Origin of the sequence: Rhizobium sp. HT1-10, from assembly GCF_049472505.1 — a bacterium.
In the GTDB taxonomy this organism is placed as follows: Bacteria; Pseudomonadota; Alphaproteobacteria; order Rhizobiales; family Rhizobiaceae; genus Rhizobium.
In genome coordinates this window covers 1-54478 of sequence record NZ_JBCEBQ010000017.1, presented here as the reverse complement: position 1 = coordinate 54478, position 54478 = coordinate 1, and the positions used below count along the sequence as shown (strand labels likewise).

General features: G+C 57.1%; 53 protein-coding genes and 6 pseudogenes. 29 read left to right on the top strand and 30 right to left on the bottom strand.

Features of this window, described 5'->3' with window-relative positions; translation table 11 throughout:
- Positions 1–152 (top strand): annotated as a pseudogene (locus VH564_RS24815) (IS30 family transposase); the annotation flags it as partial.
- A gap of 202 nt (positions 153–354) precedes the next feature.
- Here VH564_RS24815 and VH564_RS24810 read toward each other — a convergent pair.
- From VH564_RS24810 to VH564_RS24785, 6 genes and pseudogenes are all read right to left on the bottom strand, one after another.
- Positions 355–1344: a potassium channel beta subunit family protein gene (locus VH564_RS24810; RefSeq protein WP_423342513.1), complete on the bottom strand. Its 990-nt coding sequence runs from the start codon at positions 1342–1344 to the stop codon at positions 355–357.
- A gap of 650 nt (positions 1345–1994) precedes the next feature.
- Positions 1995–2564: a hypothetical protein gene (locus VH564_RS24805; protein WP_423342512.1), complete on the bottom strand. Its 570-nt coding sequence runs from the start codon at positions 2562–2564 to the stop codon at positions 1995–1997.
- Positions 2565–2594: 30 nt separating this feature from the next.
- The gene (locus tag VH564_RS24800) at positions 2595–3026 is read right to left on the bottom strand and encodes a hypothetical protein (RefSeq protein ID WP_423342511.1); all 432 of its coding nucleotides are present in this window, start codon (positions 3024–3026) and stop codon (positions 2595–2597) included.
- A 313-nt stretch (positions 3027–3339) separates the two neighbouring features.
- Entirely contained in the window at positions 3340–3750 is a 411-nt protein-coding gene (locus tag VH564_RS24795; protein WP_423342510.1) for a SyrB-like regulator, read from the bottom strand.
- Positions 3751–3962: 212 nt separating this feature from the next.
- Positions 3963–4373, bottom strand: coding sequence for a hypothetical protein (locus VH564_RS24790; RefSeq protein WP_423342509.1), 411 nt, complete (start codon positions 4371–4373; stop codon positions 3963–3965).
- 433 nt (positions 4374–4806) lie between these two features.
- A pseudogene (locus VH564_RS24785) lies at positions 4807–5394 on the bottom strand (DMT family transporter); the annotation flags it as partial.
- Between VH564_RS24785 and VH564_RS24780 the strand changes: the two are divergent.
- Positions 5389–5889, top strand: a pseudogene (locus VH564_RS24780) (methyl-accepting chemotaxis protein); the annotation flags it as partial. The pseudogenes VH564_RS24785 and VH564_RS24780 overlap by 6 nt on opposite strands.
- A complete protein-coding gene (locus VH564_RS24775; RefSeq protein ID WP_423342508.1) occupies positions 5843–6325 on the top strand; it encodes a chemotaxis protein CheW in 483 nt (160 codons plus the stop codon). The pseudogene VH564_RS24780 and the gene VH564_RS24775, both read left to right, overlap by 47 nt.
- A 112-nt stretch (positions 6326–6437) precedes the next feature.
- Here VH564_RS24775 and VH564_RS24770 read toward each other — a convergent pair whose 3' ends face one another.
- The 3 genes and pseudogenes from VH564_RS24770 to VH564_RS24760 all read right to left on the bottom strand — a co-directional run.
- Positions 6438–6734, bottom strand: coding sequence for a DUF982 domain-containing protein (locus VH564_RS24770; protein ID WP_423342507.1), 297 nt, complete (start codon positions 6732–6734; stop codon positions 6438–6440).
- Between the two features lie 223 nt (positions 6735–6957).
- A complete protein-coding gene (locus tag VH564_RS24765; protein ID WP_423342506.1) occupies positions 6958–7428 on the bottom strand; it encodes an Hsp20 family protein in 471 nt (156 codons plus the stop codon).
- A 698-nt stretch (positions 7429–8126) separates the two neighbouring features.
- Positions 8127–8305, bottom strand: a pseudogene (locus VH564_RS24760) (transposase); the annotation flags it as partial.
- 163 nt (positions 8306–8468) lie between these two features.
- Here VH564_RS24760 and VH564_RS24755 point away from each other — a divergent pair.
- Entirely contained in the window at positions 8469–8678 is a 210-nt protein-coding gene (locus VH564_RS24755) for a hypothetical protein (RefSeq protein WP_423342505.1), read from the top strand.
- A 154-nt stretch (positions 8679–8832) separates the two neighbouring features.
- Positions 8833–9450: a LysE family transporter gene (locus VH564_RS24750; protein ID WP_423342504.1), complete on the top strand. Its 618-nt coding sequence runs from the start codon at positions 8833–8835 to the stop codon at positions 9448–9450.
- A gap of 215 nt (positions 9451–9665) precedes the next feature.
- On the opposite strand, the gene VH564_RS24745 is transcribed toward VH564_RS24750, so the two are convergent.
- Positions 9666–10109, bottom strand: coding sequence for a helix-turn-helix domain-containing protein (locus VH564_RS24745; protein WP_423342503.1), 444 nt, complete (start codon positions 10107–10109; stop codon positions 9666–9668).
- Positions 10110–10382: 273 nt separating this feature from the next.
- Here VH564_RS24745 and VH564_RS24740 point away from each other — a divergent pair, with 273 nt between their 5' ends.
- Positions 10383–10709 carry a hypothetical protein gene (locus tag VH564_RS24740; protein WP_423342502.1) on the top strand — a complete coding sequence of 109 codons (327 nt, stop codon included), beginning with the start codon at positions 10383–10385 and terminating at the stop codon, positions 10707–10709.
- Between the two features lie 292 nt (positions 10710–11001).
- On the opposite strand, the gene VH564_RS24735 is transcribed toward VH564_RS24740, so the two are convergent.
- Both VH564_RS24735 and ligD read right to left on the bottom strand, forming a co-directional pair.
- The gene (locus VH564_RS24735; protein ID WP_423342501.1) at positions 11002–11775 is read right to left on the bottom strand and encodes an SOS response-associated peptidase; all 774 of its coding nucleotides are present in this window, start codon (positions 11773–11775) and stop codon (positions 11002–11004) included.
- Positions 11776–11832: 57 nt separating this feature from the next.
- The gene (gene ligD, locus VH564_RS24730) at positions 11833–12774 is read right to left on the bottom strand and encodes a non-homologous end-joining DNA ligase (protein ID WP_423342500.1); all 942 of its coding nucleotides are present in this window, start codon (positions 12772–12774) and stop codon (positions 11833–11835) included.
- A 472-nt stretch (positions 12775–13246) separates the two neighbouring features.
- Between ligD and VH564_RS24725 the strand changes: the two genes are divergently transcribed.
- The 3 genes and pseudogenes from VH564_RS24725 to VH564_RS24715 all read left to right on the top strand — a co-directional run bounded on the left by VH564_RS24725 (position 13247) and on the right by VH564_RS24715 (position 16004).
- Positions 13247–14293, top strand: a complete 1047-nt coding sequence (locus tag VH564_RS24725) for a catalase family peroxidase (RefSeq protein ID WP_423342499.1) — start codon at positions 13247–13249, stop codon at positions 14291–14293.
- Complete coding sequence (locus VH564_RS24720) at positions 14290–14832, top strand: cytochrome b (protein ID WP_423342498.1); 543 nt, start codon at positions 14290–14292, stop codon at positions 14830–14832. The genes VH564_RS24725 and VH564_RS24720 overlap by 4 nt, the downstream gene beginning before the upstream one ends.
- A gap of 270 nt (positions 14833–15102) precedes the next feature.
- A pseudogene (locus VH564_RS24715) lies at positions 15103–16004 on the top strand (LysR family transcriptional regulator).
- A gap of 298 nt (positions 16005–16302) precedes the next feature.
- Here VH564_RS24715 and VH564_RS24710 read toward each other — a convergent pair.
- On the bottom strand, positions 16303–17148 hold the full coding sequence (locus VH564_RS24710; protein WP_423342497.1) for an oxidoreductase: 846 nt from the start codon (positions 17146–17148) through the stop codon (positions 16303–16305).
- Positions 17149–17232: 84 nt separating this feature from the next.
- Between VH564_RS24710 and VH564_RS24705 the strand changes: the two genes are divergently transcribed.
- Positions 17233–18147 carry a LysR family transcriptional regulator gene (locus VH564_RS24705; RefSeq protein WP_423342496.1) on the top strand — a complete coding sequence of 305 codons (915 nt, stop codon included), beginning with the start codon at positions 17233–17235 and terminating at the stop codon, positions 18145–18147.
- Positions 18148–18612: 465 nt separating this feature from the next.
- On the opposite strand, the gene VH564_RS24700 is transcribed toward VH564_RS24705, so the two are convergent.
- Positions 18613–19200 carry a TetR/AcrR family transcriptional regulator gene (locus tag VH564_RS24700; RefSeq protein WP_423342495.1) on the bottom strand — a complete coding sequence of 196 codons (588 nt, stop codon included), beginning with the start codon at positions 19198–19200 and terminating at the stop codon, positions 18613–18615.
- An 84-nt stretch (positions 19201–19284) separates the two neighbouring features.
- Between VH564_RS24700 and VH564_RS24695 the strand changes: the two genes are divergently transcribed.
- The 4 genes from VH564_RS24695 to VH564_RS24680 all read left to right on the top strand — a co-directional run bounded on the left by VH564_RS24695 (position 19285) and on the right by VH564_RS24680 (position 23941).
- A complete protein-coding gene (locus VH564_RS24695) occupies positions 19285–20196 on the top strand; it encodes an alpha/beta fold hydrolase (RefSeq protein WP_423342494.1) in 912 nt (303 codons plus the stop codon).
- Between the two features lie 102 nt (positions 20197–20298).
- Positions 20299–21222, top strand: coding sequence for an alpha/beta fold hydrolase (locus VH564_RS24690; protein WP_423342493.1), 924 nt, complete (start codon positions 20299–20301; stop codon positions 21220–21222).
- Between the two features lie 249 nt (positions 21223–21471).
- Positions 21472–23406 (top strand): DUF4139 domain-containing protein, encoded by a 1935-nt coding sequence (locus VH564_RS24685; protein WP_423342492.1) that lies wholly within the window; start codon positions 21472–21474, stop codon positions 23404–23406.
- A gap of 358 nt (positions 23407–23764) precedes the next feature.
- The gene (locus VH564_RS24680; RefSeq protein WP_423342491.1) at positions 23765–23941 is read left to right on the top strand and encodes a hypothetical protein; all 177 of its coding nucleotides are present in this window, start codon (positions 23765–23767) and stop codon (positions 23939–23941) included.
- A gap of 313 nt (positions 23942–24254) precedes the next feature.
- On the opposite strand, the gene VH564_RS24675 is transcribed toward VH564_RS24680, so the two are convergent.
- The 3 genes from VH564_RS24675 to VH564_RS24665 form a co-directional block, all read right to left on the bottom strand.
- Positions 24255–24836 (bottom strand): Gfo/Idh/MocA family protein, encoded by a 582-nt coding sequence (locus VH564_RS24675; protein WP_423342490.1) that lies wholly within the window; start codon positions 24834–24836, stop codon positions 24255–24257.
- A 232-nt stretch (positions 24837–25068) separates the two neighbouring features.
- Positions 25069–25638 carry a response regulator gene (locus VH564_RS24670; RefSeq protein ID WP_423342489.1) on the bottom strand — a complete coding sequence of 190 codons (570 nt, stop codon included), beginning with the start codon at positions 25636–25638 and terminating at the stop codon, positions 25069–25071.
- Between the two features lie 496 nt (positions 25639–26134).
- Complete coding sequence (locus tag VH564_RS24665; protein ID WP_423342488.1) at positions 26135–26353, bottom strand: hypothetical protein; 219 nt, start codon at positions 26351–26353, stop codon at positions 26135–26137.
- A 153-nt stretch (positions 26354–26506) separates the two neighbouring features.
- Between VH564_RS24665 and VH564_RS24660 the strand changes: the two genes are divergently transcribed.
- Positions 26507–27115 (top strand): alpha/beta hydrolase, encoded by a 609-nt coding sequence (locus VH564_RS24660; RefSeq protein WP_423342515.1) that lies wholly within the window; start codon positions 26507–26509, stop codon positions 27113–27115.
- A 255-nt stretch (positions 27116–27370) separates the two neighbouring features.
- Here the strand turns inward: VH564_RS24660 and VH564_RS24655 are convergent, their stop codons facing one another.
- The 3 genes from VH564_RS24655 to VH564_RS24645 all read right to left on the bottom strand — a co-directional run bounded on the left by VH564_RS24655 (position 27371) and on the right by VH564_RS24645 (position 31382).
- The gene (locus tag VH564_RS24655) at positions 27371–27709 is read right to left on the bottom strand and encodes a response regulator (protein WP_423342487.1); all 339 of its coding nucleotides are present in this window, start codon (positions 27707–27709) and stop codon (positions 27371–27373) included.
- A gap of 14 nt (positions 27710–27723) precedes the next feature.
- Positions 27724–28725: a sensor histidine kinase gene (locus VH564_RS24650; RefSeq protein WP_423342514.1), complete on the bottom strand. Its 1002-nt coding sequence runs from the start codon at positions 28723–28725 to the stop codon at positions 27724–27726.
- A 119-nt stretch (positions 28726–28844) separates the two neighbouring features.
- Positions 28845–31382: an HWE histidine kinase domain-containing protein gene (locus VH564_RS24645; protein WP_423342486.1), complete on the bottom strand. Its 2538-nt coding sequence runs from the start codon at positions 31380–31382 to the stop codon at positions 28845–28847.
- Between the two features lie 658 nt (positions 31383–32040).
- On the opposite strand from VH564_RS24645, the gene VH564_RS24640 reads away from it, so the two are divergent.
- A complete protein-coding gene (locus tag VH564_RS24640) occupies positions 32041–32406 on the top strand; it encodes a response regulator (protein ID WP_423342485.1) in 366 nt (121 codons plus the stop codon).
- A gap of 93 nt (positions 32407–32499) precedes the next feature.
- Positions 32500–33537, top strand: coding sequence for a sensor histidine kinase (locus VH564_RS24635; protein ID WP_423342484.1), 1038 nt, complete (start codon positions 32500–32502; stop codon positions 33535–33537).
- Positions 33538–33929: 392 nt separating this feature from the next.
- On the opposite strand, the pseudogene VH564_RS24630 reads toward VH564_RS24635, so the two are convergent.
- The 3 genes and pseudogenes from VH564_RS24630 to VH564_RS24620 all read right to left on the bottom strand — a co-directional run bounded on the left by VH564_RS24630 (position 33930) and on the right by VH564_RS24620 (position 36008).
- Positions 33930–34753 (bottom strand): annotated as a pseudogene (locus tag VH564_RS24630) (manganese catalase family protein).
- A gap of 219 nt (positions 34754–34972) precedes the next feature.
- Positions 34973–35497, bottom strand: coding sequence for a sigma-70 family RNA polymerase sigma factor (locus tag VH564_RS24625; RefSeq protein WP_423342483.1), 525 nt, complete (start codon positions 35495–35497; stop codon positions 34973–34975).
- Between the two features lie 229 nt (positions 35498–35726).
- Positions 35727–36008 carry a hypothetical protein gene (locus VH564_RS24620; protein ID WP_423342482.1) on the bottom strand — a complete coding sequence of 94 codons (282 nt, stop codon included), beginning with the start codon at positions 36006–36008 and terminating at the stop codon, positions 35727–35729.
- A gap of 810 nt (positions 36009–36818) precedes the next feature.
- On the opposite strand from VH564_RS24620, the gene VH564_RS24615 reads away from it, so the two are divergent.
- The 4 genes from VH564_RS24615 to VH564_RS24600 all read left to right on the top strand — a co-directional run bounded on the left by VH564_RS24615 (position 36819) and on the right by VH564_RS24600 (position 39080).
- Positions 36819–38216, top strand: a complete 1398-nt coding sequence (locus VH564_RS24615) for an NAD(P)/FAD-dependent oxidoreductase (protein ID WP_423342481.1) — start codon at positions 36819–36821, stop codon at positions 38214–38216.
- Between the two features lies 1 nt (position 38217).
- A complete protein-coding gene (locus VH564_RS24610; RefSeq protein ID WP_423342480.1) occupies positions 38218–38388 on the top strand; it encodes a hypothetical protein in 171 nt (56 codons plus the stop codon).
- 1 nt (position 38389) lies between these two features.
- The gene (locus tag VH564_RS24605) at positions 38390–38749 is read left to right on the top strand and encodes a hypothetical protein (RefSeq protein WP_423342479.1); all 360 of its coding nucleotides are present in this window, start codon (positions 38390–38392) and stop codon (positions 38747–38749) included.
- 106 nt (positions 38750–38855) lie between these two features.
- Positions 38856–39080, top strand: a complete 225-nt coding sequence (locus VH564_RS24600; protein ID WP_423342478.1) for a hypothetical protein — start codon at positions 38856–38858, stop codon at positions 39078–39080.
- Positions 39081–40162: 1082 nt separating this feature from the next.
- Here VH564_RS24600 and VH564_RS24595 read toward each other — a convergent pair.
- From VH564_RS24595 to VH564_RS24585, 3 genes are all read right to left on the bottom strand, one after another.
- Positions 40163–40324, bottom strand: coding sequence for a hypothetical protein (locus VH564_RS24595; protein WP_423342477.1), 162 nt, complete (start codon positions 40322–40324; stop codon positions 40163–40165).
- A gap of 443 nt (positions 40325–40767) precedes the next feature.
- Positions 40768–41154 carry a hypothetical protein gene (locus VH564_RS24590; protein ID WP_423342476.1) on the bottom strand — a complete coding sequence of 129 codons (387 nt, stop codon included), beginning with the start codon at positions 41152–41154 and terminating at the stop codon, positions 40768–40770.
- 449 nt (positions 41155–41603) lie between these two features.
- A complete protein-coding gene (locus VH564_RS24585) occupies positions 41604–41906 on the bottom strand; it encodes an ArsR/SmtB family transcription factor (RefSeq protein ID WP_423342475.1) in 303 nt (100 codons plus the stop codon).
- Between the two features lie 149 nt (positions 41907–42055).
- Here VH564_RS24585 and VH564_RS24580 point away from each other — a divergent pair, with 149 nt between their 5' ends.
- Positions 42056–42490, top strand: coding sequence for a helix-turn-helix domain-containing protein (locus VH564_RS24580; RefSeq protein ID WP_423342474.1), 435 nt, complete (start codon positions 42056–42058; stop codon positions 42488–42490).
- A 993-nt stretch (positions 42491–43483) separates the two neighbouring features.
- Here the strand turns inward: VH564_RS24580 and VH564_RS24575 are convergent.
- Complete coding sequence (locus tag VH564_RS24575) at positions 43484–43789, bottom strand: DUF982 domain-containing protein (protein WP_423342473.1); 306 nt, start codon at positions 43787–43789, stop codon at positions 43484–43486.
- Between the two features lie 846 nt (positions 43790–44635).
- On the opposite strand from VH564_RS24575, the gene VH564_RS24570 reads away from it, so the two are divergent.
- The gene (locus VH564_RS24570) at positions 44636–45040 is read left to right on the top strand and encodes a VOC family protein (protein ID WP_423342472.1); all 405 of its coding nucleotides are present in this window, start codon (positions 44636–44638) and stop codon (positions 45038–45040) included.
- Positions 45041–45494: 454 nt separating this feature from the next.
- Here VH564_RS24570 and groL read toward each other — a convergent pair whose 3' ends face one another.
- Both groL and groES read right to left on the bottom strand, forming a co-directional pair.
- Entirely contained in the window at positions 45495–47123 is a 1629-nt protein-coding gene (gene groL, locus VH564_RS24565) for a chaperonin GroEL (RefSeq protein ID WP_423342471.1), read from the bottom strand.
- 52 nt (positions 47124–47175) lie between these two features.
- Entirely contained in the window at positions 47176–47490 is a 315-nt protein-coding gene (gene groES, locus VH564_RS24560) for a co-chaperone GroES (RefSeq protein ID WP_423342470.1), read from the bottom strand.
- A 274-nt stretch (positions 47491–47764) separates the two neighbouring features.
- Here groES and VH564_RS24555 point away from each other — a divergent pair, with 274 nt between their 5' ends.
- The 5 genes from VH564_RS24555 (at position 47765) to VH564_RS24535 (ending at position 51615) form a co-directional block, all read left to right on the top strand.
- Positions 47765–48037, top strand: a complete 273-nt coding sequence (locus tag VH564_RS24555; RefSeq protein WP_423342469.1) for an usg protein — start codon at positions 47765–47767, stop codon at positions 48035–48037.
- 93 nt (positions 48038–48130) lie between these two features.
- Complete coding sequence (locus tag VH564_RS24550) at positions 48131–48421, top strand: hypothetical protein (RefSeq protein WP_423342468.1); 291 nt, start codon at positions 48131–48133, stop codon at positions 48419–48421.
- A gap of 205 nt (positions 48422–48626) precedes the next feature.
- On the top strand, positions 48627–50069 hold the full coding sequence (locus tag VH564_RS24545) for an ATPase domain-containing protein (protein ID WP_423342467.1): 1443 nt from the start codon (positions 48627–48629) through the stop codon (positions 50067–50069).
- The gene (locus VH564_RS24540; protein ID WP_423342466.1) at positions 50066–51109 is read left to right on the top strand and encodes a sensor histidine kinase; all 1044 of its coding nucleotides are present in this window, start codon (positions 50066–50068) and stop codon (positions 51107–51109) included. The genes VH564_RS24545 and VH564_RS24540 overlap by 4 nt, the downstream gene beginning before the upstream one ends.
- Positions 51110–51252: 143 nt before the next feature.
- Entirely contained in the window at positions 51253–51615 is a 363-nt protein-coding gene (locus VH564_RS24535; RefSeq protein ID WP_423342465.1) for a response regulator, read from the top strand.
- A 769-nt stretch (positions 51616–52384) separates the two neighbouring features.
- Here the strand turns inward: VH564_RS24535 and VH564_RS24530 are convergent.
- The gene (locus VH564_RS24530; RefSeq protein WP_423342464.1) at positions 52385–54106 is read right to left on the bottom strand and encodes a putative bifunctional diguanylate cyclase/phosphodiesterase; all 1722 of its coding nucleotides are present in this window, start codon (positions 54104–54106) and stop codon (positions 52385–52387) included.
- Between the two features lie 121 nt (positions 54107–54227).
- On the opposite strand from VH564_RS24530, the gene VH564_RS24525 reads away from it, so the two are divergent.
- Positions 54228–54478 (top strand): helix-turn-helix domain-containing protein (locus VH564_RS24525; RefSeq protein WP_423342463.1); only part of this gene is annotated, 251 nt, incomplete at its 3' end.

Here is a 54478-nt window from a genome sequence, read left to right as displayed (position 1 = left end):
CGAGAGAGGTCAATCCGCTGTCTATCACCGAGAGCGATCTGGTCGAGATCTGCAACAGGCTAAACTCAACGCCGCGTAAATGCCTCGGCTACAAAACGCCCGCAGAGGTCTTTCGCCAGAAAGTTCTCGCCCAGATCAGGCGAGCGGGATAGCATTGGGAATGCCGCAAGTCGCGGTTCACCGTGAACTCACAGATATAAAATAGATATTTTAAAAATGTTGTGCTATCAACCCTGCGATCCTTCAAGGATTGACTCTTGCCTCGAAGGATCCGACCAAGGGCTTTGAGCCCTTAGTCTATCCCTATACATGCCGGTGGCGCTGAGCCTACACGAGACGATCAGATGTATGGCGCTAAAACCGATGCGGTGATGCAGGCTTGTTTCCGACAATGGTGTCTATCTTAACGAGAACCTCGGGCGTCAGTTTGCTCTTATGGGCGAGCGCTGCGAGGTTGTCTTCCAGCTGGCTCATTCGCGATGCCCCAAGGATGACCGTCGAAACATTCCGATTGGAAAGGCACCAGAGGAGAGCCAGGTGCGTGATAGAGATGCCGATCTCGTCTGCAACGCCGGCCAACTGCTTGACCCGTGCGAGCTGAGCACGACCCGTATCGCTGCCCCATTTTTCCTTTAGCCACTCATAGCCCGGCAAATTCATCCTGCTGTCGTTCGGCATGCCGTTGTTGTATTTGCCGGTCAAAACTCCCGATGCAAGCGGCGACCAAATCGTCGTACCGAGACCCATGAGATCGTAGAGTGGCAAATAGTCGCCCTCGACCTTCTGACGTTCGAAAAGGTTGTATTGTGGCTGTTCCATTGTCGGAGGCGTGATGCGCATATCACGGGCTACGGCGTAGGCTTCTGTCAGTTGTTGGGCGGACCATTCCGACGTGCCCCAATATAAGATTTTGCCTTGGGTGACGAGGTCATGCATGGCCCGGACTGTCTCCTCGATCGGCGTGTCGATGTCGGGACGATGACAAAAATAGAGATCGAGGTAGTCCACCTGCAACCGCTTGAGCGCGGCATGGGCGGCATCCGTCACGTGCTTGCGAGACAGACCACGTTGGGTTGGCTTCTCACCACCCCAGAACACCTTGCTTGAAACAATGAAGCTGTCCCGGCTCCAAGCCAGTGTCTTCAAGGCCTCGCCCATGACAAGTTCGGATTTGCCGCTCTCGTAACCCTCAGCATTGTCGAAGAAATTCACGCCGTTGTCATAGGCGTGAGCCATCAGACTGACTGCGTCGCTTCCGTCTACCTGCTTGCCGAACGTCACCCAGGATCCAAACGAAAACTCGCTGACCTTCAAACCGGACTTTCCGAGACGGCGGTATTCCATGATGCTCTCTCCCTGCAAATCATGGATGGGACATAGGCATCTCCTGGCAGTAAAATCAATTATGCGATTATCGATGGACCCGCGATGGTTGGCTGCGATGAAAGCGGGAATGGCTATTCCGGTTTGAACCGAGCTAAAAAGTTCTTAGCGCGACGAAAAAACCCGGTAGGGGCTGAATGAGACTGTTCCAGCGTGGCAACCGGCCCGTCCAAGTCATGCGACGCTGAGGTGACAAGCGGGCTGGCTTGGCGGGATGGCAGCACAGAGCCAGGGGCATAGAGTTCGGTGTTCGTGCGCGTTGGAAGCGTTATTTTCGTCGTGACCTGCTCATCGGCCGTAACACTGAAGGTTATATGTTCATTATCGCATATATCGCCATACACTTTCGCGGCAGCGCTTGCTTCATCGTCGGCCTCGACCAACGCGCTGTGAGAGACCAAGAAATACGGCATTCGCCACCTTTTAAGCGTGCTTTCACGGATGAGTAGTCGGCAGGAGTGTTGGTGGCTAGGAATGACCATCGGGGAAGCGGGTACTTCCAAATGGGCGCAAACGTTAGTTAGAAGTCACTTTAACGAGGGCGGACGCATTAATGTCTCCTCCCAAGACCGCCGAGCACTGCTCCACAACCATGTTGCCAACGTCTCCCGTCATTCAAACCGCTCCAGCATTTGCTTAAGCTGCGCATTTTGTTGCCACAGGTATTCTGCATACAGCTGCCTAAGGCGGAGATTTTCTGCATCGAGGAATGCCAGTTCATCATACTGCACCTCGATGACATCGTTCGCGGACATAACAGGAGGCATTTCCCTAGCATCCGCGGCAATAGAAGCGCGGCTTGTTCGAGGATTTTTGACCGTCCTGACTGTGTGGTGTTCCAGCTTGGGTACCGCCACCTTTGAGACTTCGCTCTCAGTGGAGACCTCTTCGTGCTGACGCCGCTCGGTCTGGTCGGACACCGTCAACGGCATCACGCTAGGCCGTTCTTCACCACCCTTGCCGAGATCAGCAACTTCGATCTGCTGTTTGGTTTCGAGCGGTAGATTGCCACGGTCTACCGAGATCTCCGAAATTGCGTTTTGCATAAACGGAAGCGTTGCCTCGGTATCCCGAATAAGGGCTCCAAAATCAGTGTTGGCCCAGATCGATTTCGACTGAGTTTTTAATCGACGGCGTGCCGATTTGATTTCAACGACGAAACTGCGCTGCTGTGTTCTCATTATTTATTCTCTGTTTATCGCTTTGCGTGCTCAGGATTGGTCGAAGCGCTTGAGCATTTCCCTGAGCTGGGCATTCTGCATACGTAGCTTTTGCGCCAGCAGATCCTTGAGGTATTTGATGTCTTCATCCAAACTTTTTGCGTCGTCAAAGAGTCGGTCTGGGGTCGAAGATGCTGTAGTAACGGGCAAGTCCTTGACGGTGCCCGGAAATTCGACGGGCGAGCCGGTTGGCTCTTTCTTTGCGGTCTTCAACCTTGCCTGCCGAAGCTCCGGCAACTGAACAGCAACCTCCCCCGTTGGCAGCTGCTCGACCGGGTCGGGGTTGGCTTGCTCTTTTTCCTGTATCACCTCGGCCTTACCTGCTGAGGTGAAGTCCGGCCGCAGACCGGGCGTCTCGGGATCAATTACGCTGTCGATCGCCAACGGCGCCGTCACGCGATCTTCAGGCTTGCCCTCACTCACTCGCGCGGTTTCGGAGGTAGCTTCCGGCGATGAGAGCAGGATAGTCGAAGCTGGCCGCAGCTCTATTTCGACAAGCCTGCGAGCGCTAATAGGCTCACTTTTTTCACCCGCTGTCTCGGAGGATCTTTGCCGTGACACCAGTTGCGCTAGATATTTCCAAGGTGACTTCATAATGCTCTTTCTGAGCGACAGATATGCATCAATCTGGCAGCTCCATCCTGGCTCGGAAGCCGAGCCAGGATATTTTAAAAACTAGGCTTTTAGATAGTGACGGAGATCGATTGCGCGAGCAGCAAACAACCTCCCAGCGAAATCAAACGCCCAGGCGCTTGCGCAGATCAGCATTTTCCGCACGCAATTTTTCGGCCAAGGCCTGGCGAAGTTTCTTGTTGTCTTCTTCAAGCTGAAGAAGATCAGCCATCTCATCACTCGCGGTGACAGGCGCTGGCGACGTTGCCGGGTGACTACCAGGCTTGGCATTTGCTAGGCCCTTGGCAGCCGTTTTCTTCGTGGCAGCACGTCCGGTCGTTGCTGTGCTCACTGGTGCGACTTCCGCTTGGGCAGTCCGCTTCTGGCGAACCTTTGGTGACCTTGCAGCTGCGGCTGCGTCAATCTCGGCTCTGGAACGACGAGGCGCTCGCTGCTTCTTTGACACAGAGGCCTCTATTGGAGCCTCTGCTGCTACAACATCGATTTGCTCGCCTGTTTCGGTTTCGTCAGCCATTATCATCTCCATGTGCGGGTAGATTCTTTTCGACTGCACGACAGCTGGTGTCAACAGAGTCCGCTGTATTGCTTTCTGTTTAAGCTGATCCGGCCGAAATTCTCATGGAATGGGCGATGGCCGTTTCGGCGTCTGGGGTACACGTTGCTTTTCGGCGGGGGGTGTTCTCGTGGAATTCTGTCGCGAGAACCATCCTGCAGGCACAGACCAACTCAGCGTGCTGCACTAATGATATTACAAATTCCCTTGCGGACAACATCCTTGCTGGTGAGCTGGCCGGCCTGGATGTCAAAGACGACATCTACCCTGACACCTGAGCCTTTTTGGCGTGCGACGACGCGGAGCGTTTGAACTCTACCACTGCCACTGGTTTCCTGAAACGCGTCGATCGACGAGAGTTCCTTATTGGTCTTGATGCCCGAAAAGCCCTCCGCCGCTACACCCTGTGCCAATCTCTTCAAAATCACTGGCGCGCTCGCTTTTGGATACTCTTGCCATGAGCGGTAGCTGAGCGCCGTGAGCATAGGCACACCCGACACCGTAAAATTACCTTCGCATGAAGCTGCCTGTACAAGCGTTGTTTCGCCAAGTAGCAAAGCTATCATTATCACCACAGTCTTCATCAGTTTCCTCATCGGTGAGCGTGTTGATTTCCACTAAGGGCTGACCCGGCTTCGGAGGGAACTCTCAGTCTGGGAAAAAGAGGCGCCAAAATTAAATCGCCTGTTCAGGCGAGTTAGGTTTCAGAATCCGAAGCCGAGGGCCGATTTCAGCATCTTTAATTGTAGACTGCATCAGCGAACCTTGGCAACCGCGTCGGCGACGTCGTGGCGATTGGCAACCTGTCCCCCTGGCCAATACCCTCCAATGAGACCGCGGAAAGTCTGTCCAAGTCGGGTGCGGTGACGCTTTGGTTGACGGTGGAACCAGGTAACGGCAGCCGGCTTAGGCCCCGCACGCACCCAGTTTGAAGTGCTCCGCGCAACTGGCGCGAGTCTTTCGGGCGGACGTTTTCAACACAAGACTAGTGCCGCTCCGGGAGGCGCTCATACTTCCCTATCCGACCAGCGCTCGCTTGCCGGCAGGAATGGTCATCGCTGCCACTCCGACGATGACGCAGGCCAGACCTATCCAGACGGTAGAGGTCATTGTTTCACCTAGAAACAGGATCCCAATTCCAACGCCGATCGGAACGCGCAGGTATGCCTGGGCGGTCGTTCCGACCGAACCGAGTGTGCGAACCAGCCTGAAATAGATGACGAACGCCAGGGCCGTCGAAAACACCGAGAGGCCAAGCAGGGCGAGGATGGATGCCGGAGATGGAATCAACGTCCAAGGATGATCGACAGCAAGACTGACCGGGATGAGGATAACCGCACCGCAGATCAACGACCCCGCCGCCGGCATCATCGGATCAAGCCCTTTAAAACCCCGCCCGAAGATAGCGGCGCCAGCATAGCACACCGTGGCGGCCACGATGGCAAGTTGTGCCGGTAGTTCTTCCCAGAGCCCATGAAATGCCTCGATGCCGATGATGAGACATGTGCCGGCAATGCCCGCGACGACGCCGACAACCTTGCGGCCGGTCACCTGTTCATGGCGGGTGATGAGGACAGTCAAGAGGAACGTGAAGATCGGCGTGAGATCAAGGATCTTATCCGCAGTTCCTCGGCCGAAGTCCAAAGCGGGGTTAAGCTTGTTAGCGATACGGGCGAGGCGCTCAAGACGATCGAAGGTTACATCGTCACGGTTAATCAGCACATGAACTCGATCGCGACATCGGCAAAAGAACAGTCGGTCGGGTTGGCCGAGGTCAACACCGCCGTCAACCAGATGGACCAGGTGACGCAGCAGAATGCGGCAATGGTCGAGGAAACCAGCGCTGCGGGTGCGTCGCTTGCTAGTGAAAGTGGCAGATTGCGGGAACTGATCTCGCAGTTCCAGCTTGGGCATGCGTTGCGCCAAACGGCAACCGTCATGGCGGCGGCCCCGATGCATCGTCCGGCCACCTCCCCGGCTAAACGTCTGGCGGGGAAGGTGGCAAAAGCTTTCTCCTGCAATGCCGCGGTCAAGGAAAGCTGGGAGGAGTTTGATGATCAGTTCGGGTTACAGCGCGATCGATGCTGGCGAGATGCTTGAGATCATTGCCTTCCGACTACACGATCAAAAGTTCTGCGTCCGCACGAAAACCATCCGCGAGATACGCGGATGGGGTCCTGCCACTCCGATCCCGCATGTGCCTGCAGATGTAGTGGGCGTCATGAATCTACGCGGAACAGTCATTCCGATCGTTGACCTTGCCAATAAGCTTGGGATGAAAAGCACCGAAGCGAACGAGCGAAGTGCCATTGTCGTTGCGGAAGTTAACGGAGTGGCCATGGGGTTGATCGTAGATGGCGTCTCTGACATCCTGACGATCGAGGCAAGTTTGCTCCAACCCGTTCCCGAGGTTAGCATCTCCAGCGGTATGCGCTATGCCGACGGTATCATTGCACAGCCCACCGGTATGATCTGCTTTCTCAATTTAGAGCGCATGTTCGAGAAGATCGAAGCACCAGGCCTCCTCGCCGCATAGCGCTCGGTTACGGACATCATACCGAGATCGGGGCCCTTCCACTCAGAGCTTTACGATGGGTCAGGCTGCCTCCATTCGGCAGCCGCCTGGCATATTGTCAACGGTCGCCTCTCTACCGGATATGCGGATCGCTGTTTCGCTTGCTTCGCTCGGCCATAAGGGCGCCGGTTTCAGGCACCAACAGATCATGCCTTTCCGCGAAAGCGACGAAGACCGCCCGCGCCGTCTGCGCGTCAATATCACCGATCAAGGCCGCCCGACAGGCCTTCAGCGCCAACTCGCGGGCCGGGTCATGTTGATTTCGCCAGTCCATGAGAACCTGGTAGGCGTGCATGACCGAATTGACCTCTGTTGGGATACCGAGCCCTAGAAGAATATGGACGGGTTTATCGAACATATAGTGTTTCATTGGCTGCTCCCTTCTTTGCCCGAATGTCTTTGGGTGAAACCGGGGAGCGCCGAGTGCACTCCCCGCGTGCGATCATGGCTTGGCAATCAGAGATGGCTGCGACTGCAGTCTTTCGCATGCACAGGCGATGAGTGTGCCTTCAGCACGCTTCGATTTCCGGCCGCGACGCCTTCTGATTTCCACGACGAAGTTTTTTACCAGCCGCTTCGTCATGACAGATGCCTTACGCGACCTGACGCTCTGCTTCGATCTGCAGCGGCGCTGACTGCTCGCCAGCCGTTCCGATTGTGATCTTGCGCGGCTTCATGGCCTCGGGGATTTCGCGCTTCAAAGCGATGCGCAGGAGCCCGTTGACCAGAGAGGCATCTTCCACTTTCACGTGGTCGGCCAGTTCGAAGCGGCGCTCGAAAGATCGGCCGGCAATACCGCGGTGCAGATATTCGCCATCCTTCGCCTCAGCCTTGCTTCCTTTGACGACGAGAACATTTCGTTCCTGCATGATGTCGAGATCGGCATCCCCGAAGCCGGCTACCGCCATTTCGATGCGGTAGTCGTCGTCACTGGTCTTGACGATGTCATAGGGTGGCCAGGTATCGATCGCCTGCAGGCGCTGGGGGTTGTTCAGCAGATTGAACACGCGGTCGAAGCCAACGCTGGAGCGATAGAGTGGTGCAAAATCAAGGTCGTTTCTCATAACCAAATCCTCCGTAAAGCGAGATGGAATGGAGACGCGGAAACTCGCGTCCGCGGTTGTGCCAGTCCCTGCCGGCGACTGACGAAAATGATCTAATTTTGAGAAAATCGAGTTTCAAGATTTCGGTGCAAATTTTTTCAGATGGTTTCGGCCACCCGCTACAGGACAGCAGTATGGAAGTGGCGTGTCCGTCCATCGCGCTTCTTGTCCGTTTTGGCTTTAGGTGCCCGCGTAGGCAGAAGATCTACGGAGCGTTTTCGCCGGGGTAGTCGATCCCGCGTTCCGGTTCGCGGCGCTATGCTTAGGCTTCTGCGGCTACACGTCTTCCGGCGAAACCGCCGCGAGAATTCCCGCTTTCCCGTCCTGCTCGGCCGGCGCTATGCTGGAAGCTCCGATACTCTCTATTGTCCATCATGAGATCTTGCGCCCGCTCGCGACGCAAGAATGCACGGCGGTCGATTTCACGCCGCCAAGCGGATTGGATCGGCTAACAGTGTGACCACGAGGCCTTCCTCCGCCCAATTGTAGCCTATGGATTCGCTGAGATGTCCCCTGACGCTTCGCTCCACCAACTACTCCCATCACCGCCCATGCCTTCGGGTGCCTTATCATTGCGGATTGGACGAAGGCGAGGCTCGTGGCCGAGAAACGTTCGAAATCCTTGCCATTCGACGGTTTATGCCGAGCCACGCTAATTTAGCCAGCTCACGCCAAGTGAACACTGGTTCGGCTGAATACCATAACTGTGATCAACAATGCTCATTGTAGCATCCGGCTCATATGTCCCCTGGATGATAGCCAGCTGATCTGCCGTCCACCAGCGACGGCGGCGCTCAGGGCCGGACAGGACTGTTATCTTAGGACTATGACTGTTCATGATGCCCACATTACCTCGCACACTTGTTAAGTGGGGGACCGTGTCGGGAAATTTATGCGGCCACTCCAAACTCCGTCGGACGCGGAGACGACGTCTATGAGACATTGCTTTGAAACAGGAATGGTTTAAAACTTCCATGACTTGACATTGATAGAGGTTTTCAATGAACGCCCTCATAGAAGTTGAATTCTTTGGCTACAAAGGCAATCTTGTCGAGACCTATTTTATTCCAATCCATCAAATTTGCGGCATTCGAAATAGTCGAAATGGATGTTGGATACATGTTGTTGGTATGGTCGCCAATGCCAAGCCAATGGCATTACGGTCAAAGATCGATTTTGCGGAGCTCAAGTCTCTTTTCGACAAAACCTGAATCAGACGCGAAAGGCATAACTCCGTATATACACTTGCCCTCACCACGTCGAACGCGTTCCATAAATGGGTGTTACAACGGAACTTCGCAACGACGGTCTTCGTTTGCAGTAAAGCAGCGTAATGAGTGGTTATCAAACGACGAGGCACTTCAAATGTTCTATTTCTCAATAGCTGCCATCTGGGCGGTTGCGGCGATAACGCCGGGACCGAACTTTTTCGTTGTCGTCCGCACCGCCCTCGAGGGATCGCGGACCGCCGCCCTTGCGGTTATTGCGGGTGTCATCCTTGGGACTTTTTTCTGGGGAATGGCGGGGTGGCTGGGTATCAGCGCGCTGTTTGCGGCTGCGCCGCTTGCTTACGCCCTATTGAAGGTCGGAGGCGGGCTATACCTCCTTTACTTGGGGGGTAGGCTGCTCTGGCAAAGTTACGCAAACAGCGGGCAGTCACCCACAAAAAACCTTGAGCTGGCCATCTCTCCCAGGCAGGCATTTTACTCGGGTCTTGCAACGAACTTGGCGAACCCCAAATCAGCTTTCTTCGTGGCGAGCCTATTTGCGGCGGCGTTACCCGCCAGTTACTCCTGGCAGCAGGGGATGGCAGCCGTGATAATCATGGTTGCAATTTCCACTCTTTGGTACACCTTTGTGCTGACCATCATGCGGAACGCGTCCGTTGTTGCTGCGTATACGCGTGCCAAGAGAGCAATAAACGTCTTTGCGGCCGTAGCGTTCATGGGGTTTGGAGCCAAGATGCTGGCATCCGCAAGGTAGATTTCCGAATGGCACCGTGATGCGCACCGATCAGGAAGATGTCTGGCCAGGTGTGATAAGCGTCAACCATCCGCCTTTAACCGTGCTGTTCAGGAAGACAATTGAGTTCAATGCCGAAGCGCAACTCAATAAGATAAGAAGGTCGGCGTGGCCAAATCATCATCTACAAGAAGCTATTGCCGTGGCAGGCATCTTCGCGAAATCACCCGATGTCGTCATGGCTGCGTTGCAACCGCGACTTTGCCGACTCGTGTCGGCGAATAGCCCGTGACCCGCTTGAAGGCTGTGCCGAAGGCGTTCTCAGACTCATATCCTAAGGAACTTGCAATCTCGGCAAGACGTTCGGTCCCGGATTTAAGGCGCTCAGTCGCAAGCAACATCCGCCAACGGGTAAGGTAGGCAATCGGTGTTTCGCCCGTCCGCTCGCAAAACCGCTGTGCGAAAGCCGACCGCGACAACCCAGCACGAACTGCAAGCTCGGGCAGCGTCCAACTGTGACCCGGTTCGGAGTGCATTGCTTCAACTGCTTTTGCAAGCCGCTTGTCCGACATCGCAAAAAGCACACCGGTTCGGGTTTCCGTATCCCTGGAAAGATAGAGGCGGAGTGCCTGCAGGAGGATCAGGTGGGCCAAGTGGTGTGCGGCCAAGAAAATCGTCAAGAAGGCCGCTCGACGTTTTTGCTTGGATCGGCACGCTCCTGACAGCGACCTGCCGACTTGTGCCACCGTCGATGCTCACTATCTCTGGTATGGCCTGAACTGGAGCATCGAAATGGATCAAAGCGCGGCCGATATGCTGTCAAAAGTCTGTATCGAAATTTTCCCACCGGAGCGAGAAGATACGGTCATTTCGGACGCAAAAACCTGTCCCTGCTGTCAAAAGTTGCGCCCGGCATCGAGCATGGACGACGACGGCTGTGGGATCTGTGACGAATGCCTGGCGCCCTGACCTCCTGCCGAGAAGCGCCTCCTTCTGTTCCTGCCTCATTTGAAGCCGCGCTTGCCAGACTACTCGACGGCTATGTTGACGGAAATTTTGGCGGTCGAGCATGGGGCGTGACCGTCAAGCGGTCGCCGGATCTCAAACGGACCTGGCTCTATGGCGAGGAGCTTGGCGGAACAGATATCGTTAGCTTCAACCTCTATCGATTGATTGGGTCGGGGCCGATGCTGAAGCCGTGCGAGATGTCATCCGCCAAGGTGATCGAGTTCGTTCTCGGTTTCGAGCCCAGCATAGAGAGAGCCGCTTCTCAACAGTAATGGTCGAAAATTAAGCAAAGGATTCATATCGCATTGCGGCAGATGCATGGCTGAACTGCGATCTAAGCGCTAGCGGTCGGGGCAGCCTCTGATATCTTCGGATCAACGAAGCGATGCACCTCCTCCCGCAAAGCTTCGTGTTATCGGGCGACCCACTCCTCCTCCCAAGGGAAGCCTGATCGAACAGCGGCACTCCTCCTCCCAGCCGTTGTTCAATTCTTTCGAAAAGCCTGCCGCACCTCCTCCCGCGGCAGGCTTTTTCGTTTTCCGATACAAGCCCGCGATTCAGGCGTCAAAGCAGACTGCCCTGTTCCACCAGCTCTCCGGATTTCGAGACGATCGTGGATCCGTACGGTTCACGTGAGGAAATGATCAGCGCATCGTTCGGAAGCGGGCGAGCCAATTTCTTTGCCTCCTCCCAAGGCGCCCGCATCCACGTGTCCGTTTCTTCTTTCGTCAGCAGCAGGACGGGCATGGCCTTTTCATGGATCGGCTTCACGAGGTCGTTGGGATCCGTGGTCAGAAAACCATAGAGGTCGTCGGTCGTGAGCCCGTCCCGAACCTTCCGGACACTTTTCCATTGCGGCACATGCGTGCCGGCGAAGAACATCAACGACTTCGCCTCATCGCGAGCGAACCAGGTATTGGCCACATTGCCTCCCTTCTGTTTGCTCGCCGGATCCGGCTCGGCGAAACTGGTGACAGGGACAAGGCATCGATGCGCCATGCCGAACCATCGCTTCCAATGTGGAAAACTGAGCTTGCGCACATTGGTGGTGCCGCGATCGGGCTCCACGCGGATCAGTTCTTCGAGATCGAATGGCTTGCCTTTGGCCGCGAGTTTCTCGGCTTTGGCCCTGGCGCCTTTCTCAAGCGCGAAGCGAGGGGAGGGCAGTCCCCATCGTGCGTGGACTAACTGCTTCTTGCCGTCAGCCGTATTCCGGACGATCGGCCCCATCTGGTCGGGGTTCATCTGATAGGCCGGCATCAGGTTGATCAGGCTTTCCGCATCCCGGGCCCATTTCGAGATCCAGTCCTTGTCTTCCATCCGATAAAGATTGCACATGCCGCCTTCCCTTCGCTCAGGTCGTGGATGACAATCTAGCGGACGCCACTGATTTCGCTAGTCGAGCTTGAACACGTCGGCATTGTCCTGTCGTTCCCGCAAGCCCTTGTAGGAAGCATGACGCAATTTGCCGTCTCCGGTCCAGGCCCGAAACTCGATCTCGGCGATCAGCGTCGGCTCGACCCAGACAATGTCTGTTTTTCCGGAATGGGGCACCGGCGGCTGCTTTCGTTTCCAGCGCAGCTTGTCCAGCATCTTGCGTACCCTGATCATCTCGGCTTCCTTGAAGCCCGTGCCGACGTTTCCGACATGGACGAACTCATCGCCACGATAGGCAGCAAGCACCAGCGAAGCGAAGCCGGCAGGCGACACGGTCGATGGCTCATAGCCAATCACCATGAAGGCTTCGCTCTGGACACGTTTGACCTTCACCCAATCGCCAGTGCGGCCGGAGCGATAGGGCTGATCGAGGTGCTTGCCGACAATGCCTTCCAGACCGAGGCGGCAGACATTCTCAAGCAGGGCATTGGGTTCGGCGTCGAGTGTCTCCGACAGGCGGATGGCGCCGTCTTTGCCATCGAGCGTATCCTCGAGAAGATGCCGACGCGATCGGTATTCGACACCGCGTAGGTCATGGCCATCGAGATAAATCAGATCGAAGGCGTAGAGGACCGCATCAGAGGCACGATTGCCAGCCGTCTTGCCGCTTGCCCCCAACGACTGCTGCAGCAGCCCGAAATCCGGCCGTCCCTCGTCATCGAGCACCACGGCCTCGCCATCGATGATCATCGTCGCCGGGCCAAGGGCTTGGGCAGCCTGTTCGATTGCCGGAAATCGATGCGTCCAGTCATGGCCGCCACGGGTGAGGATCCGGATACCCGTTGGCTCGATATGGACGGCCAGTCGATAGCCGTCCCATTTTAGCTCCCAGCTCCATTGGTCACCGCTTGGCGGACGCGCTTTCAATTGTGCGAGGGCCGGCTCAACGCGATCAGGCATGGGGTCGAACAAAAGCTGTGGCTGCGCGGGGTTGCGCTTCCGACGTGGCTTCGAGCGGATCGGGGCTTCGGTATCGCGAAGAAGCGGCTTTGATCTCGGGGGCTCCTCAACGGGGGTGCCGCGCGCGGCTTCCAGGCTGACCGTCTGTCGCTTCTCCTCAACAATCAGGAGCAGTACGTCGATGACGGTGAATTGAAGGTTCTCCCAGCTTCCGCAGTCAACGTTGGGGGGATCTATACCGCCTTGCGCAATGACATTGTAAACTCCGGTTCGACCGTCGCGGGATTCCGGGAGGCGCTTGAGCTGACGAAAAAAATCGAAGCCGTGCTTGCCGCCCGTGTTTTCACCGACTGAGCCTTGTACAAACGCGCCTTGATCTGGCTATAGCCATTTGACCGGTCAATGCGGCGGTGGCATCTTCGAAGAGCTTAGTGGCTCGCTTGCCATGTTTCATACCTACGGAGAGACGTCGATGCCAAGTCCACAGCGTTCCGTCCTAGCATCCCTCTTTCTGATTGGTGCAGTGGTCGGATTTAGCGCTGGCTCCTTTGCCTACACGGCTGGGTGGCTCTCCCCCGGCCGCCTGACATCCACCAAGGTCGTCGACGCTTTGGCACCTCCGGGCGGTCCAGCTCTTGGGCACCGGCGAAATCACGCCAAGGGGATCTGTTTTGCCGGTACCTTCGAAGCAAATGGGAACGGCATCGCCATATCCAAGGCGCCCATGTTCGCCGCCGGCCAATATCCCGTCCTTGGCCGCTTCAATCTTGCAACACCGGATCCGAACGCGGCTGACCCGACAGTTCGAGTGCGCGGGATTGGCCTGCAGATTTCCGCGACTGACGGCAATGTCTGGCGGATGGCAATGATAGACCCTCCCGTATTTGCGGTCTCGACTCCGCAAGGGTTTTACGATCTGCTCAAGGCGTCCGCGAGCAAGGATCCTGAAGCGATGAAAAGTTTCGCCGGTGCCCATCCGGAGTTTGCGGCGTTTGGAGCCTGGGCAAAGACGGCTCCGTGGACCGCCAGCTATGCCGAGGTAGCGTTCAACAGCCTCAACGCCTTCGTCTTCACAGATGGGTCGGGCGTCGAGCACGCCGTGCGATGGTCGTGGCGACCGCAGGCCCAAGTCGTGCCGATCACAGCTGAGGATTTCGCCAAGCTTGGACCCAACCACCTCGAAGAAGATATAATGGAACGGGTGGCACATGCACCTCAGCGTTGGACGCTGGTGCTGACCATTGCCGACCCTTCAGATCTTACGTCTGACCCGACCAAGGCATGGCCGCCGGAGCGGCGTACCGTCGAAGCCGGGACCTTGATCGTTCAAAAGATCGAGGAGGAAGCCGACGGACCCTGTCGTGACATCAACTTCGACCCGACCATTCTCCCTGACGGCATCCGGGTCTCCGACGATCCGTTCCCGGCAGCTCGTTCCGCTGCCTATGCCAGATCCTACGATCTACGGACATCGGAGGCGGGCAGCTATCCTCGAACCGGAGCGAGCGTGAAGCCATGACGGATGGTAGCAAGAGAATACGGTTCACTGCCGTTCAACGCCTGCTGCATTGGCTGATGGCAATCGGCATTCTGTCGATGTTGTTCATCGGCGTGGCAATGGTTTCCACCATTGGTCGACAGTACGTGCCACTGCTGCTGACGCACAAGACGCTGGGGATCATTCTCCTCATCCTTGCGCTTGTTCGCCTCGCCATCCGTTTTATGTCCGGCGCTCCGCCGTTGCCGACGGATCTTCCAGAGCCGATGAAGCTTGCTGCCCGACTGTCCCATGTCGGCCTGTATATTTTGATGATCGGTATGCCCTTGATCGGTTGGGCGATGCTGTCGGCGGCGGCATACCCGATCGTGCTGTTTGGCGGCATTCGGTTGCCGGCCATAATGCCACCAAGTCCGACGCTCCACGCGTGGCTGTGGGATGCGCATTCCTACCTTGGCTTCGCTTTCTTCGCGCTCGTTCTGATGCATTTGGCGGCGGGACTGTTTCATGGGCTTGTCCGTCGCGACGGCGTCCTCCAGTCCATGTTGCCAGGCAGATAAGACTGTCCGTGCAGCCTCGCCTGCGGCCGAAGCCCTGGTACCTGAGGGCGCGCATGGATCGGGACGTTCGACGTCATCGGCTTTGCCGCAGTCTTCAGCTAACCCTCAAGATTTGGGGATCGTAAAGACTGATGAAGCGTCGCGCGCCGCCCGAGGACGCTTCACGTCAGACTGCTCGCTCGATATGAAACATCAGGAGTTCGTGAGGCGGCAGTCCGCAATGTCAGCCGTCGCTCGCCTGTCCGTTGATCTGATCCGGGAATTTAGAAGATGGCCGACCGGCTGACAAAGATAATTGCTTTCGTCAAGACAGCGGAATTGGGGTCCTTTTCCGCGGCCGGTGCGGCGCTGGCGGTGTCGTCACAGATAATCGGGCGGCACGTTGGTGAATTGGAGCAATCCCTCGGCGTGCCACTCCTGATGCGAACAACCCGCACTCAAACGTTGACCGAGGCCGGACGGCTTTATCTCGAAGGGTGCAAGCGTGCGTTGGAAGCCGTGGATGCGGCCGATGCGATCGTAGCCGAAACGGCGCAGGAACCTCGAGGAACGCTTCGGATAACAGCACCTGTCGAGATCGGCGCCGCAGTGCTGACCCCGAAGCTGCCAGAGTTTCTGACAATGTATCCGCAGGTCAGGGTCGAGCTGGTGCTTGACGACCGAGTTATCGACCTCGTGGCCGAAAATTTCGATGTGTGTATCAGGATTGGGGAGCTACGGATTCAGGTCTTATTGCTCGCGCGCTGACTCCGTTTCGCCTCGTGACGTGCGCGTCGCCGGACTACCTCCAAAGGCACGGCGTGCCGCGGGCCGTGGATGATCTGCTCCGTCACACTTGCGTCGATTATGCCTTCCATAACTACCCGGCGCCTTCGAATTGGACGTTTACCGAGGCGGACGGCGAAGAACGAGAGATCCAACCCGACACCCGGCTGACCGTCAACAACGGCCACGCTCTGGTTGAAGCAGCACTTGCCGGAGGCGGGATCATTCGAGCGAGCGAGTTGGCGGTTTTGCGCTATCTTGAATCCGGTCGGCTTGTTCCGATCCTGAGGGAGTTCGCGTCAGGCGATCGGCCTATGCACATCGTCTATCCCGGCCAACGGATTCGACTCCCGAAGTTGCGGGCTTTTTTAGACTGGGTGGTCAAGTCAATTCCGGCAAGCGGTTGAGGTCGATCGGATTGCTGTTGGCTCAAAGGCAATCCGCAAGCTCTACCATCAGGGCGGACTTTGTTAAGACGCCACGCACCAAGGGGATGCAGGTCGCTCCCGGGGAGGACGATCCGGTGCGGAACAAACCAGCTTTGCTTTGAGGGCGTCAGCGGTTTCGATCCCTCATGACAGGTGCGCTCTCCGCCCGGCGTTTTTGATAGGCTTGCTGGCCGCAAACCACCTCACATGCGGGCCGCCGCCAGTACGGCGAAGATGCACCGCCCGTGACAGGCGGCGCATAATTCAACATGCTAGCCTATTCCCGGAAGTCGGTGCTGCGTGTGACGTCTTCCCACGCATCTGTCTCGGCGCGGATCTCATCGAGCTTCTTGCGCAGCTGGTCGAGTGCGTCGCCGCCGATCAGTAGGTGAACCGGGGGACGCTCTGCTTCGACGGCCTTGATGATGGCCTCAGCGCCGCGGGCGGGATCGCCAACCTGTTTGCGATGTCCTGCCGCGGTGCCTTCCCGGGATTTTCCTGCAGTGTCCTTGTAATCATCGATCATGGTCTGCGAAAACTTCATCGATTCCGGCCCACGGAAGTCCGTCCTGAACGCGCCTGGCGCAACGACCGTGACCCCAATGCCAAGACCGGCGACCTCTTTCGCCAAGGTATCCGACATGGCTTCAAGCCCGAATTTGACCATGTGGTAATACCCGACCCCAGGATAGGTAATATGGCCACCGATCGAGCTGACGTTGACGATGTGTCCGTGACGGCGTTCACGCATGCCGGGTAGCACGGCCTTGATCAAGTTCACCGGCGCGAAGAGGTCAGTCTCGAAAATGGCGCGCATTTCGGCGTCTTCACCCTCCTCGATCGCGCCAACGTAGCCGTAGCCGGCGTTATTGACGAGAACATCGACCATACCGAATTTTGCGATCGCCGCTTTGTAAGCTGCATCGATCTGGTCCTGCTTAGTGACATCTAAAGGCGTCAGAAGCACAGCGTCGCCATGTTCGGCAGCAAGGTCTTGCAGCTGATCAATATTTCTTGCCGTCAAAACGGCACGGTAGCCGGCAGCAAGTACCTTCTCAGCGATTGCACGGCCAAGGCCTCTGGAGGATCCCGTAATCAGCCACACGGCTTCATTGCTAATCATCTTATCTTCTCCGTAGATTGACCATAGCAATTTAGGCGCTGATAACGCGTGTGATCAGGTGGGACAGATTGTAAGGCCCGTTGAATGAGATTGAACGATCAGGAAATGAAGCTGGATGACATGGCAGCTTTTGCCCGCGTTGCGCGTTTGGGAAATTTTACACGCGCAGCTGTGGCTCTCGGCATGTCGACCTCGAACCTCAGCCATACCATCCGCCGTCTCGAAACGGCGGTGGGCCATCGACTTCTTCAGCGCAATAGCCGAAGCGTCTCTGTGACCGAAGCTGGTCGAACCCTTCTGGAGGCACTCGAGCCTTCTCTCGCAAACATCCATAGCGCGTTAGATTCTCTCGATCGGAAACGGGATTTGGTCTTCGGAACCCTGCGGCTGACCGCAACACGCCAAGCTTATGAGGCTGTCGTCAGACCCATCTTGGTCGCCTTCAGCAAAGCCTATCCTCAAGCGACGATAGAAGTCTTGATAGACACGGCCTATCGCGACATCGTTGCCGACCAATTCGATGCCGGCATTCGGTTAGGAGAAAAGCTGCAGCAGGATATGATTGCCTTGAAGGTTGGGCCAGATCTGGCCATGGCCGTCGTGGCATCACCAGACTACCTCCAAAACAATCCTCCGATCACTCAACCAGCCGATCTCACGGCCCACCGCTGCATCAACTACAAAATGGTTTCAGCCGGATCGTTATACGCATGGGAATTTGAAAAAGACGGAAAGCCGCTAGAAGTGAGCGTTTCCGGGCCGCTAACCTGTAACGAGCCTGAAATCATGCTCAGCGCTGCGTTAGACGGGACCGGCGTAGGCTACCTTCTTGAACATGAAGTGACGCCCTATCTGGAAAGCGGAAAGCTCGTCCGTCTTCTCGTCGATTGGACGCCCCCGTTTCCCGGTTTTCATCTCTATTATCCGTCAAGACGCCAGATGCGGCCAGTCCTGAGCGCATTTCTGTCGACCGTTCGCCAACACCGGTCGGGTGCGTAGGGTCGAGGGGAGAAGCTGGCCAAATACTTTTCCTCTGCTCCTCCGCCGAAACTCTTTAAGGCGAGAAGGTCGGACCGATAGCGGGTGCCGATAGATTGGCCTTCAAAGCTTTTTGGCGAACGCTTTCACCGCCTCTGCTTCCGCCTCCGTCAACGGAGCCAGGTATTTTTTGACCATAGACAGTCCCGGCGGGCGACATTCCTTCACGGGAAGCGGCAGGCTGAGAGTTTGATGCGGCTCAGAGCAAGTGAACATCCTGGCTTTTCCAAAACACTACACGTTCAACCCATTCCGCCTTGTCCAACCGACAAGCCGGTTAGCACGAGTTTTAACTTTCCGGCTCAACCCTCTCACCGACCAGCGCGCTCGGCCGATCCCGCTCGGAGGCCTAAACGGTGTTTCCGAATGGGTCGATCCATGAAGGGCAACCTGCCTGAACGACGCGCCGCCCCGGACAGTCCTGCATTAGCCAGCTCGATGTATCCGCAATACCTCTTGAATGACTTCTTCCAGTTCCGCGCGCGTGGCACCATCTCGAGCCTGAACAGACATGCCCTGAAGAACGACGACAAGCATGCGGGCAAGGGATTTCGATCTGTCCGGATCAAGCCAACGCCCCAATGCCTTAGCAATCGCGTCCCGCATCGCGTCTCGGCGCTTCGACACGGCAAGCGCGAGGGGGGCGTGTTCTTCGGCGCATTGGAGCATGCCGCTTGAGACCATGCATCCTCTTTCACCCCCCGGATCGGTCACGGCATCAGCGCCTTGATGCAAGATCGTCGTCACGACTTCATCCAGTGTTGATACTGCATCGAGGTTGAAAAGCGCACCCGGAATTCCGGCATATAGATCCAGAGCCTCACGATAGAGCTCAGCTTTGCTCCCGAACGCAGCATAGAGACTGGGCGGCGCGATCCCGATCGCGGTTGTCAGATCACTGAGCGATACGCCTTCGTAGCCGTGCCGCCAGAACAGCCGCATGGCGATGTCGATCGCCTCTTCCCGATTAAACGTACGCGGCCCGCCGCGCCGCTTTTTGCCCTGCTTATCCATAGCGATCACTAAAGACCGCTTGACAGAAGAAATCAAGCATCTAGTGTGTAGTGATCGCTACACATAGCAAATCAGGAGAAGCTTGTGACCGCATATCGTTTCGTAAGGATAGCAAGGCACGTGTTTGCCGCCGTCGTGATGCTGGCGGCGGTGTCGGCTGCTGCGGCTGCCGACGGGGAATACACCGTCCAATCGTCCGATGGTGTGGTTATCGCCGTTGAGGAGAGCGGAAATCCCACCGGCCAACCCATTGTGTTCGTCCACGGCCTGCTCGGCAGCCGCATTAATTGGGACAAGCAAACGAGCGACCCCGCTCTCCAGAAGTTTCGGCTGATAACCTATGATCTCAGGGGGCACGGGCTGTCGGGGAAACCGGATGACGTCGACGCTTATAAGGATGGTAACCGCTGGGCAGACGATCTCGCGGCAGTTCTGAAGGAAAGCAGAGCCAAGAACCCCGTTCTGGTCGGTTGGTCTCTGGGGGCCGTGGTACTCTCTAATTACCTTGCCGCTCATGGCGACGCCGGGATTGGCGGTCTCATCTATGTCGATGGTGTCATCGAGCTTAAGCCCGACCTCATCACGCCACACCCCGAAGTTTATGCAGGACTGGCGTCGCGGGACCTTCGGACGCATCTCGACACGGTGCGGACCTTCCTGGCTCTCTGCTTTCAGACGCAGCCAGACCAGCCAACATTCGAACGGCTGCTTTCCAACGCGGCCACGGCTTCATGGATGATGACACGCGCGGTTCCCTCGATGACAGTTCAGGCAGCAGAGGGGCTGCCCAAGGCGAAGGTGCCGGTTTTGTTGATCTATGGTGGCAAAGACGACCTCGTGCGGCCTGAGGCGAGCATCGCCCGCGCAAAATCTCTCAACGGACAGATCAAGTCGAGGATCTACCACGACTCCGGTCATGCGCCTTTCCTCGAGGAAGCGGCCAGGTTCAACAAGGATCTCGTCGACTTCGCGACATCGACCCAAGGCAGCAAGTAGCACCGGGAGGCGTCAAAGCGCGCCGCCTCGCTTTGACGTCATTCTACGACCCACCAAAAAATCGGGAATGTCGCCCAGTTACTCCTTCGTGAAGGTGATCAGATGAGCAATCGTGAAAACGTCGGAAATCGCCTCTTTTACCCGGGTCATCGGCCATTCGAGATGGAAGCGGATGGCGTTCAGTTCCATGGAGTGGTCGGTGGATCTGGGCGGCCGCTCCTTCTTTTGCACGGGTTCCCTGAAACACATATTGCCTGGCGTCGCATGGCGTCCACTCTCTCGCGCGAATACAGCCTCGTCATTCCAGACCTTCCGGGCTATGGCGGGAGCGAAATTCTAGACCCCTCAGAACGGTTCACCAAACGCCGGGCAGCACGGGCGGTGTCGTCGCTCATGACCGCCTTCGGTTACAAAACCTTCGGCGTGGTCGGTCACGACCGCGGCGCCCGCGTCGGTTATCGCCTGGCGCTCGATCATCCGGACCAGGTCAGGGCATTTGCGTCACTGACCGTCATTCCCACTCTTAATGCCATGGCGTCTGTCGATCACGAATTCGCCCTCAAGAACTTTCACTGGTTTCTGTTCGCGCAACCGGATGACCTTGCTGAGCATCTGCTTGAGTTGGATCCGCGCGGTTATCTCGAGCGCGTTCTGGCAAGGATGACCGAAGGGCGTGATTTCCTGGAGAAGGAGGCCACCGAAGCTTATCACGAGGCCTTCGGCCGACCGAGCGTGCGACACGCCATCATCGAAGACTATCGATCTGCAATACAGGAGGATCTGGAACATGATCGGGCGGATCGCGGGGAAGGCCGCAAACTTCGCTGCCCGGTTCTCGTCTCCTGGCCCAAAGGTAGTGCGCGATCCGACCGCGGGAGCCCGATCGAAGTCTGGAACCATTGGGCGGAAGACGTCACAGGCGGAGCAACATCGGGTGGTCATCTGCAGCCGGAAGATGCGCCTGAGGAGCTTCTTGCAATGCTGATACCTTTTTTGAGGAAGTGCTTTCTACCTGATCGCGCTTAACCGCAAGTTACCGGACCACGCGTAGTACAGCGCCGTGGGTAGAACATAAGAACTTCAATCACTTTAGCGATTTACCGCGATCGGCACGGGTTCACATCCCTTCAAGGCGACGCCTGTGAAGCCTTCGCCGAGGGTCCGGCTATCCACCCCAATTTTGCTTCAATTGCCATGAACTTGGAGGTTGATCTAAGCTGCAAGTGCGTCCTTAAATTGCCAAAGGGCGCTTTCTTGAATTTGTGGGGAGAATTCATGTTCGTTTCAAAGGCAGGTTTTTCAGCCGTTTTCCTGTCACTCACAGCTTCAACCGCATTTGCCGGGGCTAGTGGCCCTGTCAAGTCGGTCACTTTGTCATCCGGCGGCTTGGCGGAGATCGTTCGTTCTGCCACGGTCGGCCAGAATGCCGAGATCAACATTGACGTCCCGCTGGACCAGGTCGACGACATCCTCAAGAGCATCGTCGTTCGCGACGAGAAAGGCCATGTCAAGAGCTTGTCCTTGGCTGGCCCCACTCCGGTCGATGAGACCTTCAAAACACTGCCGTTCAAGCCATCCGACCTGACGTCCCTGCCAGCACTGCTGAATTCCATCAAAGGCAGCCGCATCCAGGCCGGCGAGCAGCAGGGTGTTGTGCTTGGCGTCACCGAGATCCCGGGCAATGCCCAGATGCCACTGAGCTGGCAGCTCTCATTCCTGCGTGACGACGGCGCGATCGCGATGGTCCCAATTCCTGGAACCCAGATCACGATTGTCGATCCCGCCATCAAGGACAAGCTCAAGGGCGCCATGAGCGTCATCTCAAAAGCAAGCGTCGATAATGCTCGAGCTATCACCATCAAGCTGGACGGGTCGGATAGCCGCGATGTGGATATTTCCTATGTCGTTCCCGCTCCGATCTGGAAAACGTCCTACAGGCTGGTCCCCGGCCAGGATGGTAAAGTCCGTCTGCAAGCGTGGGCCATTTTCGAGAATGCCTCAGGCGAAGACTGGCACGACGTCGGCATCACCCTGTCATCCGGCAAGCCGGTCACGCTGAGGCAGCGACTGCATAGCCTGTTCTGGAAGCAGCGGACGGAGGTGCCTGTCGACACCACTTCTGTTGCGGTCACTCAGGCCATGGCGGCGAAGCCACTGGCCAGTAGAAGTATGCCAGTGATGACCATGGCGGCACCGCCCCCGGCGCCAATGATGGAAAAGAGCAGCGATGCCGCAATGGCGGAACCGGCTGATCCCGTCTTGACGGAGGAGGGCTCTGTCACCTCCACCTTCGCGCTTTCCGGCACTTACGACGTTAAAAATGGCGACACGCTGTCTGTTCCGATCCTGGACAAGGGCATGAAGGCCGAGATGGTGTCACTCTACCGTCCTGAAGCGGGGAGTGAGCACCCGACGGCCGCCGCCATGATCGACAACGACAGCGGCATCAGCCTGCCTCCGGGCATCGTTACTGTTTACGACGGCAAGCAAGGATATGTCGGGGACGCTGAGACCACAGGACTGCCAGCAGGGCAGAAGCAGGCCGTCGGCTTCGCACTCGACCAGAAGGTTTCAATAAGCTTGGATCCCCGGTCGGAAACGACGATCACCCAGATCAAGGTGGTCGATGGAATGATCAACACCGCATCGATTACACGCGAGGATACGGTCTACAGGATCGTGGGTGCCGGTGACGCATCGAGAACTGTGCTGATCGAGCAAATGAAGCGGCCGGGCTGGACCTTCAAGGCAGACGACATGATTGATGACACGCCGACTAAGGACCGCATCAAGACGGTTGTGAGGGCCGGAGAGACCAAAGTGGTGATGTCCACGCTCTCAATCGTCAATCAGGAGAGCTTTGCCTTGGCGAATGCTGGATCGGATGAATTGGTCCACTGGCAGGACGCAGCCATCGACCCTGCGATGCGGGAAAAACTCGCTGACCTTGTGAAGGCAAAGGCCACTCAAGATGCGGCGAGGCAGACGCTTGAGGATCTGGACCAACAGTTCACCCGGGGCGAGGCGGATCAGCAGCGTGCCAGGGCCAACCTGCAATCGGTCGGCAATGGCGACACCAGAGCAAGGTTCGAGAAGTTGTTGAACGGTGCGGAGGACAAGCTGGAGAAGATCGAGGTAGCCCGGGCCGAACAGCGAAAAATCATCGAAACCGCAAACGAGAAGGTCGCGGCGGTTATCAGATCATTTTGAGATTGCTGGATCGCCGGTTCGTATCAGTACAAGCCCAAGTTGTGATCTCAGTCTCTTCCAAGCTTTCCTATCAGCACACGATTACCCTCTCGGTTACCGCAGGTACACCGAAGCTTGCTACCCATGTACTTAAGGTGTTGATTTCCATAGCGCTGGATAATTGCGCCTTTGTCCAGCCAAACAGTCTTCCCGCATATTCCGCATTTGGCTCCCAGCACTTCCCATTCCTTCAAGATCCGGATGGTGTCATAATCGTAGCCATCGAACTCTCGAAAAATTGCAGGTGGAAATGGTGCCAACTCAACGCCGCGACGGTGTCTCATTTTCAAGCCTCGCGCTGGAAGTGGGGATGCCATTCTTGAGCGAAACAGCTACTGAGGATGCTGGGCGCCGTCGGAAGCTCGTTCTGTTCGAACGCGACTTCCTCAATCACGGCGCGAAGCGCAGCGGTCGCATCGCGCCCGTAAGCGGCGACCAAGCTTCTCACCAAGCATTCTTCGGACAAATCAATATCATCATGGCAAGCAATAGCTGACACGTCGGCACTCCCCAAAATGTGAGACACAATCCCAATCGCGGAATATGTTCCTATTTTGTTCTATGCCGCTGAGTTAGTCAATCGAGTTTGGAAAAATGTTTCGGCACCAATCTTTCCTAGAGGTCCGACAAGATTTCCCGACATACCGGTGCATCCGTTCACATAACCCTGACGCAAAGTGGCCTCTGCAAATCCGACGACCTCGTTCGCATCACTTCGGGCAACGAACGCGAGGCTACGCTCATAGAGCTGTTTTCGCCATGGGGGAGCCAGTTGTTCGGTCATGGAGATATGAGGAACATTTTGGCGGTCAAGCAAGCCAGATCCCGGGATCGAAAGGGAGAAGAGAGATCTGCGACGGTCTGCACGTTGGTTGCCGACATGCAAAACGGCCGAACGTTTTTGATCGGGCAAGCTCGGCAAGCCGAAGATTATAGGCTTCGTACTGGATGCGGTAAGCGGCCATCAGTTTCACGTCCACCGCCTTGCAGGCATCGATCATCGCCTTAGCATCCTCGGAGGTTGTCGCCATCGGCTTTTTGGTAAGCACGTGTTTTCCGGCGCGGGCTGCCCGTTCGGTGAATTCCCGATGCATGCTGTTCGGTAGAACGATGTAGACTGCTTTGATCTCGGGATTGTCCTTGATGCTGTCGAAGTTGTGGTAGCTGTAGCAGGCGATTTCTGTGATGCCATATTGGCTGGCAACGACCTTGAGTTTCTCCGGCGAACCCGAGACCGGCGCCACGAGGTTGGCTTTCTTGCTCTCGGAGAAGGCCGGGAGGATTTCCTCAAGGTTCAGCCTTCCAAGGGCCACGACCGCGAAGCCCACACGCCTTTCAGAAGGAAGAGGAGCGGGGGCGGGGACGACGGCATATCCGCTTTCCCGCGCCATTCCGGGAACTTCACCCTGCCGTCGCTGACATTGCCACGGTCGACAGGAGAGAGCGGCGGCAGATCATTGGATCAAGTAGCGGTGCCAGGCCTGCAAATTCCAAACCTCCAATCTTGAGTAGGCCTCTACGTTCGATCGAAGTGTTGGTCATAGTCGTCCCCGGCTCTGTCTGGAGATGAAAATGCTAGTCGCGGTAAAGTTTCGTAGGGTGCATGGGCAGAGGCGGACTTTGTTATGCAATGACGATCCGTTTCCGCATGATGTCGACGAGGGCGGGCAAAGGCACCGGCTTGGGAAAAAAGTGCATGCCCCTCGCCAGATCCTTTCGGGCAAGCCGGATCATTCCAGATGCAATCACGACTTGCGTCCGAGGCCAGAGCGCCCTGACCTTCGAGGCCAGTGTCACCCCGTCCATGGAGCCGGGCATCACGATGTCGGTCAGCAGTGCGTGCGCCGGACTGTCCTGCATGATCGCTAGGGCATCGCCGGCGTTTTCCGCCTCGTATGTGTTGAAGCCGGCGCTCTCCAACGCGTCGATCGTATCCAGACGTACGTAGGGTTCGTCGTCCACGACTAGCACAGTCGCACCCGAGGCGGCGACGGCCCGCCTTGCCAGCTCTTCAGCGGCCAGGCGTCTTGCGACGATCTCGCTACCATCATGGGAGGCCCTTGTCGCTTCCAGGAGGTCGCGTTCCAGGCTGGCTTGCCACCAATGCTGGTGATCCAAACCCCAAGGCTTTCCCTGTTCCTCCCAGATGCCGTATGCGCGTGCTTCAATCCACTGGATTCGATCGTCCGACATCGATGTATCCTCCTGATGGCTGTTCAACGCTGAAACCGTGCGGGGGTTCCTCTAATTTTTGGGTCTTATGACTGACCGGCACCCCAAGCACTTTTTGAGTCAGAGGGCCGGCGACGAGGCCGTTGCCGTCAGGGCTGTTCTCACTTAGCTCTGAGCCATGGAGATCTACAGCAATATGGAGCAACTGCTACCAGCCGGGCCCTGTAGTTTGGTAGAGCTGCCATGAAGGCGTGGACTTCGACCGCTCGAAACTCGTTATGTCATGCGCATCAAAGTTATTTTGGCACCTGCTCCATAATGCTGGAGATCTACGAGCGCGATGCCGAGATCAGGCTGCTTCCTACTAAGAAGCCCCACTGCGCTCTTGTAGATGACGATCTCAAGGGTGGAATGGGCTGTCGCGTCCAAGAGGCGTCCGCCTTTCGGCGACCCATCGAAAGGCCCAGGACGACATGGACATGCGGGCCGCGTTGCCATCGTCTTGCACTAGGGCCACCTACGACTTGCCCGTCAGCTTCCACTGTTTGAACGGCGCGAGAAGCTGGCCGGGAAAACGGCTCTCGATCTCCGTCTCGACGAGCGCGATGCGTGCCACGATGTCGGTGTCCGTCCGGTTGCCATCAGCCTCGCTGGCCTGCTCCAGCGCGACCATGAGTTCAAAAACGTCTTCATCCGACATCTTTTCGACGTTCGTAGCAAACTCGTCGATATCCATCTTGGGTGCCTGTGCCAAAGCGTCGATCTCCTGTTTCGATGGAAGGCAACTGTGTCTGCCGGCACTTGGTTCCCGGTGGAGCCCTTCGGTGCAACCTCATTCCTTGCTTGACGTTCTGTACTTCCAGGCAAATGAGAGGACGATATTTTGGCAGTGTCTCCGGCAACGTCATCGCAGCGGCTTGTCATCCTTCTCCACGGCCTCGGCGGCACCGGCTCGATGATGATGCCGATCGCGACACCATGGCGCTCCCAGATGCCATCGACACGCTTCGCGGCACCGGACGCACCGTTCGCATCGCCACACGGCGGCCGCCAGCGGTTCGGGGTCGACGGGCAGGCACTGCGGCCAGATCGCATTTCGGTGGTTAGGAGGGCATTCGACGAGCTGATAGCCGAGATCGTCGATCAGGAAGGGTTCTCCAACGCACTAGGGCAGGTGGCTTTTCTGGGTGTCTCGCAAGGTGCCATCATGGCTTTGGATGCGGTTGCGTCAGGTAGATGGAAGATCGGGGCGTTGGTATCGGTCGCTGGTCTGCTGCCGATACCGCCTATTCCGGCCCCGACAAGGATGCCGGTTCTGCTGATACACGGAAAGGAAGACCAGACCATTCCAGCCATGGAATCTGGTGCCGCTGCCGCGCAGTTGAAGGCCGCCGGCTACGACGTAACTCTCGATATCCAGGCCGGCGTCGGGCACACGATATCGATCCAAGGTGCTCAGGAAGCGCGGGTCTTCCTCAAAAAGCGGTTTTTGGTCTGAGCTGGTGGGATTTCTGGCGGCGCTACTGTCACGGCCGACAGAACATATCGCGCGGTCAAAAACGCCAGCTTTGCTTAGACCCCACAGAGCAAGTAGCATCAGGACCTCGGGCGCGCTCACGAGCTTGGGATGCAAGTGGCTAGTGCGCGGTCAGCCTGAGCAGGCTGTTCTTCGTTCGCCGGGGTGACGAAGACCCTTGCGGCTGTCATCGCACTTTGATGAGCCGCTGCAACTCGTCTGACTGCTTTCTGAACTTCAGGCCTTTCCGAGCTTCAGGCCATTGAGCATTTGGGCAATCTGACTGCTTACGAAAGGCTTCTGGAGAACCGGCGACCCTCTATAGGGGTCGACGAGGCCGGCAGCGCCATAGCCGCTGGCAAACATGAATGGGATACCGCGTGCAGTCAGCTTGTCTGCGACAGGAAAAGACTGCTTTCCGGCCAAGTTAATATCCAGTATCGCAAAATCTACATCTTCGTTCTCGGCAGCGATGAGGGCGGTTTCGAGACGCATTGCTGGTCCCAACACCTCGTGGCCGAGGTCGGCCAATGTGTCTTCCATGAGCATTGCCACAAGAATCTCGTCCTCGACCACCAGTATACGCGCCACTAGTTGCCGCTCCCGGTGGGACGGTCAGTAACTGCTTCAATCGATGAGACAAGCTTGAAGACAACGCCGGAGGCGTCGTAGTCGATGGATGTCGTTCCGCGAAGTTCGAGGGGAAGCACCTGGAGGATGAGGCGCGATCCGAAGCCGCGCCGCTCACCCTTGACCACGGGCGGGCCGCCTCGCTCAGTCCAGATGAGATCGAAGACGTCATCATTGCTGACAGTCCAGACGACATCCACAGTGCCGGAAGCGGACGAAAGCGCTCCGTACTTTACCGCGTTCGTCGCAAGTTCATGCAGGGCGAGTGCTATCGAGAGCGCGGCATGCGGTCCAAGTCTCAGGGAAGGGCCAGCAATATTTATAGCCCTACGGCCCGGCTGTTGAAACGCTTCCAATGCGCTTTCGACCATGGCCTGAAGGTCGGCACCATCCCAGTTCTCGTCTGTCAGCACATTGTGAGCGCGCGAAAGGGCAAGAATGCGGTTGCCGATTGCGACCGACGCTTCTTCCTTCGACTGAACGCCCCGAAGAGTCTGGCTTACAATCGACTGGATCGATGCGAGCGTATTCTTGACGCGATGGTTTAGCTCGTTGATCAGAAGGCGCTGATGCCGGTTTGCCAGCACGCGCTCCGTCGTCTCCACGACGATCGCGATCACCCCGGCGGGATTGCCATTTTCGTCATGAACGGGAGAATAGTCGAGATCCATCCAGACCTGCTCCGGAACGCCCTTGCGGTAAAGCGTCAACTCCTGGTCACGATATGCCAATGTTCGGCCAGCCAATCCGACTTTCATGACATTGTCGTTGAAGTCCGCGATCTCGGCCCAACCCTCGCGCACCTTGGACCCGAACAGCGCTGGATGACGATGGCCGGCGAAACTCGAGTAGGCATCGTTGTATATCATCACGCCGTCTTCCCCCCACAGCAAGACGATCGGAATTGATGACTGGAGAAGGAGCGAGGTTGCTGCCCTTAAGTTGGGCGACCATTCCTCCACCGCACCAAGCGGAGTTGAGGTCCAATTGAATTTGCGGATGATCTGCGCAACTTCTCCGTCACTGCCCAGAAAGTTGAACGGATCGCCTGGTGTCTGAACCTGGGTCAATCAATCTTCCTTCAGTTTCCCATGGCCACGGCCATCTCCACGGCCAGTGAGTGCACGGTGATCGGTTTTCGGACGACGGGTACGTAATTGAACTCGTCGGGGATGGAAACGCTGTCGCGATAGCCGGTTGCAAAGACGAAGGGGACGCCGCGACGCGTCAGCTCGAAGGCGACCTTCTCCGAGGTCTCCTTGCCGAGATTGAGGTCGAGAACCGCACAGTCCGGCTCACGCTCCATGATCGATTGCAGGGCAAGAGCGACGTTCGGCACCATGCGTACTTCCTTAGCTCCGAGCGTCTGGAGGACGTCCTCCGTATCAAGCGCGATCAAACCCTGATCTTCCACGAGCATGACCGTCATACCTACCAGCGGCTGGCCGACCGTAGCCGCCTCTGATTCCTGCGCCTTCTGGGAAGTGACCGGATAGTGGTGCTCCGCCGGTATGACGAACTTGGCGTTGAGCCCGCCTTTATCGAAGGTGAGTTCTGCAGAGCCGCCAAGGTCAAATTTGACAGTCTTATCGATCAAAGTGCTGCCAAAGCCCTTCCGTTTCGGTTGCCTGACCTTTGGGCCGCCGGTTTCCACCCACACGAGTTCGCAGTCGCCAGCCGGATTGAGCGTCCAGCTTACTTCCAAGCGGCCATCTGGAACCGACAGGCTCCCGTATTTGGCAGCGTTGGTCATCATCTCGTGGATGACGAGGGCGAACACGCCAAATGCACGCTCAGTGAGGCCAAGAGGAGTGCCATTAAGTTCGATCCGTTTGCGTTCGCCCGAACGGTGGATGGCAGCTTCGGCTTCAAGCAACGAAGAGAGTTCGCCGCCGTCCTTTGCAGAGAACGTCTGGTCATGAGCGAAAGACAGCGCGCGAAGCCGGCCGTCAAAGGATTTCGTGAACTCCTCGATATCTAGAGCGCTCGCGCCCGTCTGAGTGGCAATAGATTTGACGAGTGCGAGGATGTTCTTCACTCGATGATTCATTTCGGCATTTAGAACACTGCGGCGCTCGTCGTCCTTGGACCGTTGCTCTTCGGTCCGGTCGTTGTGGTGGAGCAGGATATCGCGGACGTAACTGCGGATGGATTCCGCCACGGCGAGATCTTCCTTCGTCCAGGGCGTCGAGCGATGGCGGACGTCCTCGCGCCAGGCTTCGAAGCTGCCACGTGGCGTCAGACGATCACCGCTCGGTCCGGAGACCGTGGCCTTGCTAGGCTCGCCCGCCCATTCGACCGTATGTGCCTCTTCACTGCGGAAGAACAGCAGGTAGCTCTCGCGCGATACCGATATCGGAATGGCGAGCAGCCCGGCCACGTCTTCGCCATAGCCCTTGCCGGGAAAGGCCTCGCTCAGGAAATTGTCGTGCCAGATGACGCCTTCAGAGTGCTTTCGCGCATGCGCGATAAGTTCATCAAGTCTGCCTTCATCAGGGGCAAGGCCAGTTCGGCTCCATTTGCCTCCGCTGCGAAGAGCGGAACCGTCGCAGTCAAGCAGGGTCGAGAAATCGCGCAGTTTTACCTTTAAGCCGCTCTCGATATCGTCGGAAGCGTTGATCGTCGAGGTGATCGCGTCGAGCTTGATACGAGCGAGCGAGGCCGCCGACTGTTGTGCCCTTGTTTCCGCAGCACCGAGATGAAGCGAGAAGTACTGGGCAAAGAGTTCCGTCGCCACCCGTAGCGGGCTGGATAGAATTTTCGGACTATTGTGATGACAGGCGATCAGTCCCCAAAGCTCGCCGTTGACAACGATGGAGATTGACATGGAGGCGGCGACGCCCATGTTACGGAGATACTCGCAATGGATGGGAGAGACACTCCTGAGGTGCGCAAACGACATGTCGATAGGCGGCTCGCCCGCCAACAAGTCAGGTACGACTGGTATGGGCACGAAGTTCACGTCGCCGATCACGCGGATCCAGTTCTTCATATAAAGGTTTCGCGCCTGGACCGGTATATCCGAGAAGGGGAAGTGTTGCCCCAAAAAGCTCTGGAGAAAAGTGTCCTTTGCCTCTGCAACGACACGACCTGCGCCATTGTGCAGGAAGCGGTAGACCATCACCCGATCGTAGCCAAGCATGGCCTTCACGAGGCGCGATGCCGTCTTCACCATGGCATCGACCTCTGTCACGTGGTTGATGCGTCGCACAAGCGACTGCGTCAGGCTAAGGGCCAGCTCGGCGTCGCCATCGGACGCCGACCGTTCGAGCTCCACGAACATCCTGTCGTCGAAACGGTGCACGGTGATGTCGGTAGGCTGATGGGCGATCCGTATTCTCGGATTGAGGAGTACGGCGGCTACATGGCCGTTCCCGGCGCGTGCCGAAGCGTTCGCCAATTCGTGAGCGATCTGGCTACCAAGGACGTCCGACAGTGACTTGCCGACAATGTCGTCGTTAGCGGCCAGATAATTCTTGATATTCGCAGAAGTGTGCGTGATCGTATGGCCGTCGGGTCCGATAACCAGCATCGAGCCGTGGGGCTGGATAGTTCCTGGGATGTGAATAGGCTCACGGTCGCAATTCGTGAGGTTCACTTCCGATCTGTCATAACTCATCTAGGATCTTTCACGGTCGTCCGGCAGTGGGGCTGCCTTGTGAAGGAGTTTGTTTAGAGGACATCTAGAACATCGTCGAGTTTTTGCTAGTCCATGCCATTACGAGCAAAAACTACGATTTCCGGGTGTTTCGGATCACGCAGCCCCCTAGTCTCGCTTCTGGCCGTAACCCTCTTCTATCGAACAGATTTGCTGCAACACAAGGGAGGCGATCGTCTAGCCTCCCATCACCCCAACCTGCGGCGACAAACGCACGAGTGCATCGCCGATAGGGATGAGCGATTTCAGATTCGAACGCTTTGGCAATCTAACGCACCAGGATCTGATGGTCTGGCCTATCCAAGGCGGCCCGATTGTCCCGTCGTTCCAGATGAGCAGAGCAGAGCTGGCCGGCAACCTCCAGACAGTTAAGCTGCTCATGAAACCATATGTAGCGGAGCAGCTTGAAACGAGTTCGTTCCACGGGCTACCCGCAGATGCAATATCCCGCCCATTGATCTTTCCCGTTAGCGACTGGACAGCTCTTTTTTCCTAGTGGGCGTTGCCGTCCTCACTGACAAAAGACACGTTGGCCGTTGTTGCGAGAGACGCGAGCGAAAGATCTGCACATTGATCGGAACAACGACAGCCGGCCGAGGTTGAGTAACAGATAGTGGGGGTGACTTTGCGCACGGTTCTGGTTGTCGAAGACGATGTATTAATCCGCCTGACAGTGATCGACGCGCTTGAGGACGCGGGATTTGAGGTGATCGAGGCGGGGTCCGCTGATGAAGCGCTGGAGATACTCAACGAACAGACGATCCATCTGCTATTCACTGACATTCAGATGCCAAGTATGTTGTCGGGTGTTGATCTCGCAAACAGTGTCGCAACTCGGTTCCCGAATGCTGGAATCGTCGTGGCGTCCGGCAGGCTTACTCCGACTGACATTAATCTCCCGCCCACGGCGGAATTCTATTCCAAGCCCTACGACCTCGCGATAATCGTGACTCGTCTTAAGGCAATGTCCCGCGTTGATATCTGAGTCACGAATGCGGTATGCTTCGCGCCCACATGGTGCAGTATCACACGATGCTGTCGATCCATGGTCAACGCGGCAACCACTAAAGGCTAACCTGTGAAAACCGACATTTCGGCAGATGGTGTCTCCTCCCGCGAACGGTTTCTCGAAGCGATTGTCGAGAGCGCGATCGACTACGCCATCATATCGATGGACCTCGACGGCCTGGTGACGAGCTGGAGCGAGGGAGCTCGGCAGATTCTGGGTTGGACGGCAGAGGAGATGATAGGTGTGCCGGCCACCGTGTTCTTCACGCAGGAAGATCGGACGCAGGGCGTCCCTCAACAAGAAATGATATCGGCCCTCACAAAGGGCAGAGGCAGCGATGAGCGCTGGCATCTTCGTAAGGACGGCACGATGTTCTGGGCATCCGGGGAGATTATGGCTTTGCGAACCGATGACAATACCGTCATTGGTCTGATCAAAATTCTCCGTGACAAGACCGAAGAGCGGGAGCAGGCCAATAGGCAGCGCTTGATTATGCACGAACTCGGGCACCGAATGAAGAACACCTTGTCTGTCGTACAATCCATTGCCACCCAGTCCCTTCGAGGAGCCTCCTCCCTGGAAGATGCATCGGAAAAGCTCCACTCGCGTATTTCCGCATACGCCAAGGCTCACGACATCCTCCTCCAGAAGGACTGGATCAGCGCGACCCTCGGCAACATCGTCGAAGCGGCTGCCGTTAGCATCGGAATGGAGGGGAGCGACCGTATTAGATGGACCGGACCCGACGTCCAGCTCGGACCGCAGGCAGCGCTTTCGTTCTCAATGGTCTTGCATGAGCTTCTGACGAATGCTTGCAAGTATGGCGCTCTGGCCAATGCCGATGGATATATCGATATCAGGTGGGCGGTGGAAAATAGAGAGGGCCTGCAAGTGCTAGTGGCTTCTTGGCGGGAGATAGGTGGGCGCTACGTAGGAGAGCCTACCCGCAAGGGCTTCGGTTCACGACTCATCCTCTCCAGCCTCAAGGCATACGGCGACGTCGACATAAACTTCGGTGCAAGCGGCGTCGTTCTCAATACGACGATGCCGCTAGAGAAGATACAAATCCACGCCGATTTTTCCGAGATCGACAAACAGCGACCATGAACTCCGAGCTCGTGGAGCGATTCTAACGATTTGCGGCGTAAGCCTGACGACAACGATGTTCGTGCTTGCCTCGGAGGAGGACTCCGTCGCAAATTTTGCAAGGTCTACAGAAAGAGCTATCGCACAGTTATGCAGCGAGCGCCGCGAATTGTTGAAATGCGGATTGGCAACTGGTTGAAAATTGCCGCTGATCGTGTGATCCCACCAAGACTGGTTCATCCCCAACACAGCGGCTATGGAGGCAATGCTTCGGAGTTCGGGCTTTGTCTCTGCCGGCTCGGGAGCCTGCACTACGCCGTCGAGGCCGCCTCATGTATCCTGAAGGCCTGCCGGCCGAACCTTAAGCAGGTCGGCCGGCGCTGATTTTGGCATTCATGCCGTCCGAGTGCGCTTTACATCTGTTCCGACTGTGCGCCGCTGTTTGGCTTTGCCGGACCAAGCACCGGCTTTTCGCCCATCGGGGCGAGCGGCATGGTCGTGAACGTGCCCTTGCCGTCGATCGAGGAGCCTTCGGACCAGCGGCCCGGAGCAGGGGCGCTGCCGTCCTGCTGGAAGCCGAGTAAGTGTAGCTGAATTCCTTCATTTCCTGCTCCTGCGGGAAGCTGTTCGGAATCGGGAATACGGAAGCCGATCCGCCGAGTTCGGCCAAGGCAGCCAGCCATTGGTTCTGGTGCATCGTGTCGCGGGCGATGAGGTAGGACAGCATTTCCTTCATGCCTGGATCGGCCGTCAGGTTGTAGAGGCGCGTCGCGAGCACGCGGCCCGTCGATTCCGCCGCCACATTGGCGGTCATGTCGGCAGCGATATTGCCGCTGGCATAGATGTGGGACATGTCGAAGGATACGCCGTCGGAATCGACGGGCATGGCCGACAGGCCGGCAGACAGCAGGTTCTTCATGTTGAGACCGCCCAGAACGGCGCTCGACACCGGATCGGCCGAAATCTCATCCTTGATCGACACCGGAGCGCCTTCGAGGTTGAGGGCCACCGCGGTCGCGAGCATCTCGATATGGCCAAGTTCCTCAGCGGCCGTGTTCATCAAGAGGTCCCGGAACTTAGGATTTCCGCGCGCTCCGCAGGCCTGGAAGAAGTATTGCATGGCCACGCGGATCTCACCCTCGACGCCGCCGATCGCCTGTTGCAAGGCGCGAGCGAACTGGGGATCTGGTGTTTCGACCCGGACCGGGAATTGCAGCTTACCATCTGTGTAGAACATTATTCTCTCCTGTGGTTGGTAGCCGTCCCAAACTTGAGTTGAAATGGAATGTTCCTGGAAAATGGACGGGTAAATTGGCTGAACTTGCCGGAACCGCTTGTTGCAGTCTCGCCCTTGGAAAAAAGTGCCCCGGGATATGGGCGTCAGTCGTCGAAAAGCGGCGCCACTACCGTGAACGCCGCAATTTAGGTGATGCAAGCCCGGAGAGGCGGGCGTCAACTAGGCCGTGGTCACGGCATTGGAGAACGTCGTTTCGCCGAGCGAGACCATCAGGGAGTTGCGGGCGCGCGCGATGCGGCTCTTGATCGTGCCGAGTTCGCAGCCGCAGGCTTCGGCGATGTTCTCGTAGCTCACGCCGTCGATCGCCATCATCAAGACCTGCCGCTTCGGCGCATCCAGATCGGAGATCGCCTTTGCGACCTCAGAGGCGCGCAGCGTCCATTCCTGCGTCGACGGCATCAGTTGCTTGCCGCTCACCATCTCGACGTCGCCGCACAGCACGAAGCGCTTGTTGATCTTGTACTTGGAGCAATAGACGTTTCGGATAATTGTGAAGAGCCAGGACTTCATGCTGGTGCCCTCGTGGAACTGGTGAAGATTGCCCAGCGCCTTGACCACGGCATCCTGCACCAGGTCCTCGGCATCGCTCGGCGAGCGCTCGAAGGTCCTGGCAAAACGGCGCAAGGCCGGCATCAAGGCAACAATTTCTCTCTCTAACCCTGCAGTCGATCCGAGTTCACTCATCGTCGTTCTCCCCGTTATCATCCCCAAGACAATGACAGCCATCCCTCTCCGTTCCGGCCTTCGCGAGAAGCGTCCGGTGGCGTACGGGGAGACGAAATTGAAGAGGACGAGAACGTCCCGAGGGGCCAGGGGAGAGGGTTTCTGTGCCTGCAGGGGGATTTGGCGGGACAACAGACCGAGTGGTGTAGCCCAACAATGGCATTGTGGAGCGTCTTCAGACGTCGGTCGCTTAGCGGAGAGCCTCTTCCGCCTGCCTTTCAGTCTGCTCGCTACGCTTGGCAGCAAGGCCCTCGGCCTGAAGGCGCCACATGCGCTCGAACATCGTCCCGGGGCGGCGAAGGTCCGCGAGAGACCCATCCTCGACGACCTTTCCTTGATCGATGACAACGACACGGTCGAAGGATGAAAGGGTGGAAAGACGATGAGCGACAGCGATGACCGTCCGGGCCTGCCTGATATTGACCGGCGCCCGCTGCACCTCAATTTCAAATTCCGTATCCAGCGCCGACATCGCTTCGTCTAGAATGACGATCGGTGACTCTCAGCAAGGCGCGAGCGATCCCGATGCGTCGCCTCTGGCGGCCGGACAGTTTCGTGCCGCGCTCGCCAACCAACGTCTCGTAGCCTTGCGGCAACCTGCGTATTAAGCGATCGCAGAAGGCGGCCCTTGCTGCCCAGAGGATACCTTCGTTGGTGGTCTCGGGCTTTGCAGAGCGAAGATTGCCATCACGCTCCGAAGCAGGGTGATTTCCTGTGGCACCACCGCCAGTGACTTGCGCAAGCTCTTCTGCGCTAGCTCAGCGATGTTCTGCCCGTTGACGTAGATGCCTCCGCTGTCGACATCTTAGCGACGCTGCAAAAGATGCATCATGGTGGATTTGCCGGCTCTGGAGGGCCGACGAGCTTCTGGCCTGCCGGAATGTGGAGGTCGATATCCCTGAGCGCGGTGTTTCCTATCGAATAGGGGAAAGGCATGTTCCGGAACTCGACCCATCCGCTGTCCTAGACAAGTGACGGCGCGGAGACCACATCGCGGACCGTCCGCGGCTGCCCAATGACCTTCAACATATCGTCGCTCAGACCATAGTGCTGGACCAGATCGACTAAAGGCAGTGCCATGTCCCTTGATGTGTGCAGGCGTCGAACAAAAGCGGGGGGAATGGTCCCCGGCTCGCTGAGTTTAACGGCTCACTCGGTAGATTGTCGAGCAACTTTTCCATTCGTCGGCGGTTATGACCCTTCGACAAGCGCAGGTGCGACGAACTTCTTTTGGTCTGGTCATCACCAAGCGCTTCTGGAATTTGCAGATTAGAGGTGAATCATGAGCGGTCGCGCCCCGAACTTTACAATTGAGCGCAGCCAGGCAACGCCCGAAAAGGACGCTAGAAATACCCACGCCACCATTGTTCCGCCTGCAAACGGCCCCTTCGAGAGGGGAGAGCGACCGCGTATCGTGATCATCGGTGGCGGGTTTGGAGGGTTGGCCTGTGCCCAGAAACTCGGCAATTCGGATTTCGAGGTCATCGTCATCGACCGCCGAAACCACAATCTCTTCCAGCCTCTCCTCTATCAGGTGGCAACCGCTGCACTCTCTCCAGCCGACATCGCGGAGCCGATCCGCAGGACGTTGGCGCGCTACCGGAATATCGAAATGCTGATGGCCGAGGTCACCGGCATCGATGTCGCCCATAAGCAGGTACTGCTCGCGGACGGGCTGCCGGTGCCTTACGACCTTCTCGTGATCGCGACAGGCTCGGAATACAATTACTTCAGCCACGACGAATGGCGCGAGCGCGCACCGGGACTCAAATCGATCCATGAGGCCCGCCAAATCAGGCATAGGCTGCTGCTGTCTTTCGAGATGGCAGAGCGGGCGACAGACCACGCCAACAAGGAGGCCCTTTTGACAACTATCGTGATCGGCGGCGGCCCGACCGGCGTCGAGATGGCAGGCGCTATCTCGGAACTGGGTCGCTTCATGATCAACCGCGATTTCCGAAACCTGCAGCCCGACCATTTTCGTGTCATGCTGGTCGAGGCGGGGCCGCGCATCCTGGCAGCGTTTCCTGAGAAGCTTTCGACCTATGCCGAGGGCTATCTTAAGAAGATAGGTGTTGAGGTGCGTACCGGGAGCAGGGTCCTCGAAATCGCAGACGATGGCGCCAATATCGACGGCACGTTTATTCGCGCTGGGTCGATCATCTGGGGCGCAGGCGTCAAGGCTTCCCCCGCCCATGCATGGCTCGGCTTGACCGCTGTTCCCGGCGGTCGCATTCCCGTCGATCAGCATCTGCGCGTCGAAGGCTTCGAGGATATCTTCGCGTTGGGCGACACGGCATCGCTGGCCGGCACCGATGGAAAGCCGCTACCGGGCCTTGCCCAAGTCGCCAAACAACAGGGCGACTATCTCGGGGCGTTTTTGCGCAGCGGCTCGGACGCCGCCGGATTCAAGTTTCACAATCGCGGCAATACGGCCGTCATAGGCCGAAATGCCGCCGTCTTCGACTTTGGCCGCTGGACGCTCAAAGGCCGGCTCGCCTGGCTTCTTTGGGCTTTCGTCCATGTCTACTTGCTGATCAATTTCGAGAAACGGCTCCTGGTCAGCATTCAGTGGATCTGGCGTTACCTCACCCGCCAGCGCGGTGCCCGCATCATCGATGAAACTGCCTATAGGCAGGCAGCTTCTGCTCCCGAAAATGCCTGGATGAAAGGAAACTGACATGGACCAAGGTTCGCCCCCCAGACTGTTCCTGGTCTACGTCGCTGCGGTCCTTGCCGTCGCAGTGCTGATCGCCGTCGGATCGCTCACCTTCTGGCAGATGAGCGGGCGCGCCCATGCTGCTCCTGACGGTCGCCCTCCGTCGAGCATGGCACCAACGGAGGCGAACTGACATGGCCGATAAAAGAAACCCGACAGCGGCGCAGGTTCGCGGCCAGATCCAGTCGGGCGAAAGCGGCGACATACGATCCGGCTTCGATCCGGCGATGGCGCCGATGGAAACGGATGCCGAAGCGGGCGGGCAGCCGACCACACCCGAGCAGGCGCAGATAGCGCTGGACACGCAAGCACCCGGAAAACCTGACAAGCAGGGCAGCTACGACGTCGCAATGCGCCAATCCGGATCGAACGACACGACCTCCCAGACGGGCCCACTGGCACGATACATCATCATCATCGTCTGCCTGATAGTGCTCCTGATCGGCCTCTTCATTCTGAGCGGGCTACTACCTGGCGCACACACCCCGTTCTAGTTCGTCGGTTTTTTCGCGCGCGTGAACGGCATCGGGGGTGATTTCTGCGCCAGTCCTTAACGAGATGGCCCGCGAGCTTGGCATAGACGCGCCTACCGAAGGCGATATGAAACAGATGCTGACGACAGGCAAGATCGCGCTGGCAGACCTCATGGGCGACTCGGCGGTCCTGAAAGCCATGAAGACGAACGAAGATGATACCGTGACTGCGTACGAGCGAGCATCGCGCCACGAAGATGCCATTCCTCAGTCAAAGGCATTCCTCACGAAGGCCCATGAAAATGAGCTTCGACATCGTGCCTGGATGGAAATGACGGCCAAGGCAATGTGATGCTGAAGATCCCGGCGATGATCCGCATCTAACGATCAGTTCGCGAACAGACCACAGCCTGCGGCGATCGATGGTTGCTGTGTGACGGGATAACGACGGCGCTCCCCGCAAGCGGGTTGGGCGCCCTTACATTGTCAGCCAGCGACGTTGTCAGCCAGCGGAGTGAGGAAGCTCAGGTTGTATCCAGGTGCCAGTTGTCCGCGACGTTGCCGTCGCGGACGCGCAGAATTGTCGGTGGCTATGAAGTCGACCGTCTGGCCGGTGCCGGCCTTGCCATTGAACGTACCGCTGAGGTGTCGGGCGAAGTGAAGGCGGGAGACCACCCGGTCACCACATCAGCCCCGGTACCCTAAGCAGTGGCGGCGTTATTTTCGCTTGGGCCGCGGCGGGTGATGGCAATTTGTGGATGTTGAGAAAGAGCCATGGCTGCCGCCCTCGTTCCGCCTCCGAAGCGTCGCGACCTACGTCGAAGCGTCTTGACGGCGTTCGATACTGACACATCTCACGCTCGAAGGGGGATTGCCGATGGACGAACAACCGAAAACCCGAAAGCAACTTACGAAAGAGGAGAGGAGGCTCGAGGCAGAGCGGGCGACCCTTTATGCCCAGGAGCGGGCTCAAATACTCAAAAGGATCAGGGACGAAAAGACTGCAAGGCTGAGAGCACTTCGTCTAGCTGCCGGGCAGCAGCCTGACGCTTAGGGGTCAGGTTCCATCGCAGGTTCTTCGGGATCGAGGTTTAGTATGCGCCGTTGACCGGACGCCCATGACCGCGCGTGTCGCTCTGAAGTGAATTCTTCAGCATGTTCGATCCCAAGTTCATTTACTCGGACGACCCACATAATCCCGTCGAAAATAATGTCTACAGTTGGTTCACCTTCACTGGGTTTCATCGGGGTTCTCATGGGACTTTTGCTGCAGATGATCTGCCTGGCCAATCCCATCCCAGTACCACAATTCCTTAACGCGTTGCCTCCTCCACGTGTTCAATGGCGATGATCTCCGGGGATATCATTTCCGCGAGGACCTCGCGGCTGAACACCTCTGCCAGTAAATCGCCCTCGGGGTTGAGGATGCGGACACTAATGAGGTCGAACTCCTTTCCTTTTGAAGCTCGCGGCAACAAGCTCCACGATGATCGCTTTTGCTTCCGTCTTGGCTTCGTCATGTCCATCGAGTTCCGTGACCTCTTGTTCAGCAACATCCCTGGTCGCATAATGAAGCTGAAAGAAGTACCTGTGCATGCCAGCTGTCCTCTAATCTGCGATGGTTACAAACCAATAAGTGAAACAAGAGTTGCCTCGAGGTCGGGCAGGTAACGCAATGCCGAACCCGCTCGCGCAGTTTCGATCCTTTGTCGCTTGTTGTCCGCAAATTTTTTGATCCATATTTGCGGTGCGACGGATTTGATGTAAGCCTCGTCACCTGGATTGGTGGCGAGGTCTTTTTTCGTTTTGTCTGAAGAGCCGCAGGCCCGTAGCCGGCAGACAGGATGAAGGAACGGGCCTGCCCTAGAAAGGATTGCCCAATTCAACTAAGCGGTGGTTGCTACCTCAGCATGGCGAACAGAGCGACTCAATCAAGGGTGGCCTTATGATATCTAACACAACGCAAGCTCGTTATTGCTTAATATCGAAAAGAAAAAGCCCCAGACATAAGCCGGGGGCTCTCAACAACTGGCGGTTACTTATTGGCAGTTTGACGTCTGGGCGCCTGAAGAATCCGACTTCATATTTGTAGTGTTTTTGTTGGTCACAGTCGCGTTGCAGTCCTGTGATTTGCCGCTACCGATGGCGCCGCCGCTGTTATTAGTTCCGTTTCCAGTCGTGCCGCCAGCTGCGTTGCCGGTATTCGAGGTGCCGTCGGTACCGGTAGAGCTAGAAGGGCTGCCAGTGCCGGAGGAGCCCCCAGAGGTGCCACCGGAGTCGGTGCCGTTGCTGGAGCCTGGCGATCCTGTGCTGCTGCCGCTACCTCCGCCATTGCTGCTACCGCTGCCAGAACCGGAGCTTTGAGCCATAGCTGAAGTGGCCATTGCCACGGCAAGAGCACTCACTGCGATCATCTTCAGAAACATTGTCATCTCCCAAGGTTGGTTTGGACGACTATCCAACCAGTATTTTTGGAAGATGTTCCAGCTATCGGCACGTTTGCAACAAGCATCCCCCTCCTGGCGAAGCGGCTGCGCGGCCAGCTATCAGTAGCGGAAAAGATGGACCGATGCTTCCACTAAAAAAGCCAGTCGAGCCCGTGCCCGACTTCAAACAATGCCCAGGCCAATCCGCAAATCCATGCGACAACTATGGCTATGAGCGCGGTGTCGCGTATCGATTTTCTCATTTCAGCTTCTCCGAGCCGGATAATGTTTAAAGTCGATGATAAGTTTCGCCGACAAATACGCGGAAAGGCAGAGCTACTCAGTAGCGCCGTTGCTGGCTGTGGTAGACAAACGGTGCAAACCCGAGCGAGTGTTATGACGGTAGTCATGAGAGATTGAGACCACCAGCGACCGGAGCTGCAAGCTTCTCATCGCGCCTCAAAAATGTCAGCGAGGAGATCAAGCACTGCACATACCTCACTCGAGGAGCAGGAATAGTAGATGTTTGTGCCATCTCGGCGCGTGGTGACAAGTTTAGCCCAGCGAAGCTTCTTGAGCTGGTGCGACACTGCGGATGGGGACACCCCGAGCGCTTCAGCTAAGTCGCTCACCTTTACCTCACCCTTCCGTAGCTCCTCAATGACACGGAGGCGGTTTCGGTTTTGCAGATGATGTAGTAGAGTTGCGCCCTCGCGGAACCCGTCGCCGGATTGACCTTTCGTTTTTCCCATATCTTTCCCGGTTTCTAAAAGCTGCCTTGTACCAACCACCAAGCCACTGGACGGGCGGTTGTATTTCGTTTCAATAGGCGAGCAATAAGATCAACGGATGCCGAGCGACCATAGTTGGCCGCTTTTGCTTTCACGACACAGAGAATTTTATGAACAAAAGCCCCCATGCTGTCGACCTACAAGTCGGCGCCAATATTCGCTCACTCCGCCTTCGAAGCGGTATTTCCCAGGAACTATTGTCTGAACGGCTCGGTATAACATTCCAGCAGGTGCAGAAGTACGAGAAGGGTGCAAACAGGATCAGTGCGAGCCGGATGGTGATGGTTTGCCGAGCTCTTGGTTGCCGGATCGACGACCTGTTCGACGGCACAGAAGATGTCAGCCTCGGCTCGGGCGCGGACGTCGCCCTTCTTCCCTCTAGCGCGCGGCAGTCTCACGCCTCCATGAAGGCAGGCCAGTTACTAGAAGCACTCCCGCGCAAGCAGCGGGCTGCTGTGCTGTCGCTGCTCCGGGCGCTTGCCGTGTCTGGGCTGGCGGACGACGACGAGGATGAGCTGATCGACCCAAAATTGCCAGGTCGGTAATACGATCCGCTCAGCACAATCTTTGGCAGGTACGCTCCGCCTCGGGCTTTTATGCCTAACGACCGCAAGCAACTAAATGGCGCTGACTTCGCGCCAGCTGTTTGCGCCTAAGTCGGATAAGGCTATTGAGCGATATGCCTTTTCGTCGAGCCCGCCTTTAGGATATCCGTCGTCCCATCCTGAAATGCAGTGCCGGTCTGTTTGGCGTCTCTGGCGACACCCCGCGCCGTGTTTGCGCAGGATGACAATGACAAACAAGCGCTCACGAGCGCAATCGCAAAAATCTTCATCGTTGAACTCTCAAGCGGATCCAGGGAAACATTTGGGTCAGCAAGGACGTCTTTCAAGGGGAGCACTGACGATCGCCAGACACAGTTTTTGAGCCTAACGATAACGTGTGCTCGGCGTCTTATTGATCGGCTGGAAGCCTGCTGAACGGGGCGCTTTCGATAAACGCGCGCTTGAACTAGATGGATGGCCCGCCGGCTAAAGCGCTGAAAATTCTGGTTAAGAACGACGCCAATATACCTCAAGCTCAGGAGTTGGGTCGCCTGGACGAGAACTGCGCGACGGTGCGGGCGGGGGTTGAACCTACCGTCGACGATTAAACTAGGGGCTGCTAGCAGGGGACTCGCGCCATAGGGTGAAAAAATTTCGGCGCTCCGCTCGTGACCGAATCAAATGCTGCTTTGGTAGACCAAATAGAAAGCTAAAAACCACGCCAACGCTGTCGCAATTCCCAAAAGGACTAGCCACGATTTCAATTCTCCCTCCGCAACTTTTGACTTCGAAGATGCGGATACGACCCTGATTGGAAGATAGTTTCGGTACTCAGCCGTGAGCTAGCTTCCGGCCGGTGTTATTTCCATGTTCCGCCGGCCGAGGCCGTAGCGTGCGCCGCAGTTCCGAAACTTGTGATCGGCGTTGATGCTGCTCACATCGTGCATGGTGGGGTGAACAGATAGGTCGTCTGGACTACCAAAATTTAGCAACCTACATAGGCCCTACGGGGCCAGATATCCCTCCACCACCGACTTTGATTTTCGGCAGAAGTTCCTCGACGCTAGAGAGAACGCGTTCTTTTCGAGCGAATATCTCCAGTGTCTCCCGAGCAGCATCAATTGGGATTTTGCCAACGTAAGCTTCGTCGCACGCCTTGACCGCCATTTCGTAGGTCATGCCTTTTTCGGCGTCCGGCCACTCATCCAGAAAATCCATCGCATCTTCTAGATCGTTTATCTCACGGGTAATATTGCCTCTTTTCAAGTAAAGAGGCTTGTCAAACATCCTGCTAAGCATGAAGATCTCCCTGTGTGCAGTGTCGACGGTGCTATGGTGCCATGGCCTTTGCGATCCTGCAACGGGTCCGTGGGTACTTTTAACTGTGAGTGTCAGTCGGTTTGCTCGTGGCTTATAAGCCGTAATATCGATAAGGTGGTTAACGACCCAGAGAATGGCCATCGGTAAGAGTTCGGCGCATCTCGCGTCCGGACACCACATAGTCGTTTAGATGGCGTCCATGGCAAAACCACTGCGTGCGCTTTGTACGCCTGTTTTCAAATCCCCATTCGCCCCATTCTACGCATCCAGCGTACTCGCAGTAATACTCATACATTGATGGGGCTACGTTGCTCATCGGATCGCTCATTTTGATGCCCTTTTGCTCGCGACCAAGCGGTCCCACCGCAGAAACTCATGAGCCAGAGCCTGACGCCGAGCCCCTCGTTCCGCTAGTTCATTCGCCTTGCGCTCGGCCTATGTTGGACGCTTCGGCTTTTCTGGAGGCGGCATGGTCACTACCTCTTTTGGCTTCCTGCCTGGCGCTGGCTTCTTCTTTGCCGGTTGGAAGCGCACTCAACATTATCCGGCGAAAAGCCGAGGCTCGGATCGATGGGCTCCAGCCGGCGACGACTGGCCCAGATTGGCGTGCGGTCCCACATGTCCCGAACAAAGCGATCTTTCGACGAACGCCAGTGCTCGACTACAAAGTCGCCCGTGGCAATCATCCGTTCATATTGCTGAGTGAGAAACTTTGTCGGAAGGAACCCGACGCGAGCTAACCACCTTTATTGGCATGAACTGGATAACCCAGCGAGGTCAGTTTCATGCCAAGTCCACATGTCTCCATAGCTTGGAAGGATCCCAATGTATAAATTAGGCCGCGTTATCGACCATGTTCATTTGCGGGTTTCCGATTTAGAGGCGAGCCGCAATTTTTATAGGGCAATATGTAAAGCGCTCGGCTTGGAAGAAGCCTTTCAGGATGCGACCGACCACTTTGTCATCGATGAAATCTATGTCGATGCTGCAGATGACTACGTCTCTCGGATCCACCTCGCTTTTCAAGCGCGCTCGCAAGAAGATGTTGACACCTTCCACCGCCTCGCGCTCGAAGCCGGAGGCCAGTCGAACGGCGCCCCTGGTCTGAGGCCGTATCACGACAGTTACTATGCAGCTTTCGTACTTGATCCAGATGGCAATAACATCGAGGCCGTATGTGACGCTCCAACCGCGCGCAACGTCGATTCAGTAATCGTGGAGAGAACGTAAGGTGGGGATCATCGTATCGTCCACACGGGCGGGCTTGGCCTGTCACCGAAACATCCTCCCAGACCCAAACTTCACCGGCCAGGTTCGAATGAGAGACCAAGGGCAGGTGGTTCAATCCTACATCGCTTCAACTACCCGCGGTTACCGACTATTTTCCCCGCCGCGGTTGCTAGACACTTAACCACGGGCGTCTGGCGGAGTAACCGTCGGTATAGGACAGACTGCATGGCAGCCGCCAGGAGTTGATCACGATCGCGCATGCCTCGGTTGTAAAGGCTGGCGACGGATGCTGTCAGGCTTCCGATCGCGCCCAGGTCTTTAACGATACCTTTTGCTCGAGCAATCTCCTTGACGACGCCAGCACTCAGACGCGCATCTCCCTGCGAAATCGGTCCAGACGTCATTTGTCCTCGAGAAATGGCCTGCCCCACGAATGGGGCAGGCCACAGCTTAGTTAGAAGTCCATGCCGGCGCCAGCGGGTAGAGCCGGGGCGGCTTCCTTCTTCGGCTTCTCGGCGATCATCGCTTCGGTCGTCACCAGGAGGCCGGCGACCGAGGCCGCATCCTGCAGTGCGGTGCGAACCACTTTCGCTGGATCGATGACGCCCTGGGCATAAAGATCGCCGTATTCGCCGGTCTGGGCATTCCAGCCAAACGACAGATCGGTCTTTTCCCGGAGCTTGCCGACGATGATCGAACCTTCGGCCCCGGCATTCTCTGCGATCTGACGCACAGGCGCCTCGATCGCTCGGCGGACGATGTCGATCCCAACCCGCTGATCGTCGTTGGCTGTCGGCAGACCGTCCAAGGCCTTCACCGCGCGAAGCAGCGCCACGCCACCGCCAGGCAGGATACCTTCTTCGACGGCTGCGCGGGTCGCATGCAGGGCGTCATCGACGCGGTCCTTCTTTTCCTTAACCTCGACTTCGGTGGAGCCGCCGACACGAATGACGGCGACACCGCCAGCGAGTTTGGCGAGACGCTCCTGCAGCTTCTCTCGATCGTAGTCGGACGTCGTCTCCTCGATCTGCGCGCGAATCTGGGCCACGCGGCCATCAATTTCGCCCTTGGAACCGACGCCATCGATGATGGTGGTGTTTTCCTTTTCGATCGCCACCTTCTTGGCACGCCCGAGCATGTTGAGCGTGACGTTCTCCAGCTTGATGCCGACATCTTCGGAGATGACAGTCCCGCCGGTCAGGATGGCGATGTCTTCGAGCATGGCCTTGCGTCGATCGCCGAAGCCCGGAGCCTTGACGGCAGCGATCTTCAGGCCGCCACGAAGCTTGTTGACCACGAGCGTCGCCAGCGCTTCGCCTTCGACGTCTTCTGCGATGATCAGCAGCGGCTTGCCGGATTTCACAACGGCTTCCAAGACTGGAAGCATGGCCTGCAGGTTGGAGAGCTTCTTCTCGTGGATGAGGATGTAAGGTTCCTCGAGCTCGACCCGCATCTTGTCTTGGTTGGTCACGAAGTATGGGCTGAGATAGCCACGGTCGAACTGCATGCCTTCGACGACTTCCAGCTCGGTCTCAGCGGTCTTGGCTTCCTCGACGGTGATCACTCCTTCGTTGCCGACCTTTTCCATCGCTTCGGCCAGATACTTGCCGATCTCCTCGTCGCCATTGGCAGAGATGGTTCCGACCTGGGCGATCTCCGAATTGCTCGTAATTTTGCGGGCGTTGGCCTTCAACTCCTTGACCACGGCATCCACGGCGATATCGATGCCGCGCTTCAGGTCCATCGGGTTCATGCCCGACGCAACTGCCTTGGCGCCTTCCTTCACGATTGCCTGGGCGAGGACAGTTGCCGTCGTGGTGCCGTCGCCGGCCAGGTCATTCGTTTTCGACGCCACTTCGCGCAGCATCTGCGCGCCCATGTTCTCGAACTTGTCTTCCAGTTCGATTTCCTTGGCGACCGAAACGCCATCCTTGGTGATGCGCGGCGCGCCGAACGACTTGTCGATGACGACGTTGCGGCCCTTCGGACCAAGCGTTACTTTTACCGCATTGGCGAGGACGTCGACGCCACGCAGCATGCGTTCGCGGGCATCGGTGTTGAATTTGACTTCTTTCGCAGCCATTTGTTCACTCCTTCAATAGGCAGCTTTTTGACTGATGGGCGGCAGTGCGTGATTACGCAGCCTGCTTCTGCTCGGCCTGGGCTTCGATAATGCCCAGGACGTCGCTTTCCTTCATGATCAGCAGGTCTTCGCCGTTGATCTTGATCTCGGTGCCTGACCATTTGCCGAACAGGATGCGATCGCCGGCCTTGACGTCGAGCGCCTGGATTTGGCCGGCCTCGTTGCGAGCGCCAGTGCCGACGGCGATGACCTCGCCCTCCTGCGGCTTTTCCTTGGCGGTATGGGGAATAATGATGCCGCCCTTGGTCTTTTCCTGGGATTCGACCCGGCGGACGAGAATGCGATCGTGAAGTGGTCGGAACGACATGTTTTCCTCCATTGGACAAAAAAGATGACGCAAAATCCCCTGCCGGACTGGATGACCAGTCCGGGCGGGTGCAAACCTCAATCGAGCGTTCGCGGGCAAAATTTATTTTTGAGATTTTTCGATTTCAAGAGGGCTACTGAGAAAATTAGCACTCAGTAGTGGCGGCTGCTAACATTCTGTAAAGGAACAGAAAACCGATATTCTACGGTCGAAACGTGTTGATGGCGGCAAAGTTTTGCATCACCATCATCGTGTCACGAAACGGAGACGAAGTATGCAATTCTCATCGGATCTCGAACGCCAGCTCAATGGCTATGGTCTCACCACCGCGCATATCCTCTACCGCATTCCGGACTTTGAATCCGTGCTGCAAACGTATGTCTGGCAGGATTACGATCTCGCCCCGGACTTCCCTGAAATGCAAAAATTCCTGGATTTCTGGCAAACAAGCCTCGACGGGCCGCTGCACTCGGTTCGCTACAGCCACCAGCGCTTGATCGGGCCCAACGAATGGCGCCGTGTCGATGGCGAATTCAAACTGCACTGAGGCTTGAAACTGGCTTATTCACTTCCTAGCTCACCCGGCGATCGGGGCTTCACGAGCCCGATCGCTTTCCACGTCTGTATGGAGTGAGACCACATGGAAGAGAACATCAACATCATCAAGAGCGCCAGCATCCCGGAAAGGGAAGAGATCATCGTTGATTTCGCCCGATGGCTCGAGACCACCTCACAGGAGGCTCTCGTCTATGGTGAGGGGCGTTTCGCTGTGATTTCTGCCAATATGGCGGAAGCGATCCGTGTCAATGCCGATGAACTTGCTCGCGACAAGCCCGAGATGACGGAGCGGGTCTTGCAGCAAGCATCCGCGATGATATCGCAATTCAAGGCAGCCTATCCGCATCGGGTGATCAGCCGGTCTGTCCATTGAACAGGGGCGCTTTGCGGATGACCGACCGCGGCCGTACGTGCTCTACGAACATTTCGGTACAAGGCACGCTCAGGCGCCGACACTTAACCCTGACAGTGCGTCATTGATGTTTCGAGAAACCCAAATATAACGGCAAAGCATCTTTCGAGCGATGATGCGTGCGTTCAGTCGAGAAACGCGCTAACGATTTTTTGGAAGATGAAACATGCCGAAACGAAAAACGCCTGCGGTTGTCAGCACTGGCATTACTGGGTTGAACCAGATTCTTCGGGGCGGCCTTCCGGCGTCCAATCTCTATATGTTGCAGGGCGCGCCCGGGTCCGGCAAGACGACTGCAGCGCTGCAATTCCTTCGCGCCGGGGTGGAGGCAGGTGAAAGCTGCATCTACGTGACGCTCTCGCAGACCGCGGCAGAGCTCGAAGCGATCGCCATTTCACATGGCTGGACGCTGGATGGCATCCGGGTAGAGGAACTCTCTACCTCCGGCTCGGTCAGCGAGGCTGACGACCAGAGCATATTCCTGACCGCTGACCTACGGCTCGACGAGACGCGAAAGGCGATCGAGGCGGCCATCGAAGAACATAAGCCGCGGCGGCTGGTTTACGATTCACTCCTGGAAATCCGCTTGATCACCGGTGACTCCCCGAGGTTTCGTCGAGAATTGATCGGTTTCAAGTCGTTCCTGGCCAAGCGCAATGTCGTCGCCCTTCTTCTCGATACCCAGACGCCCGGGTATGACCGTAGCGGTGAGGAGGTAGAGGGGCTGGCCCATGGGGTGATCCGCCTCGATAAGGCGCTGGAGGAATATGGCGGTGTACGTCGGCGTGTCGAGATTTCCAAGATGCGCGGTGTTCCGGTCGCTGACGGGTATCACGACATGGCGATCCGCGAAGGCGAGGGGGTGGTTGTGTTTCCACGGATCACGCCAAGCACCGCGTCGGAAACCACTAAACCCCAACTGATTAAGTCCGGTGTCGCCGCACTCGATGACATGTTCGGTGGTGGCCAGGAGGCCGGAACCACGACGCTCGTCATCGGCCAGTCGGGCACCGGCAAATCGACCATGTCGTCGCTTTACGCGACCGCAGCTCTAGAACGGGGTGAGACGGTAGCGCTCTTCCTGTTTGAAGAGCGACTTGAAACATTCTTTCGTCGTTCCGAAGGTTTGGGCATGCAGCTCCGGCAATTTCACAAGGATGGCAAACTCATCCTGCGGGATTTCAATCCGAACGAAATCTCCCCCGGCGAATTTGGCCAGATCGTCCAGGACGCCGTTACGCGAAACGAGGCCCGCGTTGTCGTGATCGACAGCCTGACCGGCTACCTAAACTCGCTGCCGCATCGGGAAAAGGCGGTTCGCGATATTCAATCGCTGCTGAAATTCCTCGCTCGTTCCGGCGTGCTGACGATGTTGATCGTAGCCCAACATGGCCTGCTCGGCCAAAATGTCGGCATTGACGTCGATGTCAGCTTTCTCGGCGATACCGTGCTTTTGCTGAGAATCATGGAGCATGAAGGCCGTCTGCGCCGCAACATCACGGTTGTTAAAAAGCGCCACGGGCCGCATGACCTCAACGTTCAGGAACTGCTAATCGAAAGCGGTAGCGTCACCGTCGTCTCCTACAATCCTCTTCCTGACCGGAAATGAATGAGGCACCCGGCGAAAATGAGCTGGATTGGGTGCTCATCCTGGCCCCATTCCGTAGGGACGCCGACTATATTGCGGCCTCCCTACGAGAGCAGAATGTGGCTGTGCGGCACAGCGAAGGTGGCGAGGGCCTGTCCAATAATTTGTCGCTTTCGCCCGGCGTCATCATTATCACTCACGAAGCGTTGACCCCGCCGGTTGTCGCTATCATTGGCGACCATCTCGCATCGCAACCGGCTTGGTCGGAAGTCCCGGTCCTCGTCCTACTTGAGAAGACAGCGCCGATAGCGCGGATCCGTAGCCAGCTTGAAGGGTCCTGGCCGAGCGCTCGCCTGCTGTTTCACAGCCGGCCAATCGCGCGATTGGAGCTGGTCAACAGTATCCAGACAAACCTTCTCGTGCGGTTGCGCCAGAAACAGGTGCGTGATGCCATCGCGCGAGAGGTCGAGTTACGGTTGGAGCTCAATCATCGCATCAAGAATATTCTCGCGAGCGTGACCTCGATTTTCCAGATGACTCGGCGCGGCGCTTCGACCGTCGAAGAGCTCGCAGCAGACTTCACAGGCCGCCTTCATGCGTTGTCCGACGTCCATACCGCAGTCTTCGAGGCAGGCGGAGATGAAGTTTCCCTGTCCTCTGTCATCGCCGTGACCGTTGCGCCATATAACGGGGAGGGGTTGAGCCGGATCAACGTCAACGGCCCCGATGTCATCGTCAATCGGACTTCTGCGACGACAATCGCTCTCTGCCTTCACGAGTTGACGACCAACGCCATCAAATATGGTGCGCTGTCCCAACGCGACGGGAGTGTCGATGTCACATGGTCAGTCTCGGAGGAAGCATCGCCGGTCTTTTCGATAAACTGGGTTGAGACGGGCGGACCGGAAGTCGTTGAACCGACACGGAAGGGGTATGGCACGAAATATGTCGGCTCGGCCCTTGCATCGTTGTTGGGGACACCGCCCGCCATCACGTTCGATCGGGATGGGCTTCGATGCCGTGCCGCTGGTCCCCTGGCACGGCTTCAAGTTGGCGATTGAAAGCGGCGGATAAGGTGACAGAGCAATCCGTATCAATAAGCTGCTGAAAAACAATCTGAAACGATGGATCTATATCGCCCTACGATCGTTAACGACGTTCTGGTCTTTTATATAATTTAAGTGAACCACGATGGAGCTTGGGGATGCGCTACAACGGCGTAACGGTTCTTGTCGTCGAGGACGAGATTGTTGTGAGGATGGATATCGTCCAGTCGCTGGAGGACGGCGGTTTCAATGTGCTTGAAGCGTCGAACGCAGATGACGCAATTATCCTTCTCGAGGCCCATCCTGACGTTCGTTTGATGTTCACCGATATCGACATGCCCGGCAGTATGGACGGCTTGAAACTTGCAGCGGCGGTTAGGAATAGATGGCCGCCGATCCAGATTATCGTCACATCCGGCCATCGTGCGATAAGCGACGACAACCTTCCTGTGGTCGGGCGATTTTTTAGCAAGCCGTACGATCCGTCACGCGTCATCCATGCAATACACGAAATGATCTAAGGCAACGCGAGCGCTCAAGCCGTACCATTTGAAGCTTGCTCGCAGTCTTAGGAAGCGCCACGACTATAGATGGTCATGGTCGCTCCACCCGCTATCTAACGGAGCGATCATGATACAGTGGACGCCCGAGACTTTATAAGTCAGTTGTACCTGGCCCCCCAGCTGACCCGCCGACAGGGCGTGGATCAATCGGGTCCCGAAACCCTTCCGAGTGGATGGAATGACCTGCGGCCCGCCGCTCTCTTTCCAGGAGATAGTCAGCTGAGAGTCTGCGGGATAGATATTCCAGGACACTTCCACCTTTGCGGTAAGGACGCCCAAGGCGCCGTACCTTGCAGCATTGGTCGCAAACGGCGTGAAGGGAAACCGCCTCAGTCTACGACGTTCAATTTTTTGGCGCGCCTTTCGGGAGGCAACTGTCATTTAAGATACGGTGCTGTCGGCTGTCTCGTGCAAGGGCGACTTGCTCCGGCGTTCTGCTTACGACGATCCAGCCGCCTTTATCTCTGCAACTGGCCCGATGTCGATGACCCAATCGCTGGCCGCAGCGAGGGCAATAGCCGCTTATCAAGAACCACAGTTGCCGAAGTCGACCCACTTTGACTGGTTAGTAAAAGTAGTAGCCGGCGAACGGCTCGCATCACCGCTCCAAAAGACGGATGGGACGACGGTCGGCGCTGCTACTAAGTCTTCCAGCCTGTCACGGTCCGGAAAGGGCGCGGATTATTACGCGCTGAAGCAGCTAAAGCTGTGAAATATCGATGACGCGCTAGCTGGCGACAAGACAGCTCCACTCCGAATCCGCCTGTGGGGCAAGCAAATCAGCGATGGTCCGGAATGGAACCGGCTTACCGTAGCGGTATCCCTGGCCGAACGGACATCCCAGTTCGATGAGCGCCCGTTCCTGCTCCTCGGTCTCAATCCCCTCGGCGATCGTTTTGAGCCCCATTTCGTGACTTAAGCCAATCAACGCGCGAGTAATTGCCAGGTCCGACGTCTTAATGTTAATGTGCTGCACGAAGCCCCGGTCAATCTTGAGGGTTGTCAGCGGATAGCGCTGCAACGAGCTGAGCGAAGCGTATCCCGTGCCAAAGTCGTCAAAGGCAATGCCCACTCCCAGCTCACGAAGCGATGTCATCGCTTCAAATGAGTGACCATCATTTGCGAGCACGATGGTTTCCGTCACCTCTAGTTCGAGCCGCTCCGGCTTCAGCGAATGGCGCTGAAGAACGTTGGCGACCTTATGAATGAGATTGGCAGCGCGCAGCTGGCCAGGAAATAGGTTGACGCTCACCTTGATGTCATGCCCGTCCGCCTGCAAAGCGCCGGCGCGCGCGGCGGCTTGATCGAGCGTCCACCAGCCAATTTCCAGCGCGAGAGCGCTTTGGTCCAACGCCGGTAAAAACGCGCCTGGGGCAAGCAAACCCCGTTGCGGATGGTTCCAACGCAACAAAGCTTCGAGCCCGACGATCCGTCTGTCCAGAAGGTCGACCTGAGGCTGATAGAACAATTCCAGTTCTCCGCCCCGGAGCGCCCGAAGAAGCTCGTCGCGAAGCTCTCGGCGGGCAGCGGTTTCGCTGCGCATCGTCGCATCGTAAATTCGAATGACATTTCCGCCTTCGGCTTTTGCTCTGTACAATGCGAAATCCGCACTGGCGATCAGCTCCTCAGCCTCTTTTCCGTGAGCTGGAGCAAAGGCTATCCCGATACTGGCCCCAAGCTCCAGCACGTGGCCTCCCACATCGAAGGGCTTGCGGAATGCTTCAAAAATGGCTTGCGCCTGGGCGTGGGCTTCAAGAGGGTCATTGACCCCGTGTAGGAGCACGGCAAACTCATCGCCTCCGATGCGAGCAATCTCTGCATTTCGGCCGAGCAAGTAGGGAAGGCGAACGCCGATCGCCTGTAGAAGGCAGTCACCAACCAAATGCCCGTGGGTGTCGTTAACCTCTTTGAACCCATCCAGGTCGAGGAGAATGATGGAAGCCGCGCTACTCGAAGCAAAGCATTCCGTAAGAACGGTAGAAAACCGATGACGGTTTGAAAGGCCCGTCAATGTGTCCTGACTGGCCAGTCGCAGCAGCCTACTTTCCCTTTCCCGTCGATCGCTGATATCGGTAATGACGGCGCCTGCGCAAAACCCGTGCTTGCCATTCCAAACAGAAAGGGTGATTTCGATGGGAAATTCCGTGCCGTCTTTTTTCAGGGCGAAGACCTCGACCGGCCGTCCGCCGAGGTGAGGAGCCTGCCCACCTGCCACTTTCTGCAGACCTGCCATATGGGCACCTCGCATCCGCTCAGGGATGATGATCATGATCGGCTGCCCGATCATCTCGGACTGCCTGTAGCCGAATAACTTGCATGCAGACGGATTGACGAACTCTATGTCGCCCTTGCTGTCGATCGACACCAGAGACAGGTTCGTCGCCTCTGCAAACTTTGCGACGGTGAAAGCTAGGTGCCTGTTGGCTTTCGAGAGATGTGTGTCCGGCATTGGTGCGAATGGCCCCAGGTGAGCTGTAATCAGGACTTATACGGCGTCTTTCTGAAGCCGACTCTTTGGGCTTCCCAAAGCGTGGTGAATCTGAATCTCTTGTGCAAAGCGGAGGTTTCGGATGCGAACAGGAATTTCACTGAGGGCAGATTTTGATGCTGAAGGCCTTCGGCGTCTGGCCCGTCAGAGCAAGCATGCAGCTCAGGCGCGCCGTCTTTTGGCGCTCGCCGCGATCTATGATGGAGGCTCGCGCTCGGATGCTGCACGTCTGGGCAACGTCACGCTCCAGATCGTGCGTGACTGGGTCCTGCGTTTCAACGAACGTGGTCCTGCAGGACTGATCGATGGCAAGGCTCCGGGCCCAAAATCACT

Excerpts from the sequence above, each read along its gene's own strand:
- VH564_RS24810 (WP_423342513.1), bottom strand. The coding sequence starts at position 1,344 with ATGGAATACCGCCGTCTCGGAAAGTCCGGTTTGAAGGTCAGCGAGTTT.
- VH564_RS24805 (WP_423342512.1), bottom strand. The coding sequence starts at position 2,564 with ATGAGAACACAGCAGCGCAGTTTCGTCGTTGAAATCAAATCGGCACGC.
- VH564_RS24795 (WP_423342510.1), bottom strand. The coding sequence starts at position 3,750 with ATGGCTGACGAAACCGAAACAGGCGAGCAAATCGATGTTGTAGCAGCA.
- VH564_RS24790 (WP_423342509.1), bottom strand. The coding sequence starts at position 4,373 with ATGAAGACTGTGGTGATAATGATAGCTTTGCTACTTGGCGAAACAACG.
- VH564_RS24775 (WP_423342508.1), top strand. The coding sequence starts at position 5,843 with ATGATCAGTTCGGGTTACAGCGCGATCGATGCTGGCGAGATGCTTGAG.
- VH564_RS24770 (WP_423342507.1), bottom strand. The coding sequence starts at position 6,734 with ATGAAACACTATATGTTCGATAAACCCGTCCATATTCTTCTAGGGCTC.
- VH564_RS24765 (WP_423342506.1), bottom strand. The coding sequence starts at position 7,428 with ATGAGAAACGACCTTGATTTTGCACCACTCTATCGCTCCAGCGTTGGC.
- VH564_RS24755 (WP_423342505.1), top strand. The coding sequence starts at position 8,469 with ATGAACGCCCTCATAGAAGTTGAATTCTTTGGCTACAAAGGCAATCTT.
- VH564_RS24750 (WP_423342504.1), top strand. The coding sequence starts at position 8,833 with ATGTTCTATTTCTCAATAGCTGCCATCTGGGCGGTTGCGGCGATAACG.
- VH564_RS24740 (WP_423342502.1), top strand. The coding sequence starts at position 10,383 with ATGCCTGGCGCCCTGACCTCCTGCCGAGAAGCGCCTCCTTCTGTTCCT.
- VH564_RS24735 (WP_423342501.1), bottom strand. The coding sequence starts at position 11,775 with ATGTGCAATCTTTATCGGATGGAAGACAAGGACTGGATCTCGAAATGG.
- ligD (WP_423342500.1), bottom strand. The coding sequence starts at position 12,774 with ATGCCTGATCGCGTTGAGCCGGCCCTCGCACAATTGAAAGCGCGTCCG.
- VH564_RS24725 (WP_423342499.1), top strand. The coding sequence starts at position 13,247 with ATGCCAAGTCCACAGCGTTCCGTCCTAGCATCCCTCTTTCTGATTGGT.
- VH564_RS24720 (WP_423342498.1), top strand. The coding sequence starts at position 14,290 with ATGACGGATGGTAGCAAGAGAATACGGTTCACTGCCGTTCAACGCCTG.
- VH564_RS24710 (WP_423342497.1), bottom strand. The coding sequence starts at position 17,148 with ATGATTAGCAATGAAGCCGTGTGGCTGATTACGGGATCCTCCAGAGGC.
- VH564_RS24705 (WP_423342496.1), top strand. The coding sequence starts at position 17,233 with ATGAGATTGAACGATCAGGAAATGAAGCTGGATGACATGGCAGCTTTT.
- VH564_RS24700 (WP_423342495.1), bottom strand. The coding sequence starts at position 19,200 with ATGGATAAGCAGGGCAAAAAGCGGCGCGGCGGGCCGCGTACGTTTAAT.
- VH564_RS24690 (WP_423342493.1), top strand. The coding sequence starts at position 20,299 with ATGAGCAATCGTGAAAACGTCGGAAATCGCCTCTTTTACCCGGGTCAT.
- VH564_RS24685 (WP_423342492.1), top strand. The coding sequence starts at position 21,472 with ATGTTCGTTTCAAAGGCAGGTTTTTCAGCCGTTTTCCTGTCACTCACA.
- VH564_RS24675 (WP_423342490.1), bottom strand. The coding sequence starts at position 24,836 with ATGGCGCGGGAAAGCGGATATGCCGTCGTCCCCGCCCCCGCTCCTCTT.
- VH564_RS24670 (WP_423342489.1), bottom strand. The coding sequence starts at position 25,638 with ATGTCGGACGATCGAATCCAGTGGATTGAAGCACGCGCATACGGCATC.
- VH564_RS24665 (WP_423342488.1), bottom strand. The coding sequence starts at position 26,353 with ATGGATATCGACGAGTTTGCTACGAACGTCGAAAAGATGTCGGATGAA.
- VH564_RS24645 (WP_423342486.1), bottom strand. The coding sequence starts at position 31,382 with ATGAGTTATGACAGATCGGAAGTGAACCTCACGAATTGCGACCGTGAG.
- VH564_RS24625 (WP_423342483.1), bottom strand. The coding sequence starts at position 35,497 with ATGAGTGAACTCGGATCGACTGCAGGGTTAGAGAGAGAAATTGTTGCC.
- VH564_RS24620 (WP_423342482.1), bottom strand. The coding sequence starts at position 36,008 with ATGTCGGCGCTGGATACGGAATTTGAAATTGAGGTGCAGCGGGCGCCG.
- VH564_RS24615 (WP_423342481.1), top strand. The coding sequence starts at position 36,819 with ATGAGCGGTCGCGCCCCGAACTTTACAATTGAGCGCAGCCAGGCAACG.
- VH564_RS24610 (WP_423342480.1), top strand. The coding sequence starts at position 38,218 with ATGGACCAAGGTTCGCCCCCCAGACTGTTCCTGGTCTACGTCGCTGCG.
- VH564_RS24605 (WP_423342479.1), top strand. The coding sequence starts at position 38,390 with ATGGCCGATAAAAGAAACCCGACAGCGGCGCAGGTTCGCGGCCAGATC.
- VH564_RS24600 (WP_423342478.1), top strand. The coding sequence starts at position 38,856 with ATGAAACAGATGCTGACGACAGGCAAGATCGCGCTGGCAGACCTCATG.
- VH564_RS24595 (WP_423342477.1), bottom strand. The coding sequence starts at position 40,324 with ATGCACAGGTACTTCTTTCAGCTTCATTATGCGACCAGGGATGTTGCT.
- VH564_RS24590 (WP_423342476.1), bottom strand. The coding sequence starts at position 41,154 with ATGTTTCTGAAGATGATCGCAGTGAGTGCTCTTGCCGTGGCAATGGCC.
- VH564_RS24585 (WP_423342475.1), bottom strand. The coding sequence starts at position 41,906 with ATGGGAAAAACGAAAGGTCAATCCGGCGACGGGTTCCGCGAGGGCGCA.
- VH564_RS24580 (WP_423342474.1), top strand. The coding sequence starts at position 42,056 with ATGAACAAAAGCCCCCATGCTGTCGACCTACAAGTCGGCGCCAATATT.
- VH564_RS24575 (WP_423342473.1), bottom strand. The coding sequence starts at position 43,789 with ATGCTTAGCAGGATGTTTGACAAGCCTCTTTACTTGAAAAGAGGCAAT.
- VH564_RS24570 (WP_423342472.1), top strand. The coding sequence starts at position 44,636 with ATGTATAAATTAGGCCGCGTTATCGACCATGTTCATTTGCGGGTTTCC.
- groL (WP_423342471.1), bottom strand. The coding sequence starts at position 47,123 with ATGGCTGCGAAAGAAGTCAAATTCAACACCGATGCCCGCGAACGCATG.
- groES (WP_423342470.1), bottom strand. The coding sequence starts at position 47,490 with ATGTCGTTCCGACCACTTCACGATCGCATTCTCGTCCGCCGGGTCGAA.
- VH564_RS24555 (WP_423342469.1), top strand. The coding sequence starts at position 47,765 with ATGCAATTCTCATCGGATCTCGAACGCCAGCTCAATGGCTATGGTCTC.
- VH564_RS24550 (WP_423342468.1), top strand. The coding sequence starts at position 48,131 with ATGGAAGAGAACATCAACATCATCAAGAGCGCCAGCATCCCGGAAAGG.
- VH564_RS24545 (WP_423342467.1), top strand. The coding sequence starts at position 48,627 with ATGCCGAAACGAAAAACGCCTGCGGTTGTCAGCACTGGCATTACTGGG.
- VH564_RS24540 (WP_423342466.1), top strand. The coding sequence starts at position 50,066 with ATGAATGAGGCACCCGGCGAAAATGAGCTGGATTGGGTGCTCATCCTG.
- VH564_RS24535 (WP_423342465.1), top strand. The coding sequence starts at position 51,253 with ATGCGCTACAACGGCGTAACGGTTCTTGTCGTCGAGGACGAGATTGTT.
- VH564_RS24530 (WP_423342464.1), bottom strand. The coding sequence starts at position 54,106 with ATGCCGGACACACATCTCTCGAAAGCCAACAGGCACCTAGCTTTCACC.